The sequence below is a fragment of the Gluconobacter japonicus genome (genome assembly GCF_002723975.1).
Lineage (GTDB): Bacteria > Pseudomonadota > Alphaproteobacteria > Acetobacterales > Acetobacteraceae > Gluconobacter > Gluconobacter japonicus.
Window position 1 is genome coordinate 1 of record NZ_BEWO01000014.1, and the last position, 57,671, is coordinate 57,671.

General features: G+C 55.7%; 46 protein-coding genes (1 of these 46 running past the window's edge). 20 read left to right on the forward strand and 26 right to left on the reverse strand.

Annotated features, from left to right (window positions below; all coding sequences use genetic code 11):
- From GJA01_RS10205 to GJA01_RS10215, 3 genes are all read right to left on the reverse strand, one after another.
- The coding region (locus tag GJA01_RS10205) for a hypothetical protein (protein WP_099282362.1) at positions 1 to 899 on the reverse strand (899 nt) is incomplete at its 3' end.
- An 88-nt stretch (positions 900 to 987) separates the two neighbouring features.
- Entirely contained in the window at positions 988 to 1,902 is a 915-nt protein-coding gene (locus GJA01_RS10210; protein ID WP_062503821.1) for a hypothetical protein, read from the reverse strand.
- Between the two features lie 70 nt (positions 1,903 to 1,972).
- Positions 1,973 to 3,085: an energy transducer TonB gene (locus GJA01_RS10215; RefSeq protein ID WP_062503819.1), complete on the reverse strand. Its 1,113-nt coding sequence runs from the start codon at positions 3,083 to 3,085 to the stop codon at positions 1,973 to 1,975.
- Positions 3,086 to 3,282: 197 nt separating this feature from the next.
- On the opposite strand from GJA01_RS10215, the gene GJA01_RS10220 reads away from it, so the two are divergent.
- Entirely contained in the window at positions 3,283 to 3,933 is a 651-nt protein-coding gene (locus GJA01_RS10220) for a DNA-3-methyladenine glycosylase family protein (protein ID WP_062503817.1), read from the forward strand.
- Here the strand turns inward: GJA01_RS10220 and GJA01_RS10225 are convergent.
- Positions 3,930 to 4,700: an alpha/beta fold hydrolase gene (locus tag GJA01_RS10225; RefSeq protein ID WP_062503815.1), complete on the reverse strand. Its 771-nt coding sequence runs from the start codon at positions 4,698 to 4,700 to the stop codon at positions 3,930 to 3,932. The two genes, GJA01_RS10220 and GJA01_RS10225, sit on opposite strands and share 4 nt — an antisense overlap.
- Before the next feature lie 131 nt (positions 4,701 to 4,831).
- Here GJA01_RS10225 and GJA01_RS10230 point away from each other — a divergent pair, with 131 nt between their 5' ends.
- The 6 genes from GJA01_RS10230 to flgA all read left to right on the forward strand — a co-directional run bounded on the left by GJA01_RS10230 (position 4,832) and on the right by flgA (position 11,055).
- Positions 4,832 to 6,607, forward strand: coding sequence for a chloride channel protein (locus GJA01_RS10230; protein ID WP_062503813.1), 1,776 nt, complete (start codon positions 4,832 to 4,834; stop codon positions 6,605 to 6,607).
- Positions 6,608 to 6,669: 62 nt separating this feature from the next.
- On the forward strand, positions 6,670 to 7,137 hold the full coding sequence (locus tag GJA01_RS10235; protein WP_010503058.1) for a RidA family protein: 468 nt from the start codon (positions 6,670 to 6,672) through the stop codon (positions 7,135 to 7,137).
- Positions 7,138 to 7,255: 118 nt separating this feature from the next.
- Positions 7,256 to 8,428 carry a GNAT family N-acetyltransferase gene (locus GJA01_RS10240; protein ID WP_062503811.1) on the forward strand — a complete coding sequence of 391 codons (1,173 nt, stop codon included), beginning with the start codon at positions 7,256 to 7,258 and terminating at the stop codon, positions 8,426 to 8,428.
- A 75-nt stretch (positions 8,429 to 8,503) separates the two neighbouring features.
- Entirely contained in the window at positions 8,504 to 9,244 is a 741-nt protein-coding gene (flgF, locus tag GJA01_RS10245) for a flagellar basal-body rod protein FlgF (protein WP_010503060.1), read from the forward strand.
- 33 nt (positions 9,245 to 9,277) lie between these two features.
- The gene (gene flgG / locus GJA01_RS10250) at positions 9,278 to 10,069 is read left to right on the forward strand and encodes a flagellar basal-body rod protein FlgG (RefSeq protein ID WP_007284063.1); all 792 of its coding nucleotides are present in this window, start codon (positions 9,278 to 9,280) and stop codon (positions 10,067 to 10,069) included.
- 2 nt (positions 10,070 to 10,071) lie between these two features.
- Complete coding sequence (flgA, locus tag GJA01_RS10255) at positions 10,072 to 11,055, forward strand: flagellar basal body P-ring formation chaperone FlgA (protein ID WP_062503809.1); 984 nt, start codon at positions 10,072 to 10,074, stop codon at positions 11,053 to 11,055.
- 4 nt (positions 11,056 to 11,059) lie between these two features.
- Here flgA and GJA01_RS10260 read toward each other — a convergent pair whose 3' ends face one another.
- The 3 genes from GJA01_RS10260 to GJA01_RS10270 form a co-directional block, all read right to left on the reverse strand.
- Positions 11,060 to 14,365: an efflux RND transporter permease subunit gene (locus GJA01_RS10260; RefSeq protein WP_062503807.1), complete on the reverse strand. Its 3,306-nt coding sequence runs from the start codon at positions 14,363 to 14,365 to the stop codon at positions 11,060 to 11,062.
- A gap of 79 nt (positions 14,366 to 14,444) precedes the next feature.
- A complete protein-coding gene (locus GJA01_RS10265; protein WP_062503805.1) occupies positions 14,445 to 15,248 on the reverse strand; it encodes an SDR family NAD(P)-dependent oxidoreductase in 804 nt (267 codons plus the stop codon).
- The gene (locus GJA01_RS10270; RefSeq protein ID WP_062503804.1) at positions 15,245 to 16,429 is read right to left on the reverse strand and encodes a lipase family protein; all 1,185 of its coding nucleotides are present in this window, start codon (positions 16,427 to 16,429) and stop codon (positions 15,245 to 15,247) included. Before GJA01_RS10270 ends, GJA01_RS10265 begins: the two co-directional genes overlap by 4 nt.
- A gap of 128 nt (positions 16,430 to 16,557) precedes the next feature.
- Here GJA01_RS10270 and GJA01_RS10275 point away from each other — a divergent pair, with 128 nt between their 5' ends.
- The 3 genes from GJA01_RS10275 to GJA01_RS10285 are packed head-to-tail and all read left to right on the forward strand — an operon-like array spanning position 16,558 to position 19,036.
- The gene (locus tag GJA01_RS10275; protein ID WP_062022112.1) at positions 16,558 to 16,809 is read left to right on the forward strand and encodes a DUF3297 family protein; all 252 of its coding nucleotides are present in this window, start codon (positions 16,558 to 16,560) and stop codon (positions 16,807 to 16,809) included.
- Positions 16,806 to 17,759: a nucleoside hydrolase gene (locus GJA01_RS10280; protein WP_010503074.1), complete on the forward strand. Its 954-nt coding sequence runs from the start codon at positions 16,806 to 16,808 to the stop codon at positions 17,757 to 17,759. Before GJA01_RS10275 ends, GJA01_RS10280 begins: the two co-directional genes overlap by 4 nt.
- 41 nt (positions 17,760 to 17,800) lie before the next feature.
- On the forward strand, positions 17,801 to 19,036 hold the full coding sequence (locus tag GJA01_RS10285) for an NAD(P)/FAD-dependent oxidoreductase (protein WP_062503803.1): 1,236 nt from the start codon (positions 17,801 to 17,803) through the stop codon (positions 19,034 to 19,036).
- 72 nt (positions 19,037 to 19,108) lie between these two features.
- Here the strand turns inward: GJA01_RS10285 and GJA01_RS10290 are convergent, their stop codons facing one another.
- From GJA01_RS10290 to GJA01_RS10305, 4 genes are all read right to left on the reverse strand, one after another.
- Positions 19,109 to 22,204 (reverse strand): TonB-dependent receptor plug domain-containing protein, encoded by a 3,096-nt coding sequence (locus GJA01_RS10290; protein WP_253783276.1) that lies wholly within the window; start codon positions 22,202 to 22,204, stop codon positions 19,109 to 19,111.
- Positions 22,205 to 23,180: 976 nt separating this feature from the next.
- Positions 23,181 to 23,699 carry a cupin domain-containing protein gene (locus GJA01_RS10295; RefSeq protein WP_062503800.1) on the reverse strand — a complete coding sequence of 173 codons (519 nt, stop codon included), beginning with the start codon at positions 23,697 to 23,699 and terminating at the stop codon, positions 23,181 to 23,183.
- 3 nt (positions 23,700 to 23,702) lie between these two features.
- Positions 23,703 to 24,251: a VOC family protein gene (locus tag GJA01_RS10300; protein ID WP_062503798.1), complete on the reverse strand. Its 549-nt coding sequence runs from the start codon at positions 24,249 to 24,251 to the stop codon at positions 23,703 to 23,705.
- Between the two features lie 90 nt (positions 24,252 to 24,341).
- The gene (locus GJA01_RS10305) at positions 24,342 to 26,930 is read right to left on the reverse strand and encodes an MMPL family transporter (protein ID WP_062503796.1); all 2,589 of its coding nucleotides are present in this window, start codon (positions 26,928 to 26,930) and stop codon (positions 24,342 to 24,344) included.
- Positions 26,931 to 27,001: 71 nt separating this feature from the next.
- On the opposite strand from GJA01_RS10305, the gene GJA01_RS10310 reads away from it, so the two are divergent.
- Both GJA01_RS10310 and GJA01_RS10315 read left to right on the forward strand, forming a co-directional pair.
- Positions 27,002 to 27,598 carry an IMPACT family protein gene (locus GJA01_RS10310; protein ID WP_062503794.1) on the forward strand — a complete coding sequence of 199 codons (597 nt, stop codon included), beginning with the start codon at positions 27,002 to 27,004 and terminating at the stop codon, positions 27,596 to 27,598.
- Between the two features lie 104 nt (positions 27,599 to 27,702).
- Positions 27,703 to 29,397, forward strand: a complete 1,695-nt coding sequence (locus GJA01_RS10315; RefSeq protein ID WP_062503837.1) for an alginate export family protein — start codon at positions 27,703 to 27,705, stop codon at positions 29,395 to 29,397.
- Positions 29,398 to 29,404: 7 nt separating this feature from the next.
- On the opposite strand, the gene GJA01_RS10320 is transcribed toward GJA01_RS10315, so the two are convergent.
- The 10 genes from GJA01_RS10320 to pspA form a co-directional block, all read right to left on the reverse strand.
- Positions 29,405 to 31,357: a glycosyltransferase family 4 protein gene (locus GJA01_RS10320; RefSeq protein WP_062503792.1), complete on the reverse strand. Its 1,953-nt coding sequence runs from the start codon at positions 31,355 to 31,357 to the stop codon at positions 29,405 to 29,407.
- A gap of 23 nt (positions 31,358 to 31,380) precedes the next feature.
- Positions 31,381 to 33,018 carry a Hint domain-containing protein gene (locus GJA01_RS10325; protein ID WP_082785259.1) on the reverse strand — a complete coding sequence of 546 codons (1,638 nt, stop codon included), beginning with the start codon at positions 33,016 to 33,018 and terminating at the stop codon, positions 31,381 to 31,383.
- Between the two features lie 152 nt (positions 33,019 to 33,170).
- Positions 33,171 to 34,580, reverse strand: coding sequence for a DNA repair protein RadA (radA, locus tag GJA01_RS10330; protein ID WP_062503790.1), 1,410 nt, complete (start codon positions 34,578 to 34,580; stop codon positions 33,171 to 33,173).
- A gap of 78 nt (positions 34,581 to 34,658) precedes the next feature.
- Positions 34,659 to 34,862, reverse strand: coding sequence for a hypothetical protein (locus GJA01_RS10335; RefSeq protein WP_010503087.1), 204 nt, complete (start codon positions 34,860 to 34,862; stop codon positions 34,659 to 34,661).
- Positions 34,859 to 35,647, reverse strand: a complete 789-nt coding sequence (locus tag GJA01_RS10340; RefSeq protein ID WP_023944225.1) for an ABC transporter ATP-binding protein — start codon at positions 35,645 to 35,647, stop codon at positions 34,859 to 34,861. Before GJA01_RS10340 ends, GJA01_RS10335 begins: the two co-directional genes overlap by 4 nt.
- Complete coding sequence (locus GJA01_RS10345) at positions 35,644 to 36,429, reverse strand: MlaE family ABC transporter permease (RefSeq protein ID WP_010503089.1); 786 nt, start codon at positions 36,427 to 36,429, stop codon at positions 35,644 to 35,646. The genes GJA01_RS10340 and GJA01_RS10345 overlap by 4 nt, the downstream gene beginning before the upstream one ends.
- A 48-nt stretch (positions 36,430 to 36,477) precedes the next feature.
- Positions 36,478 to 37,866, reverse strand: coding sequence for a GIN domain-containing protein (locus tag GJA01_RS10350; RefSeq protein WP_062503788.1), 1,389 nt, complete (start codon positions 37,864 to 37,866; stop codon positions 36,478 to 36,480).
- 3 nt (positions 37,867 to 37,869) lie between these two features.
- Positions 37,870 to 39,114 carry a hypothetical protein gene (locus GJA01_RS10355; protein WP_062503786.1) on the reverse strand — a complete coding sequence of 415 codons (1,245 nt, stop codon included), beginning with the start codon at positions 39,112 to 39,114 and terminating at the stop codon, positions 37,870 to 37,872.
- Positions 39,111 to 39,362, reverse strand: coding sequence for an envelope stress response membrane protein PspB (locus tag GJA01_RS10360; RefSeq protein ID WP_010503092.1), 252 nt, complete (start codon positions 39,360 to 39,362; stop codon positions 39,111 to 39,113). Before GJA01_RS10360 ends, GJA01_RS10355 begins: the two co-directional genes overlap by 4 nt.
- 25 nt (positions 39,363 to 39,387) lie before the next feature.
- On the reverse strand, positions 39,388 to 40,071 hold the full coding sequence (gene pspA / locus GJA01_RS10365) for a phage shock protein PspA (RefSeq protein ID WP_062016251.1): 684 nt from the start codon (positions 40,069 to 40,071) through the stop codon (positions 39,388 to 39,390).
- A gap of 112 nt (positions 40,072 to 40,183) precedes the next feature.
- On the opposite strand from pspA, the gene pspF reads away from it, so the two are divergent.
- The 4 genes from pspF (at position 40,184) to cysC (ending at position 44,919) form a co-directional block, all read left to right on the forward strand.
- Entirely contained in the window at positions 40,184 to 41,236 is a 1,053-nt protein-coding gene (gene pspF, locus GJA01_RS10370; RefSeq protein ID WP_062503784.1) for a phage shock protein operon transcriptional activator, read from the forward strand.
- 275 nt (positions 41,237 to 41,511) lie between these two features.
- Entirely contained in the window at positions 41,512 to 42,192 is a 681-nt protein-coding gene (locus GJA01_RS10375; RefSeq protein WP_010503095.1) for a phosphoadenylyl-sulfate reductase, read from the forward strand.
- Positions 42,193 to 42,242: 50 nt separating this feature from the next.
- Entirely contained in the window at positions 42,243 to 43,037 is a 795-nt protein-coding gene (cysD, locus tag GJA01_RS10380; protein WP_010503096.1) for a sulfate adenylyltransferase subunit CysD, read from the forward strand.
- Between the two features lies 1 nt (position 43,038).
- Complete coding sequence (gene cysC, locus GJA01_RS10385; RefSeq protein WP_062503782.1) at positions 43,039 to 44,919, forward strand: adenylyl-sulfate kinase; 1,881 nt, start codon at positions 43,039 to 43,041, stop codon at positions 44,917 to 44,919.
- Between the two features lie 56 nt (positions 44,920 to 44,975).
- Here the strand turns inward: cysC and GJA01_RS10390 are convergent, their stop codons facing one another.
- Positions 44,976 to 46,019, reverse strand: a complete 1,044-nt coding sequence (locus GJA01_RS10390; RefSeq protein WP_062503835.1) for an SDR family oxidoreductase — start codon at positions 46,017 to 46,019, stop codon at positions 44,976 to 44,978.
- 70 nt (positions 46,020 to 46,089) lie between these two features.
- Between GJA01_RS10390 and GJA01_RS10395 the strand changes: the two genes are divergently transcribed.
- Together GJA01_RS10395 and GJA01_RS10400 are read left to right on the forward strand one after the other, a co-directional pair.
- Positions 46,090 to 46,500: a MerR family transcriptional regulator gene (locus GJA01_RS10395; protein WP_253783273.1), complete on the forward strand. Its 411-nt coding sequence runs from the start codon at positions 46,090 to 46,092 to the stop codon at positions 46,498 to 46,500.
- Between the two features lie 243 nt (positions 46,501 to 46,743).
- A complete protein-coding gene (locus GJA01_RS10400; RefSeq protein ID WP_062503831.1) occupies positions 46,744 to 48,126 on the forward strand; it encodes a sugar porter family MFS transporter in 1,383 nt (460 codons plus the stop codon).
- A 69-nt stretch (positions 48,127 to 48,195) separates the two neighbouring features.
- On the opposite strand, the gene GJA01_RS10405 is transcribed toward GJA01_RS10400, so the two are convergent.
- The 4 genes from GJA01_RS10405 to GJA01_RS10420 all read right to left on the reverse strand — a co-directional run bounded on the left by GJA01_RS10405 (position 48,196) and on the right by GJA01_RS10420 (position 55,197).
- Positions 48,196 to 49,509: a UDP-glucose dehydrogenase family protein gene (locus GJA01_RS10405; protein ID WP_062503780.1), complete on the reverse strand. Its 1,314-nt coding sequence runs from the start codon at positions 49,507 to 49,509 to the stop codon at positions 48,196 to 48,198.
- Between the two features lie 92 nt (positions 49,510 to 49,601).
- Complete coding sequence (locus tag GJA01_RS10410; RefSeq protein WP_062503779.1) at positions 49,602 to 51,482, reverse strand: AsmA family protein; 1,881 nt, start codon at positions 51,480 to 51,482, stop codon at positions 49,602 to 49,604.
- Between the two features lie 124 nt (positions 51,483 to 51,606).
- A complete protein-coding gene (locus GJA01_RS10415) occupies positions 51,607 to 53,253 on the reverse strand; it encodes an OprO/OprP family phosphate-selective porin (protein WP_062503777.1) in 1,647 nt (548 codons plus the stop codon).
- A 252-nt stretch (positions 53,254 to 53,505) separates the two neighbouring features.
- Positions 53,506 to 55,197: an OprO/OprP family phosphate-selective porin gene (locus GJA01_RS10420; RefSeq protein WP_062503776.1), complete on the reverse strand. Its 1,692-nt coding sequence runs from the start codon at positions 55,195 to 55,197 to the stop codon at positions 53,506 to 53,508.
- A 324-nt stretch (positions 55,198 to 55,521) separates the two neighbouring features.
- Here GJA01_RS10420 and pstS point away from each other — a divergent pair, with 324 nt between their 5' ends.
- On the forward strand, positions 55,522 to 56,538 hold the full coding sequence (gene pstS, locus GJA01_RS10430) for a phosphate ABC transporter substrate-binding protein PstS (RefSeq protein ID WP_010503106.1): 1,017 nt from the start codon (positions 55,522 to 55,524) through the stop codon (positions 56,536 to 56,538).
- 96 nt (positions 56,539 to 56,634) lie between these two features.
- On the forward strand, positions 56,635 to 57,671 hold the 5' portion of the coding sequence (locus tag GJA01_RS10435) for a multidrug effflux MFS transporter (protein ID WP_062503773.1). The gene runs 259 nt beyond the window's last position; 1,037 of the gene's 1,296 nt are visible here — the first part of the coding sequence; it begins with the start codon at positions 56,635 to 56,637; its stop codon lies off the right edge, out of view.

Consider the following 57,671-nt stretch of genomic DNA (forward strand, 5'->3'; position numbering starts at 1 on the left):
CCTGCATGCAATGTCACGTCGTTCGACAGACTGCTGGATTGGCTCTGAAAATGAGGAAGACTTCCCAAACTGTAAATTCCGATGCTGTTTGAAGCATTGGTATTGCTGGCATCAGCCTCCGCACGGTGAGTATAGGAATAATCTCCTCCAGCAGTCAGGTGCAGATGCTGAGTCATACGATAGTCCACGCCTACTCCGCCCTGCCAAAGGGAATGTGCCGATGAGCTCAGCCCATAGTCATACCCTGTGTGGCTACTCAGAACGGCAGACCAGCCAAAGCGACCGCGTAGGACGAGGCGTGAAGTCAGGGCATAATCTGCCTTGAGGCCCGCTCCCACAAAGAAATTTCCAAAGTCCCCAAAGTTATCAAAGCCACTGGATAGATAACCGCCCTGAGCAAAAGGCGTCAGAAGCAGCGACTGGGAAAGCATCAGGAAGCCCTTTCCAATCTCGCCGCGCGTTGACGTCGCTTTTGCGTCGTCCTTGCCTCCAAAACGGAATGTGTAGGGAGAACTGGCAGTAGCGTGTGATGCAAAGTGATATTTGTAATTTCTTTGCCCGTCCTGCAGTCCAAATTGCGCAGAGGCGTAGAGATTGCTGATCCCGAAAGCGTCGAACATGACAGAACTGTCCGCACGAAAGCCCGGCGTCCATCCGATACGCCGACTGTTGCTGTTCCACCCGCTTTCATACGAGTGCGTTCTTCCCGTACTCGTAGAGGTGGTTCCGGAATAGGATGTTGTGTCGGAAGACAGAGCGTCCTGAAAAGACCCAGTGATGGAAAGGCCGATCTCGCGATTTACAGCAACCACTGGAGCCGTTGCTGCGAAGGCCGAGGAGCCAGTCAGACCAGATAGTCCCAGAACAGCCAGAAAAACCTGACTCCGTATCGAACGCATGCAAGAACTCCGAAGCATTTAAAAGCCACGAAGTCTTATCGGAGCGTTACTCTATGAAACAGAGATTTCTGTAAGCGCCTCAGACGCGTTATTTTTTGGTTGTCGGATTAGCAACAGGCAGAGGCGTATGCTCGCGGCCAGAATAATTGGTCACGATTGTCCGTACGGCTCCAGCGGCTTCTTCGGCAGCCATGATGGCCGTATCTCCCCAGGCGCTATCAAGGGAGTGCGCCGGAATATCGTGCAGCTGTGTAGCGGCGCCAGCTTCCTTGCCGTCTGGCGTCAGAACATGCCATGCGATTTCGATGTGCTGGGCTGGTTTGCCGTCAAGAGAGCCACCATCGGCAATTTTAACAACGCCGCGAACAGTGAAATCAGCACCTTTGGGCTCTGTCTGAACCGAATTTGTCGCATCTGGTAGCGATGAATAAAAAGCACGCGCTAGAGACTTGTCTCCATCGCCAGGGGCACCGCTGACGCCAGCGAAATAAATCCGTGCCGCGCGGTGCATCAGGCTGTGTTGATCCTGCTGCATCATGTCTGCCTGAATGCCGGTCAGAAGATTGGCTAGTTCTGGAGCTTCCTGTGTTGCTGCGCCTTTGAGTGCCATGGCATCCCCGGCACTCCACCCCGCCATATCAACAGCAGGCCCATCGCTTTCTGCCCGGGCTTTACCATCTGGCGTCATGATCACGTAATGGGGAATGACGCTGCCATTATGTGTGTGGGCGCTCATCTTTACCCACCAGTCTCCTGGTTTCTTCGGCTGGGCAATTGCTGGAACGGATTGTGCCACCATGGCTTCGGCCAGAGCGTGCGCCCAGAGTTGAGCCGCATCGTCTGAAAGGAGTGAATCCGCAGGTGTAGGAACTGCCAGACGAGCGGGAGGAAGATTCGCTGTAGCCAATTGCCGGGCTTGCTGGCCGGGGTCCGAAAATGGGTGGGGCATATCAAAGCACCCAGCCAGACAGAGTGGCAGCAGAACAGGCAGAAAACGGCGCATCGGGGCTCCGGAGTGGTAAAGGGACATCGGGAAGTTTAGGGCAACACTTCCACGATGTCGAAACAGTGGCTTAACGGCGGATCAGGATATAATTGATTGTCACGTCGATATCGAAGTGATCGCCCTTCATGTCCGGCGGAACAGGTGGCAGATGCGCGCCCTGGAACATGCCGGTGGTCGCGGCATCCAGAGAATAAGAGCCAGACTGACCCGTCAGACGGACAGTTTTTACATGTCCAAAGCGATCCAGAACCACATGGACGGAAGACGGTCCATCCTCGCCAGCCCGGGCCGCGTCTTCCGGATAGTACATATGCGAGCGGATCCAGCGGTCAATCTCGCTGCCATAATCTTCACTGACGCCCTTGACGCTGGTGCGGGTCTGATAAGGCGCGTTGATGGCACCATTCATGCTGAGCGGCCCGAGAGACATGTCGATCGGGCCGCCTGACCCTGCCGGACGCCCACGACGATGACGATAAGGCGAAGGTTGCTCTCCGAAGGAATAGTCCATCGGGTGAGACAGCGGATTGTTGTTGCTCTGCCGGACGGAGCGATGGGCCCGATGACTATGTGGCGTCGTCTGCTGGCTCCGCTGGCTCGGCGCATTGCCGGGGGTGACAGGAGCCGGACTGGGCGCTGTCTTGGGAAGTTCGGCAGATGGTTCCTGCGGTACGGGCGGGGCCGACGGCGTTTCTGGCGTGGGGACGGCTGGCGTCGGCGCGGATTGCTGCTGATCCGGTTGTTGCTGCTCCTGCTGGGTTTCTTCCGGGCTTTGTGGGGAGGGCGGCGGCGGTGCCCCTCCTTCTTCATGCGCGCGCGGGCCCTGCATACTACTCTTGGATGGTGGCTGATCGAACACCATCTCGACCTGCGGTTCACTGCCAGCAGGTGATCCATGCATGGCATGATGCTGCGTGAGCAGAAGCGACAAAACTGCCGCATGAATACCGGCAGAAATACAGAACGGAATGACAGGTCCCGGCTCGACGATTGTCTGCGGCCGCATCATCGGCGTCAGAACCGGGCGAACGGCTGTTGCAGGCGGAACGTAATCCCTCAGTCGGGAACGGAAACCGGAAGGCGCATGAGCAGGCGCAGTGGCCGCGCGCGTTCTGCCCGCGAACAGTTTGGGTTCGCGGCGTCCTGATCTGGCGCTGTCAGAAGGTACGCTGCCGTTCATAGGGGGCGGGCGCACTCAGAAGAGGGAAGGTGGCGGCACGTCATTGCCAGGCTTTGTGCACCAGGGCGGGCGGGTTTGTCATCCGGCAGGCTGGTATCCGGTCTGGGGGTTGGCGTTGCGTCTGATGCTATCATGGCAGTAATGGGCCATTCACGAAAGAGACAAAGCGCCACAGACCTCACAGGAAAAACAGCGTCATGACAGACCCTCTCATATTGTCTCTTTCCATTGATCCGGATGTCGCTGTAGCGATCAGAAGAATTGGTCCCTGTCGTCTGCGTGGAGATGACGGGCAGGAACCTTATGATGCGCTGTTACGAGCCATTGCGGGACAACAGCTTCATGGTGCGGCGGCCCGACAGATTTTCGGTCGTTTGTGCCTTCTTGGGCCTGCAGCGTCCGAGACTGGGCCGCCTCCAGCACCAGAGGTTTTGCTGGCTTTTCCGGAAGATACACTGAGGGCCTGCGGTTTATCTGCAAGCAAACAGATCGCCATGCGAGGCGTGGCTCAGGCTCGGCTGGAGGGTCTGGTACCGACACGGCTGGAGGCGGAAACACTTGGAGATGAAGATCTGATTCAGCGCCTTGTGACTTTACGCGGTGTGGGCCGATGGACTGTAGAGATGCTGCTGATGTTCACGTTGGGTCGGCCGGACGTCATGCCAGTCGATGATTTTGGTGTGCGGGAAGGCTGGCGACGGATCAAGAAGATGGAGACGGCCCCTAAACCTAAAAATCTCAGGAGCGAAACGCTTTGTTTCTCTCCACACAGGTCCGCTCTTGCCTGGTATTGCTGGCGGGTTGCGGAAGAAGGCAAGAAAGCTGCCCTCAACACACTTACGGGCTAAACGCCCTGGCCGGTCAGGAACGCCATCATTGTCGCAATGAACGGGCGTGGCTGCTCTGCGTGCAGCCAGTGCCCGGCACCTTCCAACGTCAAAATCCGGGCCTGGGGGAACAGAGCGTGGATCAGAGCGTGATGCTCGGGCCGGACATAGTTTGAATTCTCGCCACGCAAAAACAGGGCTGGCCCGTCATAGGGCGCTGTCTGACTATCGGGCCAGCCTTCAATCCGACCAATTCCCTGCGTAATTTCATCAAATCCGATCGCCCACCCCGGAGCGCCATCCAGAGAGACATTCTGTGCCATCAGTTCGGCGACGGCCCGGCTTCCGGTAATAGGTTCGAGAAGGTCCAGCGCGCCACTCCGTGTCAGTTCTGAAGGAAAAGTGATCGCATCCAGTTTTGCAATCATGTCTCCATGGCCCTGCTGGGTCTGGGCGGGAGCCATATCCGCCACCATCAGACGCGTTACTCGGTCCGGGTCAGCCAGTGCCAGCATCATGGCGACCTTCCCGCCCATCGAATGACCGACGACCGAAAAACGCTCGATCCCAAGATCGTCAAGTGTTTCCAGAACATCCTGTGCCATCGCGGGGTAGCTCACGGGACCATGCGGGCTGACCCCATGATTGCGGAGATCCAGGGCAATCGTCCGGAATGTCTGGGAGGCTTCCCGCTGAAGAAACCCGAGATTGCGGGCTCTTCCAAACAGACCATGCAGGAAAACAACGGTTTCCGGCCCATTCCCACGTTCGATGGCATTGAGTTTCATGCATGATCCTTCCGTGACAGCAGTTGATTGAAAACAGCGTTGCGGCCAAACAGAACTACACCTGCCGTCGGGGAGACCACTTGTCCACCAGTCCCGCCCGTAACGAATTGCGTTTTCGTCTGAAGCGTCACATGCGCTCTCTCCTGCGTCATCCGGCTCTGGCCCCTGTGACGTTGCGAGCGATGGTTCGTGCCAATGAAATCTGGCTCGCTGTTCTGGCAGCGGTTGTTGGCGCGGTATCGGGCCTTTGCGTGGTGCTGATAACAACCGTGACGCTGTCTCTGCACAGTGTTCTGTTTGGCAGAGGCAACACCATGAATGGCCATCTGTCTGGCCTGACATGGTTGCCTCCCTGGCGTGTTCTGATGGTTCTGACGCTGGGCGGTCTTGCTCTGGGGCTGTTTGGGGTTGTCTTCAGCAAAATCATGCCCCGCCGGCCCGTCGATCCGATCGAAGCCAATGCCCTTCATGGCGGGCGCATGTCTGTCCGTGACAGTCTGATCGTCGCATTGCAGACCGTTATTTCCAACGGGGTTGGAGGGTCTATCGGACTCGAAGCCGGCTTTACTCAGATTGCTGCCGCTCTGGGCTCCCGGATGGGGCAGGCTTTTCGTGTCCGGCGTGAAGATCTGCGTGTTCTGGTTGGGGCTGCGGCGGGCGCGGCCATCGGGGCTGCGTTCAATGCTCCTGTTGCCGGGGCATTTTATGCCTTCGAACTCGTCATCGGTTCCTATTCGCTGGTCAGTCTGTCTCCCGTTGCGATTGCTGCGCTCGCAGGCGTCGGCGTCGCACATCTGTTCGGGCATATGCCTGCCGCCGTCATGATCGCGGACCCAGGCGTGCTAACATGGAATGGCAGTTTCAGCGTTGTCATCATCAGCGTACTGTCCGCACTTACAGCCATTGGCGTCATGTACTGCGTAACCCAGACGGAAACACTGTTTCGGCTTCTGCCTGGTCCTGTCTGGCTGAAACCTGCCGTTGGCGGGTGTCTTGTCGGAGGGCTCGCCATTCTTCACCCTTCAGTTCTGTCTGCCGGGCATGATGCAATGCGTGTAGTGTTTGCCGGGTGGATCACACCCTGGATGGCTTTGGGTCTCTTGTTGCTCAAAGCTCTGGCATCCTGCATCTCAATTGGCTCCGGCTTTCGGGGCGGCCTTTTCTTTGCCTCTCTCTATCTCGGAACGCTGGCGGGAACCGTGTACGGGGCCCTACTCGAATGGCTGGGTCTGGCCCCCGTTTCGCCGACAGCCTGTGCATTGATCGGCATGAGTGCCATGGCAGTGGCCATCATTGGCAGCCCCATGACCATGGTATGCCTGCTGCTGGAACTGACGGGCAGTATTTCCATGAGTGGCGCGACCTTCGTGGCCGCAGTGCTCTCGTTACTGACCGTCCGGCGCCTGTTCGGGTACAGTTTCGCAACCTGGCGCTTTCATCTTCGGGGTGAGTCCATTCGCTCCGCTGTGGATATCGGTTGGATGCGCTCCCTGAATGTCCGTCGTATGATGCGCGGACAGGTCAGGACGATCCCCTTCGACACACCACTCAACAGGGTGCAGGCTCTTTTTCCTCTTGGGTCGGCGCAGCGGATTGTTCTTCTGGATCGGGATGGGCGTTATGTCGGAATGGTCAATGTGGCGGAACTGCAAGCTGTTCCGCCAGCCGCCACACCCGTCATGGCCTTGGCGCACTTCGAAAATGCCATGCTCACACCGCTTTTGACGGTCCGCGAAGCTGTGGAACTGTTCGAGCGTGCAGAAGCTGATGCCCTCGTCGTCGTCGAAGATCTCCAGTCACGGCAGGTGGTGGGTATCCTCACGGAACAGCATGCGCTTCGCCGATATGCCGAGGAACTGGAGCGCAGTCGTCGCACGCTCGCCGGGGAAGAAGGTGCTTCAACGTGAAGCACTCTTGGCATTACGGCCTTGGCGCTTCAACATGACAGTCCATTCACAGGAGAATTTCCATGTCCAACACGCCTGAAGATCGTCTCGCCGCTCTCGAAATCACCCTGCCGGAAGCTGCTGCACCAGTCGCAAATTATGTGACAACCGTTCTGACGGGGAACCTGCTCGTCGTGTCTGGTCAGCTTCCACTGGTGGATGGCAAGTTGCTCATCACGGGCAAGCTGGGCGATGAAGTGTCCAACCATGCTGGTGTGGCTTGCGCCCGCGCCTGCCTGATCAACGTCATTTCTCAGGCCAAAGCAGCGCTGGGCGGTGATCTGTCGCGCATCAAGCGCGTTGTGCGTCTCGGCGGGTTCATTGCCTGCACGCCGGAATTCACCGAGCACGCTGTTGTCATGAACGGTGCGTCTGATCTGGCTGTTGAAGTCTTTGGTGACGCAGGTCGTCACGCCCGTTCGACGATTGGCGTTCCAAGCCTGCCGGTGAATGCGCCGGTTGAAGTCGAAGCTCTGTTCGAAGTCGTCTGAGATCGAATATGCGGGAGGCCTTCAAGGCTTCCCACTTTTAGAGGGCTAAGGTTGTTTTTTCTCATCTGAGCCACACGTTTACCCAGATGCGTCAGATGGATTTGCAGGATCAGCCCTCATGAATAACGCCTCGGAGCCGGAGTGGTCTCTGACGCTACACGCGTCCATTCACGACATTGGTTCTTTTGAATGGGACGCCTGTGCCGGAGACGAAAATCCCTTCGTCTCATTCGCGTTTTTATCTGCACTCGAAGACAGTGGCTCCGTTGCGGATCGAACGGGTTGGCTGGTGCGTCATGCTGCTCTCCGTGCCCCGGACGGAACCATTCTGGCACTGGCTCCTCTCTATGGAAAAGTCCATTCCATGGGAGAGTATGTCTTCGATCAGTCCTGGGCGCGGGCCTATGAAGCCGCCGGGGGTCGGTATTACCCTAAATTCCAGTGCGCTGTGCCCTTCTCTCCTGTCCCCGGTCCACGTCTTTTGCTTCGGAAAGACCTGCCAGACCCAGACGCTGTGGGACAGGCTCTCGCAGCGGGACTTATGCAGGCTGCGTCCCAATTAGGTCTGTCGTCCGTTCACGCGACCTTCTGCAACGAACAGTCCATGGCGGCTTTCAAAAGCGCGGGATACCTGACACGGCTTGGCATACAGTACCATTGGCACAATCAGGGATATGACAGTTTCGAAGGCTTCCTGAACGCTCTCTCCTCCCGCAAACGCAAGGCCGTGCGCAAGGAACGGAAGTCCGCGCAGTCCTGCGGACTGACATTCGTGACACGGCGGGGACAGGAGATTACGCCTGCTGACTGGTCTGCGTTCTATCGCTTCTATCAATCCACGATCGACCGGAAATGGGGGAGCGCTTACCTTTCGGAGGCGTTTTTCCCGATACTCTCGGAGCGGTTGGGGGACCGTGTGGTTCTGATGATGGCCGAGCATGAGGGCAAGCCGGTGGCCGGGGCGCTGAACCTGATGGGGCAGGATGCGCTTTTCGGCCGGAACTGGGGATGTGAAGGGGACTGGCCATTCCTGCATTTCGAGCTTTGTTACTATCAGGCCATCGACTTCGCGATTGCTCATGGTCTGAGCCGCGTTGAGGCCGGCGCTCAGGGGGAACACAAGATCCAGCGTGGCTATCTGCCAGCCTTTACACATTCTGCTCATGCCATTGCCGACCCCGGCCTGCGCAATGCGGTGGCGGCGTTTCTGGATGAAGAGCGGGCGGCCATTCGCGACGAAGCAGAGGCCCTTGCGGCATATTCTCCCTATCGTCAGGACGACTCGTCCTGATCGTGCCGGTTAACGATTGGGAAAGGGTCTGACGGGTAAGCTCTTTCCTGACAGCGGGATGCCGGAGCTTCAGTCGTGGAGAACAGTACCTATATTGCCCTTTCGCGTATGGACGCCCAGCAACGTGCCATGTCGGTCGTCGCGGACAACATGTCGAACGCTTCGACGGTTGGCTATAAGCGCGAAAGCGTTCTGTTCAGCGATTATCTGTCCAAACAGCACGCCGCCAGTCAGCCAACAGGCTCCGAGACACAGGCTTATACCCAGGACCGCGCAACCTATCGGGATTTCCAGCAGGGCGATCTGCAACAGACCGGAAATCCGCTCGATCTTGCGTTGGGCGGGGAAGGCTACTTTCAGGTGCAGACAGCCAACGGTGTACGACTGACGCGTGCCGGGCGCTTTGAGAAGCAGCAGGACGGAACCGTTGTCGATGAAGCGGGTAATGCGCTTCTGGATCGCGAAGGGCAGCCCATCGTCCTGCCAACAACCGATCATCGGCTGACGATTTCATCTGACGGTGTGATTTCAACTGAAACCGGCGAGGCCGGACAGATCGGAATTGTGACGGCACGCGACAACAATACGCTTCAGGCAGAAGGCAGCCATCTTCTGCGCTCTGACCAGCCGACGAATGCTGTTGATCGCCCGCAGGTCATGCAGGGGATGCTCGAAGGCAGCAACGTGCAGATGATGTCTGAAGTCACGAAGATGATGGATATCCAGCGCAATTTTGATTTCATGGCGCAGTTCGTGAATGCCGAAGCGACCCGCCAGCAGAACGCAATCGACAAAATCGTTCAGGTTTCAGCCTGACAGTTTTCCTGACGGGACAAGGATCCATTTCCCATGCGCGCACTCGACATCGCCGGAACGGGCATGCAGGCCCAGCAGACCAACGTTGAAACCATTTCCAACAATATCGCGAACATGAGCACCACAGGCTACAAGCGCTCACGTGCGGAGTTTCAGGATCTGATTTATCAGAACATCCGTCGTGTCGGCACAAGCTCTTCCGATACGGGCACGACGGTTCCGTCCGGTGCGCAGGTTGGTCTCGGTGTAAAAACTGCGGCGATTTATCGCATCAACGATCAGGGCAGTCTGGAGCAGACCAGTAATTCTCTGGATCTTGCCGTGCAGGGAAAAGGTTATTTCCAGATCCAGCTTCCGTCAGGGCAGTTGGCCTACACCCGGGACGGTACGTTCTCGATGGATAATACAGGATCGCTTGTCACAGCGGACGGCTATCAACTTAGCCCGACCATCACGATTCCCAACAATGCTCAGAGCGTCAGCATCGATCAGTCCGGGCAGGTGAGTGTGACGGTTGCCGGGCAGAATAACTCCACGGTGGTTGGTCAGATCCAACTCGCGACTTTCACCAACGAGAACGGTCTGGATGCCATGGGGCAGAACCTGTTCACGCCAACCACTGCGTCTGGGGACGCGATGCTGGGAACACCAAACACGACCGGCTACGGTAGTGTCATGCAGGGGTATGTTGAGAATTCCAACGTCAATGTTGTGACGGAAATTACTGATCTCATTACAGCGCAACGTGCTTATGAGATGAACAGCAAGGTCATCACTTCCGCTGATGACATGATGCAGACCCTTAACAATCTGGGTGGTCGTTAATCATGGTGCGTGGGCTGTCGTGCCTACCCCTGTTGGCGTTGCTCGCCTCTGGGTCTGTGCATGCAGCAACTTTGCGAACCAATATTCGCGTCGACCATCCACGGGTTCGTTTGTCCGATCTGTTTTCTGGTCTGACCGCCGGGCAGGATGCTGACATTGGCGATGCGCCCGCGCTGGGAGGCAACTACGTTGTCGGTGGACCTCAGCTTACAGCGATCGCTGCTCAATTCGGGGTGGACTGGCCAGACGCTTCGCCTCTCGTCTCCACAACCGTAACGCGCGCAACCCGGATGATTGAAGAAGACGATGTGCTGCCCGTGTTGAGGCAAAGCTTCGATTTCCCGGAAGATGCGCATGTTGAAATGACCCTGGCCGGTTTTAAACCGGTGGCTGTCCCTGCTCAGGAGACAGCGGCTCCGACTGTTTTGCATCTTGATCGGTCGTCCCATGGAGGAGGACATTTCAGTGCTCGTATGGAAATTCCTTCAAGTACAGGTGGGAAAGGAACCGCATTTCCTGTTACCGGCACCGTGACGATGGAAGTTAAGGCTGTTGCGCTCCGGCATTCTGTTCGGCCGGGGCAACCCATTCTGCCTGAGGATGTCAGTATAACGTTGCTCAGATCTTCGGATGTTCCGGATGATGCATTGCAATCGGTAGATGATGCCGTGGGGTTGGAAACAAGAAGCAGCCTGTCTGCCGGGCAGGTTCTCGCCTCTTCGCAGCTTGTTCATCCGCAGCTTGTCAAAAGAGGATCACCGGTCGTTCTGTCCTACTCCCAGTCTAGCCTGCACCTGACTGTGTCTGGCACTGTCATGGAAGCAGGTGGAAAGGGCGACATGGTGCATGTCTATAATGCAAGCAGCCGTATGGTTCTGACTGGGCGTGTTATTGGCAGAACGGAAGTAGAAGTCATTCCAGGTATCACACCTCTCTCTGCTGACAGCCGGAACCGCCCGGAGGCGGTAAGCCTGCCGACACTCTGAAAAATCAGGCTTTCTCCGGTTGGGAGCTGGAACGGCCCAGCCGGTGAATGCGCTGTATGATTTTTGCACTCAGCCGGCGCATCCACTTCCCAATCGCATCCATCCAGAGATAGACAATCGGCGTCGTATAAAGCGTGAGAAGCTGGCTCACGATCATTCCGCCTAGCACGGAGACACCTAGCGGCGCACGCATTTCGCTACCATAGCCGTGCCCGATAATCAGCGGTACGGCTCCGAGAGCCGCAGCGAGGGACGTCATGAGAATGGGGCGGAAGCGGGTGATGGAGGCTTTGAAAATAGCGTCTTTGGGAGACAACCCTTCAGACCGTTCTGCATGGATCGCAAAGTCGATGACCAGAATGGCGTTTTTCTTCACGATACCTGTCAGAAGAATAATTCCTATGACCGCCACGACGCTGAAGGGCAGCCCAAAACACCACAGTCCTATGACCGCGCCAATGCCAGCGGAGGGAAGCGTTGAAAGAATGGTAATGGGATGGATCAGGCTCTCATAGAGAATACCCAGAACGATATACATGACAGCAATCGCGGCTGCGAAAGCGATCAGAGCATTGATCATGACCTTGGTCGTATCGCCTGCAGTGCCTGTAAACTCACCCAGAATACCGTCAGGAGCGTGTGTTTCCTTCATGGTGTCCTGAATCAGTTTGACACCTTGGGCATAGGTGACACCTTGAGCCAGATCGAAGGAGATGGCTGTCGAATAATAGCCTGAACGATGGGTGACATCGAGGGGCTGCTGCTTCCACAGAACGGAGGCCACGTTATCCAGAGGAATCATGGTTTCCATGGCAGACGAGACGGCTGAACCGCTCGATTTGTTACCGGAAATCTGGTTGGCAAGAGAATTCTGGATAGATGAGGACGCAAGAGACGCGAAGGTGCTTTCCGTAGCAGTGGTAGAGGCTTTGGCTCGGATCAGGTTTGACGCTACACCACCGGCAGCCGTCCCAGCTGAGGTGGAAATCCAAATCTGATGCAACGTATTCGGGTCTGTCCGATATTTGGGATCAAGGACCATGATGACACGGTGTGTCGTGAGTGGCAGATGAATGGTGGAAACAATGGCCTGACCGTAGGAGTCATACAGGACATTCTGGATAAGCTGAGGTGTTACGCCGTATCGCGCTTCTGTGTCTCTGTGTACGGTAATATAGGCAGCGACGGACTGGCTTTCTGTTGCAGATGAAACGTTGATCATCTTCCCCGATGCGCGCAGGGCCCCCAGCATCTTCGGCAGATAGCTGGTCAGGCTGGCAATATCTTCGCTGCGGAGTACATACCGGTAGGCGCCGGTGTTCTTCTGGCCGCTTCCGCCCTGACTGTTTCCACCGACGTTCCAGAACATGACGTCTGCGCCTGGTTGAACCGGAACGGCTTTGCGAATACGGGCAAGGACCGTAGCTACGGGAGCGCGCTCGCTCTTTTCCTTGAGGTGAAGGTAAAGTTCACCTGAATTCTTGTCGTCGCTGAAAATCGTGGTTGATGTAATGTCCGGGTCTTTCTGGACGATGGCTCCAACAGCGCGCAATCGGCGATCAATTTCATCAAAGGACATGGTCGCATCTCCTTTGATGCGACCGCCGATCAGGGAAATGTCCTGCTCAGGAATGAACTCCTTTGGCATGATGATGACGGACCCGACCAGCAGGATGAAGCTGAGAGGAAGGGTGAGACCCATCAGGACCGTATGGCGAAGGCACCAGTGCATGGAGCGTGCATACAGGCGGACCATGCCGTCCAGACCTGCTTCCGTAACGCGGATGATCGCACCGCTCAGGCCAGTGCGAGGGCCTGTTCCATGGTCAATCTCCAGCATACGTGCACACATCATGGGCGTCAGCGTAAGGGACAGCCACATCGAGATCACGATGGCGGAAATCATGGTCATGCAGAACTCGAACATGATCGAGCCTGCGGTTCCCGGAAGAAAAAGAAGCGGGATGAAGACAGCTACGAGGGACGCGCTGATGGACAGGACCGTGAACCCGATCTCGGAAGACCCGACAATACTGGCTTCATAACGGTCCATTCCGTTTTCCATGTGACGGGCGATGTTCTCCAGCACCACGATCGCATCGTCCACCACAAACCCGACAGCGATTGTCAAAGACATCAAGGACAGGACGTCCAGCGTAAAGTTAAAATACGCCATGGCGGCGAGTGTGCCTGACAGGGCGATCGGTACAGTGACAGCAGGAATGACGGTCGTCATCACTTTCCGGAAGAACAGCAGGATGACCAGAACCACCAGAATAACCGAGATGACAAGGGCTTCCTTGGCATCGTCGAGGGCTGCCCGGACGGAGCGAGACGTATCCAGCCCTACAACCAGTTTTACGCTTCCTGGTAGTCCTGCTCTCAACTTGTCCAGATTGGCGTTGATCCCGTTGACGATTTCGACGGTATTGGCATGAGGTTGCCCTGAGACGACCATCGTAATGGCGCGGTGACCGTTGATATAACTGGTCTGATAAACGTCCTGAACGCCGTCATAGACCTTGGCAACGTCTTTGAGGCGAACAGGGTAGAAGCTGTTCCGGTAGCCGACGATCAGATCCTGATACTGGTCCGCCCTGACCGCCTGATCGTTGGTGGATAGCAGCATCCGCTTGCCGTGACTGTCGATGAAGCCTTTGGGGGTGAAGGCATTGGCCGAGGCGAGCGCGGTCCGGATATCTTCAAATCCGATACCCCATTTGTAGAGGGGGCCGGGATTGAGTTCCACGCGAACAGCAGGGTTTGAGGATCCGACGACTTCTACACGACCAACGCCCTTAACCTGAGCAAGGTAGGGTTTGACCTGAATATTCGCCACATCATACAGTTCGGCCTGCGTCAGTTGATCGGTTGTGATGCTGAGCAGATAAACCGGAAAGCCACTTCCATCGAGTTTGAACGCCTGAGGATCGTCATCCAGAGTACCGGAAGGCAGGTCACTCCGTGCGGCTCTGAGTGCGGCCTGAACGTCTCGCAGGGCTCCATCGATATTTCGGGAAGAAGAAAACTCCAGAAAGATCTGTGCCTGCCCCTGACTGGTATCGGATTCGATGTGTTGCAGATCGGCAATTGAGCCGAGACGACGCTCCAGCGGCGTCGTGACGGAGGTTGCCATCTGTTGCGGGTCGGCGCCTGGTTGGGTCGCCACGACCATGATGTTGGTCGTCGTTGCATCGGGCATCGTCGCAACAGGTAGTAGAGGATAGCAGATGAGACCCGCCATGAAGATGGCGATGGACATCAGGGTCGTCGCGACGGGGCGATCAATGAACAGGCGGCAGAAATTCATGCCGACAGCTTATCCTCGATTACGGCTTTTTGGTCATTACCATTAGGACACGAAAAGTCATTTCGTGCGATGAGAATGATCAGTAATCCGGCATTCCGTGGGGTTGGGCCGAGGGTTGGCGGCAGTAATAATGTTCTGTCAGTCGTGGTGGCAGAAGATCCGTCAGCCTTGCGCCGAGAACAAGCCATTTCGGGAAGGTGACACGTCGCTTACCACGCAGTGTTCCCCGGAGAATGTGACGTACGGCTGTGTCTGTTGAAACCAGTCCTGGCATAGGAAAACGGTTTTTTCTAACCATTGGTGTATCTACAAAACCACAGCAGACACTGGTTAGGGTAATCCCTGATTTTTCCAGTGTTGAAGCGGTTGCCACCGTGAAGCGGTCAAGCGCTGCCTTGGAAGCAGAATAGGACGGGGTACCGGGATAGGACACAAACCCGGCTACTGAAGCAATTACGCAGATCCGGCCTCGCCGGCCGTGTGGATCAAGAGCCTGCTTCTTCATGACGTCCATGGCAGGGAATAGCGTGTTCAGGGAGCCTAGAAGGTTGGTCTCAATCATGAGACGGGCATGATCTTCGCGTTCTGGAGTGGGAATAGCCGTTTTGGGTGGGGGAAGGCCGCCTGTAATGCCAGCACAGGCGAAGACCATGTCCAGCCGGATGGTACCTTCTGCATGAATCCACTCGGCCATGTCCTCTCGGTCCCGCGTATCAAGAACGCGAGTTTTGACAGTAGCGCCCAGGTTTTCGCAAAGACGTCGTGTTTCGTTCAGACCCTTAGGGTCACAATCTCCCAGTACAAGGTGGTGATCTGCTCGGGCCAGCCGACACGCCAGCCCTCGACCAATGCCAGAAGCCGCACCTGTGATCAGGATTTTCACCGGGCGGGACAACTGCTGGGGGGCGTTTGGCCTGACATAAGAGTCCGCACAAACGTATGGGCATCTGTCGTTACGGCACTGAGTGTCCCATTATGGCTTGCGCCGCCATAAGTGTGATGGGTGACGGATGTCCCGGCCGCACAGAGGGCGGAAACCAGACGTTGTTGCTCATTGGGGTAAGAATGAATGTCCTGTGTTCCTGTTGCGATCATAACCGGCGTGGAAAGTGACAGGGAGGGATATTCTGCCCATTTCAACGCAGGTGTCAGAACTGCTTCCGCATCGGGGCGCAGCGTGGAGGCCGGTGTCAGGCCAGAGCGGTGGGCCATGGGAAAGAAGTCTGAACTGCATGTTGTGGCAGCGTCGTGCATGAGCGCCAGTGCCCGCGTCGTGAATACAGCGTTTGGATCAAAAGATGGGTCGGCCTGCGAGAGGGAAGCACCCAAGGACAGAAGTTCGGGCACGGCTGGCGAGAAACTGTGCGGATTGCGCGGATGGAGAAGATCCTGAACACCCTGCGCGTCGAGATAAGGCGGAGCGACAGCGACCGTTCCGACGATATGCAGTTGCGGTGCATAAGTTGCGGCCATGGCGGCTGCTGCAAGGGCGGTCTGCGCGCCTTGCGAATGACCGCTGAGAACGGTTGTCAGGGAGATGGACGGGAAGCGGGCATGGGCGGCGCGGACAGAGTCCAGCATGCTCATGCCTTCAGAACGCGCATTGAGCAGCAGGGCATCCCCTGGTTCTCCGAGGCCCGGATAATCCGTTGCCACGATCGCAAAACCCTGTTGCAGCCATGGCGCGTAGAAATGCTCCTGCACGGTTCCCAGACCCATGACAGAGGGTGCACAGGTCAGGTGAAGGCCGCTCTCGCCATGACCCCATGCAAGAACAGGCCAGCCGCCAGCCGGAGGTGTGCCACGCGGGATCAGAACCTCGGCGGACACGCGCACAAGCTGTTTCGGATTTCGGGCATCCGAACTCCGGTAAGTCAGACGCCAGGCCTGTCCCGGAATATGGGAGATCATATGATCGATCTGAATGGCCTGTCCGGCGGCGACCGGTGCGCTCAGCGAGTACGAATCCCCATCGTCCTGAGACGCGCAGCCTGAGAGAAGAGCGAGGGACAGTCCGAAAAGAGCGGTTGTACCGAGTGTCTTGTAAAAACGGGTCAGGGTCATGGCTGCTTGTGATCTCCAGCGCAGGAAAACGCATCATAGCAGCGGAGGTTGTCTGCGGGGAGCCTTCCTGACTTGGAGGACTGGCCATCCGGCGCTACAGAAGAGGCACAGTAAGAAAAGGATAGACCATGAGCGATACCCCTCCCGATCGTCTGTGCGCCAGCCCAGACAGCCCGTACTACAACGAAGACGTTCTGATGCGCGGTGTTGGTGTTCGTCTGAAGGGCGAAGAGAAGACCAATGTTGAGGAATATTGCATCAGCGAAGGTTGGGCTCGTCTGTCCGTAGGCAAGGCTGTTGACCGTAAGGGCCGCCCAATGACGCTGAAGGTCACCGGGCCGGTTGAAGCCTGGTTCAAGGACGACGCGAAAGACGCATGATGACGCAGGTCAGCCCACGCCGGATCATTATTGACACGGATCCGGGACAGGATGATGCCGTGGCGATTCTGCTGGCGCTGGCCTCGCCAGAATTGCAGGTGGACGCGATCACGACCGTCGCCGGTAACGTACCGCTTTCCCAGACGACCAAGAACGCCTGTGCCCTGCTTGAACTGGCAGGACGCGAGGAAGTCCCTGTCTATGCTGGAGCGGCACGCCCGCTTCACAAGGCGCCCATCAGTGCCGAGCATGTGCATGGGGAAACGGGAATGGGGGGGGCAAACCTGCCTGAACCCCGGCTTCGGGCGCGGGCGATTGATGCGGCGACGCATCTTGTCGATGTGCTTCGGAAAGAGCCCGCAGGCAGCATCACGCTTGTCTGTCTTGGCCCGATGACCAATCTGGCGCACGCCCTGACGCATGCCCCCGATATCGCGCCAAAAATTGCCCGTCTTGTCGCGATGGGCGGCGCGCAGCGGGAAGGCGGCAACATTACACCAACCGCCGAGTTCAATTTCTTCGTTGACCCTCATGCCGCGAAAATCGTGATGGCTGCGGGCATTCCCACGACGCTTCTGCCGCTGGACGTCACTCATCGCGCTATCGCCACACCACGCAGGCTTGCGCCGATTGCAGGCCTGAAAACGCCCGTGGGAGATATGGTGGTGCGGATGCTTGGAGCGGAAGATCGCTTCGAGAAGATGAAATACGGCTGGGAAGGCGGCGCTCTTCATGATCCACTGACGATTGGTTGGCTGCTGTGGCCAGACCTGTTCAGTGGTCGGGAGTGCAATGTTGAGATTGAGGTCGAGGCGCCTCTTTGCCTTGGGCAGAGTGTTGTTGACCTCTGGAAAGTAACCGATCGTCCGTCCAATGCGTTGTGGATTGATCACGTTGATTCCGACGCGTTTTATACCCGTCTGACGGAAAGACTGGCCCGTCTGACCTAGGGTTTCCTCATTGTCAGTCCCGTGACTTTGGAGCATCGAACATGGCAGACCCGACCCCACAGGATCGCTTCTCCGTTGTCATCGTCGGCGGTGGTGCCGCTGGTATCACGATTGCTGCACAGCTGAAGCGCCAGAGACCGAACCTCTCGGTAGCAATCATTGAACCCTCAACGACCCATGCTTATCAGCCGGGTTGGACGCTCGTTGGTGCAGGCGTCATGACGCTCGCGGAGACGCTACGCCAGGAAGGCGGTCTGATCCCGAAAGACGTTACCTGGCTTCGGGATAGTGCCGTGTCATTCGAGCCGGATGCAAACACTGTCACGCTGGCAAGCGGGCGTGTTGTTGAATATCGCCGCCTTGTTGTCTGCCCGGGTTTGCAACTGGACTGGGACAAGATCGAGGGTCTTCCCGAAACGCTTGGCCGTAATGGTGTGACGTCCAATTATTCGCGTGAAACCGCTGCTTACACCTGGGAGTGCATTCGCCACCTAGACGGCGGGAAGGCTCTGTTCACTCAGCCTCCGATGCCGATCAAATGCGCAGGCGCTCCCCAGAAGATCGTGTACCTTGCCAGCGATCACTGGCGTAAGGAAGGGTCACTCCACCGTACGGAAGTCGATTTCTCTATTGCGGGAGATGCCCTGTTCGGGGTGAGCTATTTTGTCCCGTCTCTTCAGCGCCAGATCGACTTTTATGGGATCAACCTTCACAAGAAGGAGAATCTCATCAAGGTCGATGGCGAGAAGCGGGAAGCGACCTTCCAGATTGTTGGAACAGATGAAACCGTTGTCCGCAAGTTCGACATGCTGCACGTCGTCCCGCCGCAGAGCGCCCCGGACTTTGTAAAGAAAAGCCCATTGGCCAATACGGGCGGCTGGCTGGATGTCGATCCTTCAAGTCTGCGTCATGTGAAATACGACACCGTGTTCGGGGCTGGAGATGTTCTGGGCACGAGCAATGCCAAAACGGCGGCCGCGGCCCGTGAACAGGCACCAGTCGTTGTGACAAACGTGCTCGCTTCGCTGGATGGTCGACCGCAAACAGGGGCTTACGATGGTTATGGCGCCTGCCCGCTGACGGTTGCTTACGGCAAGGTTGTGCTCGCAGAGTTCCTGTATGGTGGGAAGGTCGCCCCCAGTTTCCCATACGACCAGCGCAAGCCAAGCCGCTTTGCCTGGCTGCTGAAAACCGAGGTTTTTCCGCGGTTGTATTGGCAAGGAATGCTCAAAGGGCATGATGTGAAGGTCAAGCACAATGTCAAAGAAAGCCCCTGAACTTTAATAGGTGTAGAAACAAAAAAGGCCGGGAGAAAACTCCCGGCCTTTTTTGTTGTCTTTCTGGTCTGTTCAGAGGGTCACATTCACGCCGAAGTGGAACGAGCGAAGGATCAGGCCCTGCTGGCTCCATGCGGAATTGTACAGATAGGAACCATATGTCGCGAAGTCATACGGGGACTTGAAGCCAAGGAGGTTGTAAACGTTTGCGTACACGTTCCACCGGTCGTTGAACCGGTAGTTGACGGTCAGATCAACGTCCCAGAATGCCTTGGTGCGGCACTGGTTGGGCGTGAAAGCCTGCTGGATGGATCCAAAGCTGGAGCAGGTATTACGGGTTCCCGCGCCAGTTTGATCTTCAGCTACAGTTTTGTAACCGCTAGTGTAATAGACGGTCGGTGTAACCGCCAGTTTTTTGTAAATGAACGTGTTGGACCAGTTTGCGCGCCAGCGGGGCGTACCTGATGCTGAAACAGCACCAAAAGGACCAATTGTTCCAGCGTAATGCTGCACCTGGCCGTCTGGCGTTGTCAGATTAAAGCTGTGAACATACGTAGCGCTCCCAGTGCTGATCCAGCGCACATCATGCAGGACACCCGGCAGACGGGATGTTGCAGAAACCTTGAAATCTACACCATCTGTGACGACCTTATTGGTGTTCAGGTAGCCAAGGTTGATGAGTGCTGGACGTACCGGTGCGTCTGGGTGCTGTGCGTCGACAATTTCCGGAGTGACGCTGACGCCAGCTGGAAGAGCTTCACCGGCTAGATAGGCTTCAGCGACAGATGTCGTGCTAACCGGGTTGGGTGCAATATAATTCGACTTCTTAATGTAGTAGTAATCAAAGCTAAAGTTTAGCCAATTGGTTGGTTTGATGAGAGCGCCGCCTGTAAAGTTGGTGGCGATTTCCGGCTTCAAACGGGGATTGCCGCTGGCGTTCGTTCCAATGCTGTAAGACTGGGCATAGCTGTCTGGCGTGCCATTGGGGTTAAGATGCTGGTTGATCCAAGCCTGATTACGAGGCTGGTAAGTCGTGTAACCGACGTTGGAACCGCCCGTTTCCGCAAAGCTCGGAACGCGGAATCCACGAGAGAACGTGCCGCGCAGTGAGAACTGCTTGACGGGTGTGAAGATCAAGCCTGCTTTTGGTGTATAGTGGCTGAAGCCTTCCGAATAATGATCGTATCGACCAGCAATGTTGCCAGACAGCATTTTGTGGAACGGAAGGCCCACCTCGAAGAAGCCGGATTCAACCCAGCGGCTGCCCTGTGCATTGAACGGATTGATTGCACCCGTGTACTGCGCTGTTGGATCGGACGGATCGTAGGGGTTGGCGCTGGGGTCGTTAAGGGACTCGTAACGAACGTTGCCACCGATCGCGAGATCGACCGTTCCGCCGGGTAGTTTGAACAGGCCTTTGCTGAGCGACATTTCGCCAGAATATTCCTGCGTACGGGCGTTCATGACGTTTGGAGGTGCAATGGCTTTGCGAACGGCATTGGTATTTTTGGATGGATCAACGAAGTTGTAGGTGCCATTAGTGATGGCGTCCTGAATCCCGCGAATTGTCGGAACGCCTAGAATAGTCTGTTCAAGCGTTGTGTTCATACCGACGAAATTAACATCGTAATTCCAGTCAGAGCCCCAGTTAGAGGCAGCGGAACCATTGTAACGGGCGGCTCCGCGGAAGTTCTGGCTCAATTGGGTGTTCACGCGCTGAATATCGCTGAACATGCCAATAACCTGTGCCGCCTGACCTTGCGCTGCGAATGGGTTGTTTGGGTTAAGCGATCCGTCAGGCAGATACACGGGCAGAGGCGTGCTGAGGGTGTTCGCTGCACGAGCCTGAGACTGTACACGAATACTGACAGGTGTGCCGGTGTAAGTAGAAAGAGCCTGAGAATAGGTAAACATCGCGGTCAACTGGGAACGCGGTGTAACCTGCACAGTCGTATGAATTGTGGCGTTGATCCGGCGGAGAGACGGAGAGACCTGTGAATAATCACCAACAGCATTCTGGGTGCAAGCCTGACTGATGGATCCTGCCGGTGTTCCAGCCGCGTTTCCGGTGACCAGAGAGCCGAAAGAACCACATCCTGCAGCTGGGTTCAGAAGTTGATATGGTCCAATACCGCCACGACCACCATCACTCGGGCGGACGACTGTTGCGGGGGTGGCACCAAAATTCGAAATGGAGCCATCAGACCCAAGAACGTTGGTGTTTCCGTTCTCGCCACCGAGTTTGGTCAGGTCGCCGGTTTTATATGGATATCCAAGCTGGCGATTATAGAGGGCGTCATCCTGCTGATATTCGGAGTTGATATAGACGTTATAGCCATCCTGACGCAGATCACCGAAACCGTAGGTGGCATAAAGCTTCTGGTGCCCAGTGTCCCCACGCTGGGACAAACCACCTTCCGCATTGCCTTCAAACCCCTTGATTTCTTTGCGGGTCACATAGTTGATGACACCAGCAACCGCATCAGCACCGTAACGGGTTGCTGCGCCGTCTTCCAGGACATCCGTGGATTCCATGATGGATGACGGGATCCAGTTGGTATCAACGAAGTTACGCTGGCCGTCGTCAGACAATGGATAGTAGGACAGGCGCTGTCCATCCATCAGTACCAGCGTGGAATCTGAACTCAGACCACGAAGCGAAGGTGCAGAGGCACCGCCCGCAAAAGCGCCGTTCGCGGAGAAAGCGTTGGTCAGGCTACCCGCACCATTCGAAGACAGCGCCTGTAGTGCGTCTGTTACGTTGGCAAATCCACGCCGCGCCATATCCGCACGGCTGATATGTGTGATCGGCGACATGCTGTTGACGTTTGGATCATGTAGCAGGGAGCCGGTCACGGTGACGTGTTCGGAACGGACGGATTCGACCTGCTGCAGGTCTTTTTTCTGTACGCGCGTAATTGTCGAGGCTGCGGTGGCAGGAGTAGGGCTTGTTGCAGGAACTGTCGAAGCCGACTGCTGAACAGGAGCAGCAACTTTCGACGTACTCTTTTTTGTTGTGGAATGATGTTTGGCAGGAGCCTGCGCATTGGCCTCTGTAACTGGGATGGCACAATATGAGATGCCCGCCAGAAGTGTAATTTTCAGAAAACCTGTTGGTACGCTCCGGAAAATCCCGGTGCGGCCTTGCTTGGGTGGAGACGCTGACATGAGAAGCGGTTTCCTTGCGCGTAACGTTTCAATTGTATCTTCAGTTACAAAATTGAAAGAAAACGTCACTGATCCGCAATAGAAACAAACCCAATCAAGATCAAGAATTTCTGTATGTGTCATAATTGACACTATTGTTTCAAAGTATGTTTTTTAATAAATCTGTGTTTTATAAAGTGTAGTTCAATTCTTGTATGAAATGTTTTTATATATAGAAAATTTCTCATGGCATGGTGGTGGGAATTTTATCGATAGATTTTCAGGGAAGAGATTGAGAAAATTCACAGTGGATAGAACCAGCTTGTCGTAGTGAGGTATGGAATATTTTTTTGAGAAGGGATGTGTCGTTTCATTTGCCGCAACTGACATGATCGGAATAATTTTCTTTATGCAGGGGCAACTGTTTTCATCTGTTGAAGCGACAAAGAAGAATGTCGATTTTCTTCATGGTGCGATGCCCTCTCCAACACGTTGAACGTCTTGCATGCACAGGGAAAGTCCAGTGTTATCCGGCTTGTGTCAGAAGAAATTACACGCAAGCAGAGCCCGTTTAGGACTGTCGTTTCTAAGGCGGAGATTTTGATCTCGCTGGAGTGGATCAATAAGCAATCCAGACCAGCGTACGGTGTCCGGGAATGAAGTGAAATCCTGCCGAATAATTTTTGTTGCTGGATCGGTCATCTAGTCTATCACGCTGGCGCATGTCAAAAAATTGGAGCTACGCTGATATTTTTCGTGCGAAAGCTTTCTTAATGCGCGGTTTTGCGCTGAAGTCAGTGCTTTCAGTTCCAGATGCAATGTTGCCATAAAGGCTGTGCTTACGAGAAATCATAGTGTTGCATATCTATAATGCGTAGGTTGGGGATTTCATCCTATATCTTAAATATAGAGGAATTTTTCTTAGTATTGTTAATATTTATTATGGTCGAAGTATTATTTTGACGTAAGTCCGGAAAAAAATCCAGAAAATACCCATTCAATTGAATCGACAAGGTTTATCTACAGTCGGTGTCTCAGACGTTTGAATGACCATCAGAGTAACGGCATCGTCACCAACGTTGCCTGCAAAATGACCGATATGACCTTTTGAATCCTTACGGCTCATCTGGTCTTCTCCTAATGAAACATCGCCTGGTCCCATCTCGACACGTGTTCCATCCATCGCCGTAACGTACCAGGTTCCTTTGAGAGGAATGATCCACTGGACTTTTGGATCCGGGTGCCAGCTTCCATCCCAATGCGCAGGTTGTACGGTAGAGATGACCTGTGCCTGCTCTTCTTTGAGGCGATCCTGCCACTGTGGGCCAGCAGGCTTGGACATGGTTTTCAGGATATAGTTGTGGAATGGACAGCGCGTCATGTGGCTGATGCCGTTATGGTCCGTCCAGTTGTGCCAATAATAAGTTGTTGGAGGTTCCGGGTCAGCCGCCAGTGCTTCGTGGGCATAGGTGACAAGTGCAAAGGTAACGGTGAGGGAAAGCAGAAAGCGGCGCATAGCTTATACATCCTCATGGCGTGGAGGGGGCTGATACCGTTTGGTTGGCGCGATATCGTCGAAGCGCTCTCGACTTGGAGTGGAAAGAAGCTCGATAATCATGCCCCACGGAGTGCGGCCGTAGCAGAACATGTTTCCCGGACCAGCCTCGAGGGACGGTTGACCTTGCGGTTCGGTAAGCAGCTCACCGCCGGCTTTTATGAAGCGGGCGCAGGCGGCATGGATGTCATCGACGTAAACCGCGAAATGTTGAAGGCCGAAATCACAGGCACGAAGCGCTGTGTGTTGATCTGGACCGTGCATTTCGAACAGTTCGATACCAGGCCCGTGACCGAGGGACATCATGCACATTTCCCAGACGACCGTACCTTGCGGGAGACCAAGAATTGCTTCTGTACGTGAGCCTTGTTGAGGGAAGGCGGAGGTAACGTTGCGATAGAGTGCAACCGCCCCAAAAGCTGCCTCCAGAAATGTGATGGCAACGTTGATGTCCGGGACGGTGACGCCCACGTGATCTATGCCTCGTGGAAGTCCCGAATGGTCAGGGTGCATGGAGAGATCCTTCGCTAAGAAAGGTCTCAACAGATGGAAGAGGGTCATGGTTTCCATGACCCTTGTGAGTTTATAACGGAGTGTTGCTATTCAGGCTTCGTCGATGGAGCGCTTGGGCAACAGGGCTGGCACGAAGAAAAGGGTGCAGACCAGGGTGCATCCTAAAGACATTAGCAACAAGCGACCCATACTGGCCGTACCCGGGTGGGCTGAAGTTGCCAAAGATCCGAACGCTGTTGCGGTGGTTAAGGCTGAGAACAGGACGGCACGTGCTGTTGGGGACGTCAGCGGACCTTTGATCCCTTCACGCCAGTTCATCACGAAGTAAATGTTGAACGACACCCCGACGCCCAGAAGGAGCGGTAGGGCAATGATGTTTGCGTAGTTCAGTGTTTCAGGAACTGTGACGATCAGAATGACGGTTAGCAGCGCGGAAAGCAGAAGGGGTGCCATGACCAGGGCTGCATCCAGAATGCGGCGCAGGACAACCAGCAGGATGATGCTGATCATAATGAGCGCGGAAATAGCAGCCACAGTGAACGCATGAACGATCGTATTGGCGCTCTCTGTAATCTCCATGGCCGGACCACTGATATCAGGATTGACCGAACGCAGTTGGGATACGAACTGGTGCATCACAGGGGTTTCAGAGATCTGTCCCTTCGGGTGAATGGTCAGGCGCTGGCGACCATCAGGGAGGGCATAATCCTTGCGAATGTCTGCGGGGATGTTGTCGATTGTGATCGCCTGAGGCTGCAAGGCAGTACGCAGCATGGAAAGCTGGTCAGGCAGGAAGCGCGTCAGGGCGTGGCTGGCGTTGATCAGTGTGGCATCCGGCGCAGTTGAGAGTGTTGTGAGTGCCTGACGGATCTTTTCCAGCGGCGCGGGAAGCTGTGCTTTGACGTCATTCAGTTTGACGGCGGCAGCCAAGGCAGCAGCACGAATGGCGGCGGCATCCGGTTCTGGCGCTGGGGTTTGAACTGTGATGGTGGGCAGCAGGATAGAAGCTGTATCCTCAATCATGGCCAGTTTGTCGGTCTGGTCATCAGGGACCAGAGCTCCTAGCCACAGGACATCATGCACGCTGGGCAGTTTTGAAAAGGCTGCGGCATTTTTTGCAGCGTCCTGAAGGTTCGAAACCAGAAGTTGTGCGAAGTACGGCGTAGTGATCGGGTTATCTTCAAGAAGGTGAAGTGCGTGCATCCCCTCAGTATTGGGGTTCTTTGTGTGCAGAGGGTCTGCATCAAACTTCAGAAGTGGCATGAGCGCGACACCAACGACACCAAGAAGCGCGAAGACACCGACAACTTTCTTGCGTTTGTGACGCAGAAGATGATCGACAGGCGCCATGAACGTGAAACCTGGCTCCCCGGCACCAAGCTTTGCCCGGAAAAGTGAAAGGAGCGCCGGGAGGAGTGTCATGGTGCAGAAGAACGCGATCAGCATCCCAAACCCGGCAATCAGACCGAGTTGTGCAACACCGATAAAGCTTGTTGGTGTGAAGGCGAGAAAGCCTGCCGCAGTTGCCAGCGAGGCTACGAGAATCTGGGCCCCACTTTCACGCCCGGTAAGAACAATCGCGTCGTGGAGGGTGGGCATTGTGCCGTCATCATGACGTTGCCCACGAAAGCGAACGCAATACTGAATGGCAAAATCCACAGCGATGCCGACGAACAGGATCGCGAAGGCGACAGAAATGAGGTTCAGTTCCTTCACCGTCAGAGCCGCAAAGCCTGTTGTGAGGAGAAGACCGGAAATCAACGTGAGCAGGATCGGAACAATGACGCGGATCGAGTGAACAGCCAAAATCAGCCAAAGTGCGACCAGAACCAGTGAAATCACCAGTCCCAGAACCATGCCGTGCGCAACGGTCGAGAATTCCTCGTCGTTCAGTTTGACTTCGCCTGTAATGGTGCCTGAGGCCTGCCCGGACTTCACGAATTCGAGGTTGTCGATAGCCCGACGCATGGCAGTGGTTGCGCCCTGTCCGGGCTGAAGAGAGCTATAATCTAGCTTCGGCTTTGTAACGACGAATTCGTACCGGCTGCCCAATTCAGCCAGTCGTCCAACCAGAAGATTTTGCCAGGAAAGATCTTGCGGATGGTCTGCTGCGGCTTGCGTCAGGGATTCTGCAAATCCATCCAGAGCGCCATTAAAGCCGCTGGGAATACCCTGACCTGCCTTGATGCCGTCTCCGATCAGGCCCAAAGCACCGAATAGTCCCCGGGCTGATGGATCTGCGGCCAACGTTCCAAGAAAAGGTTGGGCAGAGACGATGGAGTCAAGCAGAGGCTCCAGATCTTTCTTGTCCAGGAATAGAAAGCCATGGCTGTTGTAGAAGGGGTTATCACCCGGAAGGCTGACCAGCTCAAAATGGTCATGATCCTTACCCAGTTCGGCTGCGAGTGCCCGAGCGGTGGCTCTGCCTTGTTCCGGAATATGGCTGTCGATGATGGCAACCAGCTGATTGTCATCCTGCGGGAAGAGACGATTCATTTCGTCCGTCCGCTGTTTCCAGGGCAAACTGCTGGCAAACATCTTGCCGGTGTCAGTTGTTACACTGAGGCGCGTGATACTTAGTGCGACACATCCCGCACAGAGAAGCGCAAACAGAACCACCACCAGTGGCGCACGACGTGCACAGGCGGCATTCAGCCGGCCGATCAGATCCGAAAACATGGGGCCTACCCTTAACAGAACGGGCAGCATTTCCCTACCCCAACCTGACATTTCCGCCATCATGAGGCACAATGACGGCCATGACGTGGACTCTCGATGGCATGGCTGAACATGAAAGCGTAATCAAGGGAAGTACTTTCCTTGCGCGCGCTGCTCCCGTGCCTGATGAAACAGCGGCTCTGGCGTTCTTCAACGACGTTGCGGTGCCGGATGCTACACACAATTGCTGGGCTTTTCGGACCGGACAGCGTTATCGCACGAGCGATGATGGAGAACCTTCCGGCACGGCAGGACGTCCGATCCTGTCTGCCATTGAGGGGCAGGATTTCGACAACGTGATGATCGTTGTGACGCGTTGGTTCGGGGGGGTGAAACTTGGGGCGGGGGGACTGGTGCGGGCGTATGGAGGCGCGGCGGCGGCCTGTTTGCGTGAAGCCGCGAAAATAGAGCGGATTGAAACGTTACCTCTGCGGTTTCATTGTCCTTTTTCGGTCTATGCTCAGGTTGAAGCCAAGTTGCCGGGATGGCGTGCTGAAAAGACCCTTTGCGATTTCGATGCGGAGGGCGCCTGGCTAACGCTTGCCGTTCCGGTTGAGGATGCAGATACGGTGACGGATTATCTTCGGGACCTGACGCGCGGGCAGATGACCATTAGTCGGTTGGACTAATAATAACGATATAAAAAAGTTATAAATAAAATCATACTTTACACAATGTGCAATATGAGGCTCACTCATTGTTCTGGTTCATTTTCGCCGATCCGTGGGTCTCAATGGTCTTTTCTGTTCCTCGTTACCGTCAGGAAAGGCGTCTTTCTGTCAGCCTGTTCGTTTTGGTCGCAGGGCTTGGGAGTCAGGCACACGCTCAGACGGCTATTCTGAAACCCAACCCATTGGAGCAGCCGCCTGCCGATGAGGAATGGATCAAGGTTCCATCAACCGAACGGCCAATCATTCAGGATTATCCTCATGCTGGTGTCGTGGGGCAGCCTCGCCGGATCACGGCAAAGCAGAATCGTGCCCCAAACGGTCATCAGGGTCCTTGGGGCGATTTCAACTACGGAAACGGTGAAGCAGCAGGCTTTGGCCCGGTTGGTCGCTACGGTGCGGCGGCTTGGGCAGAGGACTGGAGTTACCTGCGGGACAAGAGCAAACGCACAGATTTTTTCGATCCCCTGAAATTCATCGCGCTGAATAACAGCCGCACCATTTGGCTAACTCTGTCTGGAGAGTCGCGTCTGAGAAACTGGTATGAGGAGGACCCATTTCTAGGGCGAAGCGGCAAGGCGAAGTCAGGACGTTTTGGTGTCCGTAATCTTTTGGGGGCCGATCTTCATTTAGGTCAGCATGTGCGACTTTTCGGACAACTTATCAACGCGGATGCTGGCGGCTGGCGAGGATATGGGTATGGCTCGACCTATCGGAAGAGATTAGATCTGCAACAGGGCTTTATCGAACTAAAAGGTAAAGTCGCTGGGGCACAAAGCGGATTTATGTTCGGGCGCCAGCAATTTCTCGATGCTCCGTCTTACATGCTTTATAATCGTGAAACGCCGAATGTTCCGCTGTCATGGAATGGAGGTCGGTTTTATGCGCTTTGGCCCCGTATTCGTGTAGACGCGTACGATTTTGTCCAGACCAAAACTGATAGCCGTCTGATGTTCCACAATACGGAAGATTACGGAACGCGACTTTATGGTGGCAATACCACGATAATTGTTCCGTCCTTTTCGGTTGGCGGGGAAAAGGTGCACTCCTTCCTGGATCTGTTCTATATCCGCTATCGCTATAGCAGCGGACTATCTGCCGTGCCGACGGCTTCTCGTGTTCTCAAGGGAACATCGTCCCGAGGTAATCTGGGGTTTCGCTGGTACGGTACATCGGCTTCAGTCGAATATTCGGTAGGCGCGCTTTATCAGAGCGGTACATTTCAGTACGCAGGCACTGAACGGAAAAGCAGTGTGCGGGCCTGGGCCGTGAATACGATTGTGGGATACCGCCATACGCCATCACCGTTGCACCCTTTTCTGGGGATGCAGGCGGATGTGTATTCCGGTGGGGCAGACGGTCAGAACGGCACAATTCATACGTATATGGCACCGTTTAATCCACAGACGAACTATCTGGACACGACAACCTATGTTTCGCCATCCAATCTGGTGAGCCTTTCGCCTGTTGTGAGCATCACGCCATGGAAAGGCTTCGCGTCTCTACGGTTGAAAGCGCCTTTCATGTGGCGGCAAAATGCAAATGGAGCCATCTGGAGTTCGTCTGGTCCCTACACATTCGCCCGGTCTTATCGGGGAGGGTATGTGGGCGTTGTGCCGCAGGCTTCTCTGATATTACAGCTCAACCATCACCTGACGTGGCAGGTTTATGGTGCGCGGTTCATGGCGTCGAAAAGTCTGCGGGGAGCGGGCGCACAGAGTGGCAGTTACGCGCAGTCCAATGTGACGTTCAGGTTTTAAAAGAAAATCAGTTCAGAACCGTTTTGGACGTATCTTCTGGAAGAGGACTCACGTCCTCCATAACAGGAGGAAAAATATCTTCCAGCAAGGTCTGAATGGCAGCATCCGAAAAGCGTTCGCGTAGCAACTTCCGGGCCGCTGTAACCTGTGCTCTTGCTGCCGCGGGTTTCAGGAATTCTACAGTTTTTTGGGCGAAGTCCTCGGCTGTCTCAGCAATTGCTTTCCGCCATACAGGATCATTGCTGTCAACCAATCCCTCGGCTGCGATGGGTGTCATAACGATTGGCAGGCCCGCAGACCATGCTTCCAGAACCTTACCCTTGATGCCTGCGCCGTAGCGGAGAGGGGCGACACAAAGAGAGACATCTTTCAAAGCCTGCTCAAGACACGAAACATGCCCGACGATTTCTACGCCCTCCTCCGCCAGCATATGGACGGCATGGGGCATGGCGCTGCCAATCAGACGGCAGACAAGGTCCGGGACGTGCTTTTTCAGCCTAGGGAGAATGTCCAGCACCAGCCATTTGGCTGCATCCGTATTGGGGGCATGACCAAAATGCGCGACGAATGCGATAATCGGTTTTAGTGTTTTCTGACGAGGCCGAGGTCTGACAGGGACGATCCAAGGCACGACATGTACATCTGCGGTGGGCACGACCCGCTCCAGCAACTCGGCTTCGACGGGTGAATGCGCCAGAACATGATCCGAAATCCAGGCACACATGTTTTCGCGCACTTCGATATGCGTGGCGGCACGGTCAAGTTCCGGTCGATGCTCAACATTGGCCTGTCGGCGCAGACGCAGTGAGGCCAGATCTGCGATGCTCCAGATTAGCGTGGCTGTTGGGGCAAAGGCGCGTGTCAGGGCTGCGTAGCTCTCGGCGTTGTTCAGCCGATGCAGATAAACGATATCCAGTCCTGTCCCGAGGTGCTTGAGAGCTTCTTCCGGTCCAGTGAAGACAGGCGGCATGAGGCAGGTAATCCCCAATGCTGCCAGCCGGGTCTGATCCTGTTCTGAGGGCGGCTGCCGAGAGGCTATGAAGCTACAGTCATAGCCCAGAGCCTGCGCTGCCCGGATATGAGACAGCAACGCGACAGACCCTGCATCAAATGTCGGATCAGGGACGCGGTCATCAACGAAAAGAGCACAGGGTGCGACAGGTCTGGCCGTTTCCTGACGACGTGTAGCCCGCTGTTTGAGGCCTCTCTGTTTGAGGCTGACAATATCAGCCCCGCTTTCACTGCGGAGTGTATCAGCCGTAGATGTCAGAAAAGACAAGGCGTCACTGCGGGCCTGATCCGTTGTGAGGCTCTGCATCAGTGCGGAGAAATGACGTTTGAAGGAGTCATCCAGAGCTTGGGATCGGGGAATATGGATCGGATCGCCAAACCGTTCCTGACCATGGAACAGTTGAATATCGTGGTCCTTGAGTGGGTCCAGTGGAGCACTGAAAACATAGTCAAAGCCGTAGCGTCCTGATCCCAGGCCGGTTTCTCGTAGATCCCGCCGAAACTGATTGGCTGGGAAACGGGCGATGGGGTTTCCATCAATGAGGGCTGTCAGCCAGACTGTACGTTCCGTGTTGAGTTCATCACGCACCCAGCCCGCGATGTGCAACCGATCGGCTTTGTCTACGGATCCCGAAAGAACACTGGGGAGTGGTTCAATATAAAACGGCGATCCGTTGACTGGCCGGTCAAGAAGGGACTCCAGAATTTCTATCAGGCATCCTTCATGGGGCAGTGGCTCCGGCCATACACATTCGAAAGCGCACTTGCCCTCTCTTGGGAGGCCAGTCAGATCGGCACGGAACGTATCTGCGTCGATGTCATCAACAAGCCGCCCGTCCATCAGGATATGAAGACGCACCGGGTGGTCTGTTGCTTCCAGATCGACAACCCATCCCGCGACGCGTTCCCGGTCGCAGACATCAATGTAACCGACCAGAGGTTTCGGCACAGTTCCAGCTTATCCTTTGTTTTTCAGGCGGCTTTCTCAGAGAGAGCCTGCTGGGCGTAGTCCTTCAGGCGTTGATGAATGCGGGCCAACTCTTCCCCATCTTCCAGGCGTGGCGCGCAATACTGTGCAGGCACAACGGGGGCATCCGGGTAGAGTTCGCTGTATTCGTGAGCGTTGTGAAACATTCCACGTGAACCGTCATCTATAAAACTTTCCGAAGGCGCGCCTTCGGCCAGCAGAATGTCGTGGGTCTCCAATTCAATATGAATGTAGCTGATCTGATCGGGTTTTTCGATCTGGATGATGGATAGCCCATTGACCAGATGCAGCGCTGGAATGAGGTAGCCGTCTACGAACATGGCATGCAGGGGGGAAACAGTCAGATCCCGACGCGGAAGAGTGTTTCCTAGAGAGCCCTTTCGGAGCAGGATTGGCAGGACATCTCTGTTTCCGTAGGCGAAGATTGGATCATAAGCACGTCGTCCAATCCATCGGATCGGGCGAATCTCTCCTGATGCTGTCTGGACCCGTGTTCCGACCTGGAGGTTTTCAACAGGGATTTCTCCCTCTTCGGTTGCGATCAGCGTTCCCGGACAGTAGCAGGGAGTGCCAAACCCCATTTCGAATGCATTTCCTGAGGCTGCGCGGGTAAAGTACAGAGGAGAGGTGAAATCTCCCTGAATTTGGACTTCTCGGAGAACGGATCCAGCAGACAGGACATCCAGAATCGCTGTGCCTGAGGTTTCACTGCTTTTCGAAACAATAGCGGCGCTTATGGTGTTGTTAGAGTTATCGATCCCAGCAAAAATAAAGGCTGCACCACTTTGGACGGAAATTGGATCTGTTATTGTGGTGCCAGTAGAGAGTTCAATGACGCCTCCGCTACTGACGGAGATCTCTGAAAGTGTGCTGCCCGTTTCTGCCAAAAGCAGACCACCACTTGAAATGACAACATGACTGGCCACTCCTGTAACGTCTAGAAGGCCGTCCGAAAGAATAGTCACGTCGAGTGTCGTGCCCGTGACAAATTGTGCGCCCTGAATATGAACCGGTGTTGCAGTTAAATTTTCGTAAAAAGAACTTTTCAGGTCGAAGTCTTCTGTTGTTCCGCTGAGGGTTGTATCTTTTGCTATTCCTCCATCTTTAATAATAGATACCCCGCCACTCTGAACATGAGTACCGCTTGCCAAACCTCCACTCTCAACAGTTTGAAGTGCTGAGACAGTTTCCAGAAAATATTGTGCGCCTGTCCCAGGTGTAAATGTTGTTGCATCACCTGTTAGTGTGGTATTAAATACTTTTCCACCATTTTTCACTATTTGAAAAGAAAGAGCCTCATTCGGATTTATAAATCCGTAGTAAGTATAAAATTCTGATTTAAGATCTGTATTAAACGCCTCGCCACCAGATTGTATAATTTGTGTTCCAGAAATTTTATACCAATCGTCGTTACCGAAAGCTAACTGGTGTTCTCCAGTAACGAGTGTATTTATGGCAGTTCCGCCTACATACTGAGTAATACCAGAGGCGGTGATGCCAGAGAGTGTCGTCCCAGCAGGAATTTCAGTTGGGTTGGTATCGCTTCCCGAGCTTTGGAGAGTGCCGCCCGCGAAGACCGTAAGGCTATTAATAGTAGTGGAATCATTAGAAGATATCGACATGAGAATTCCTTGTTGTGTGAGAAGGAACAGTCGACAGGTCAGCTTCGGAATTGCTGCATGCCAGAAGATAAGTGTCTTCCGGATTGTTAAATCATAATTATCTTTGTTTAGTTCGGTAATAATTCGTTAAATTTAGAAAATTTTACGTTTGTTTATTGGGAACTTTTCTTGTCTTCTGTCAGCATTTCTACAAGGTCAGTCAGGTGACCGATTTCATGTAGTCGAAGGCCTGTAGGCGGTTTCACGCGTGCGGAGGCGGTCGATACTCGCCTTGGAAGAATCGCTTCGCCAAAACCAAGTTTGGCTACTTCTTTCAGTCTCAAATCAGCCTGGCTGACCTGTCGGATCTCGCCAGAGAGTCCGACCTCACCAAAATAAGCTGCTGTCGATGAGGTCGGTTGCCCAGTTGCGGCGGAAATCAGCGCAGCGGCAACAGCCATATCCGCTGCGGGTTCATTGACGCGCAGGCCACCTGCAACATTCAGGTGAACATCCATGTTGGCTAACTTCAGGCCGCATCGTGCATCCAGAACGGCCAGAAGCATATTGAGCCGGGGTGTGTCCCATCCCACGACGGCACGGCGAGGAGCGCCATCACCGGCTTTGGGAGACAGCAGCGCCTGAACTTCCAGAAGAACCGGCCGTGTCCCTTCCAGTCCGGCAAAAACGGCAGAGCCAGCGATATTGCCCCGTCGCTCTGCAAGAAACAGGGCAGAAGGATTGGGAACCTGCGTCAGGCCGGTGTCCGTCATGGCGAAGACGCCGATTTCGTCCGTTGCGCCAAAACGGTTCTTGGCGGCACGCAGGATACGGAACTGATGCCCACGGTCGCCTTCGAAATACATGACCGCATCAACCATGTGTTCCAGAACGCGCGGGCCAGCGAGAGACCCTTCCTTCGTGACATGTCCGATCAGGATCAGAGCAAAACCAAGTGTCTTTGCAAGCCGGATCAGTTCAAAGGCGCTCGCGCGAACTTGCGCGACAGAGCCGGGTGAACTCTCCACGCTCTCAAGCCACATGGTCTGGATGGAATCGATGACGACGACCGTGTGAGAGCGATCGTTTTCCAGTGACCCTACAATATCCCCAACATTGATGGAGGCTGCGAGATCCAGTGAGTCCAACGTTTTACTATCTTTGGCCAGCTCCAGTCTTTGCGCGCGAATGCGGATCTGATCCACGGATTCTTCGCCCGAGACATACAGAACCTTGTGGCCGCTTCGGGCTAGGGCGCAGGTTGTCTGGAGCATCAAGGTGGATTTGCCGATCCCCGGATCACCACCGACCAGAACGACGGACGCTGGCACAAGGCCACCACCAAGAACACGATCCAGCTCTGCAATGCTTGTCGTAATGCGCGGCGGAGGCTTGGCCTCCCCGTCGAGCCTGACTGTCTGAAGTCGGCCGGAACTCAGTTTTCCGGTTTTGCGCGCGGTTGGTTCAGTGGCCTCTTCAACCAGCGTGTTCCATTCCCCGCAGGCTTCGCACTTCCCGGCCCACTTGGAGTAAACAGCTCCGCAGGACTGGCAGACAAAACGTGCTGTAGGTTTCTTGGCCAAGGGATGTCTCGCTGGATGGGGGCGGGATGCCTTCCCGATATAGGGAGTGTTCCCGTTATGATCCAGTCAGCGGGGGCGTTAATCGTCCGAGCGGATGATGAGTCTTGCCATGATCCGGGCTGCCGTGACGATCAGCAGCAGCATCAGCGCTTGGATGAGCAGGTTCTGGGTCTTGGGCGGATGCATGAACAGGATGAACAGCATCGGCAGCGCGATAAGATAGGTCAGACCAAGGCGCTGCCAGACTTTTTTGGAAATCGGTGGACGGCGGAACGTGTTCACTTGCGCAGTTCCATGGTGATTGGCCCTTCGCGGCGGCCGTGGGTGAACTGATCCACCATGGCATTGCCAGAGTGCATCAGGTCCGCTGCCAGTCCCTGCCAGACCAGCTTGCCGTGATAGAGCATGGCCGCCTTGTTTCCGATGCGCTGGGCGGAGGCCATGTCATGCGTAATGGCAATGGCTGTCGAGCCGAGCTTCTGCACGCAATCCACGATCAGGCCATCAATGACGGCCCCCATAATGGGATCAAGACCGGTCGTTGGTTCGTCAAAGAACAGAATATTCGGCTGGCCGGCGATGGCGCGCGCCAGCCCAACACGCTTTTGCATGCCCCCGGAAAGTTCGGACGGGCTGAGTTGGCCGACAGACGGGTCGAGACCCACCTGCTGAAGGATGCCTCCTGCCAGTTCACGTGCCTTGGCGCGGGACGGGACTGGGCCATCACGATCGGAATGCTTGGCGCGCAAACCAAAGGCGATGTTGTCGGCCACGCTCATGCTGTCGAAGAGGGCGGCATTCTGGAACAGCATGCCGATCTGTCGGCGAATGGCTTCCTGTCGGCTGCGAGACGCAGTGAGGATGTTTTCGCCATCGATCTCGATCGTGCCGGCATCCGGTTGGATCAGGCCAAGAATGCAGCGCAGAAGGACGGATTTTCCGGAACCTGAGCCTCCAATGATGACCATCGAGGTGCCGGTTTCGACGTCGAGGTCGATCCCATCAAGCACGACCTTGGAGCCGAAAGCCTTCGAGAGGCCGCGGATGCGGATTTTTGGTGTGCTCATTGGGAGAAAAACAGATCTGTCAGGAGATAATCGAAGAGTAGAAGCAGGATGGAGGCTCCTACCACCGCAGCGGTCGTTGCAGAGCCGACGCCTTCTGCGCCTCCACGGCTGTTATAGCCATGATAGCAGCCCAGCAGGGCGATCAGGAAACCGAAGACGGCGGCTTTGACCAGTCCCACGACAACGTCGATGGTTTTTAGCGAGTCCAACGTGGCTGTGATGTAGGTAGAAGGCGAGAATCCGAGCTTTGCCACCGAGACGGTGAAACCGCCCAGGACACCCAAAACGTCCGCCACGATGACGAGGCAGGGCAGTGCTATCGTTCCGGCGAGCAGACGGGGTGTCACCAGATATTTCATGGGGTTTGTCGAAAGCGTCGTGAGTGCGTCGATCTGGTCTGTGACGCGCATAGTGCCGATCTGGGCAGACATGGCCGCGCCAACACGCCCGGCGACCATCAGGCCTGCCAGAACGGGACCAAGCTCACGGGTGACAGCCAGCACTACAATTCCGGCAATCGCGCTCTGCACATGGTACTGCCCGAAGCCAACATAGGACTGTAGGGCGATGACCGCTCCCGAGAACAGGGCCGTCAGCGCAACGACCGGCAGGGAGAAAAATCCCGTTTCGATCAGCGTGGATAGGAAGATGCGCCAGTAGAACGGCGGTCGCACCAGATGCGACAACGCCTCCAGCGCAAACATGGCAAGAGCGCCCGACTGGCGGACGAGTCCGAGGACGGCACGGCCAAGGGCCGCTATGGGATCAAGAACGGCATTCACCCTTCTGCCCCTACCCTGACCAACCGCCTACGTCAAAGTCTGTCTTGTTCAAGCCGACCGCTCCAGGTCCCGGAACTGCCGTTCCAGAGCAAAATCCGGAGACGTGACGAACTGTTCCATTCGCGCGAGCCTTGGTTCGAGGCGCGCGAGCCGGTCGTTCAGGCGGATCAGCGCCGGGCTGAGGGTTACAGTATCTGGAGTAGCAGGACCTGCCTGGCTGGCATGACGCTGCTTCTGTTCACGAGCGGTGTGAATGATCTCTTGATAGAGATCTACGGCTCGGCGGGTATAATGAACATGGGGCGCCTCGACGGGTGTATGGGCTTCTTCGCCGCGCCGTTCCCGCATCCGTGCTTCCCAGTTGCGAACGAACGAGGCGTAACCTTCGGCAGCATTGGTCCAGAGAGTTGCGAAAAACGACTGGCCGGTGCGTTCGCGATAGCGCCGCGCATGGCGCAGGATCAGCCCGATAATGACCAGTGTGAGGATCAGCCGCAGAAGGCTGTGATGGTGGGACGAGTGAGTGTTCAGAATGATCGGGGAGTGGCTGAGATCCGTATTTTCCAGTCTGCTTCCGACACTGGCCAGAACATCTCTGGCAATAGCGTTTCCATCTATCCTGTTCGGCGTTTCGATGCGTGCGCCGGCATCTGTCTGAATATTCAGGCTGCCGCTACCGTAATGTGTTTGGGACAGGGTTTCCGAGACATGATCGACCGTAACGTTCCCGCTTCCGTAAAGGGCTACATGCGCAGTCTTTGCATGGACATGAGCCGTGATATCTGACGAACCCATATCGCGGATCGAGAGAGCGTCAACCCAGCCGCTTTTTATGAGCAAGTCGCCGCTGGATGTGGCTGAGAGGTCGGTCTTGGGAGAGCTTAGCGATCCGATCGAAAGGTCGCCATTAGAGAAATTCTGGATTTTTACAGTGCCGACGAGGGTGTTGATCGAGACATTTCCCGATCCGGTCATCCGGAGTGAGACGTCGCGCGCCTGTTCGATCTCAACGTCACCATTTGCTGTGAAGCCCCGGATGTTTCCCAGAAGACCTGTGGCTGTGATCTGCGTTTCATTGCCCCGAAAGCTCAGACTTGTTCCCTCTGGAACCTGAATGTCTGCACTTCCCTCCGTATTGCAGGACTGATCTTTGAGACTGAGTTCCAGAGTGTCATGACCTGTGCTGGTCAGAACAGCGTTTCCGCTCAGGACGGAAGGTGTAAGGCCCGTGCGGATATGAAGGTCCGTGAGGCAACTGGGTGCGAGATCCAGAGAGGGGCCGGATGACGGCGCACTGTTGGCGGGTGGTGCTGGCGGGCTGGGAGGCGCAGGTGGCTCGGGAAGGGTCTGTGCCAGAGCGGAAGCCGTGAAGGTTATTGTCAGGGCAAAAGCCGCGCCCCCCTGGCTGAGGCGGAGCAGGAAAGGGGTTCCGGCCATTTGTCAGCCTCCTTGCTTGCTTGCCTCATCCGAGGCGGATTTCGAATGGGCTGGAGTCGGGACTGATGGAGCCGGATCGACACGTGGTGTTTCGGGCGCACCAGAAGCTGCGGGTGTAGAAGGTGCAGCTGATTGGGGGGCAGACGGCTCCTGCTGCCTCGTGACGGGCGGCGTGGTTGCCGGGGCTGCTTCTTCAGGAGCGGGAGTCTGACTCGGGGGGGCAACAGTTTGTGAGGGCAGAGTGGCTTGCGGCCCAAGCTGAGGCGGGGCTGAGGCAAATCCATTTGGTGATGCAGGATTTTCCTGAATTGCAGGGGGAGCGCTGGGCTGCGGTGTACTGGTCTGAGGTGCTGAAGCGGGCGGTGGCGGCGCAACAGGTGTCGCTGGAATGGGTTCGGGTATGGCTGTTGGTGGTGGTGCCGATACCTCAGGTGCAAGGGAGGCTGGCGCGGGTGTAGGCGCAGGCGTGGCGTCAGTCGAACGATAGACAACGCCGTTTTGTGCGCCGACACGAACAGATCCGCTACCGGACCGGACGATCGGGCCTGAGACACGCTCAATATTAACGGTCCCTGTGCCATTGGCCGTGACCGTGGCAACGGAGGCATTGCCCAGAACGGTGGCGGATGCACTATCCGCAGTGACGATTGTCAGGGCCTCGATGTCGCCTTGGGAAATCGTGAACGAGGCCTGATTGGTCAACTGTGCCGAGAGCGCCGTCAGCTGGGCAGAGTCGGCTGTGAACGTCGAGGTGCCTGACGCAACGATTTGCGCGGCTCTTTCAAGAGAGCCGATATGGACGTTGGAAGAGCCATGCATGCTCAGGTCCAGAGACTGGGTATTCTCAACGTCCATGGCGTTGGAATCGAGACTGGCATCCAGTGAGGCGAGCTTGCCCTTGATGACGAAGCTTGTGTCATGGCTGTCATGGATGGAAACGCCAGTATAGGGCGAGACGCTGATGGTCAGCTTGCCATTGGGCGCACAGGCTTTGGTGGCGATGGAAATGCGGCTGTCCGCTTCTTCCTTGCCTGTTCGCATGGTGACCTGTGTGGCGCTGCTGCTGTCGAGAGTCGCGCCATCTTTCATTGTGGAGTCCACGACGATCCGTACCTGACCTGTGCATGGAATCGCCAGATCCAGGTCTTCGCCGGACATGGAAACGCGCGCGGCCTCGGCCGAAGGGACAGAAACTGTCCCTGCCAGCGTGGCCAGCAGCAGCATGCTCAGGGCGGTGCGGGACGTCATCGTGAACTCCTAGCGCGCCAGCCCGGGATATCCTCGTCGAGGATGCGTTCGAGCTGGTCGATCCTTTCTTCCAGACGCGTAGCATGGGCTTCGGCCTGTGTCAGGGCAGCCTGAAGATGTGGGTCTGGTCTCCCCTGATTCACAGGTCCACTTGCGCGTGCGCGCAGCAGGCGTGGCCCGAGGATAAGCGCCGGGATGAACCCCAGGGTCAGGACGACAGCAACAAGGCCAACAAAGTCCACATTCATAAGTCAGACTTTCTTCCTGCTCTCATCAGGCATCACGCTTCTTTTCTGAAATTCGGCGCTTCAACGCTTCAAACTCATCTTCTACCGCTGCATCTGTCTCAAGTGCCGCGAGTTCTTCGTGAAGAGAAGGGCGACCGGATCTGCGACCCAGATCGTAGGCCTCTGCCTTGCCTTCCAGTTCATCCAGCGCCCGTTCCACCTGCTCAAAACGGCCCAGTGTATCGTCAATGCGGGTATCGTAGAGCTTTTCGCGCGTTTTGAGGCGACCTTCTGCCGTGCGGGCGCGCATGGTCAGGGTTTTTTCGCGGGATTTCGCATCCGCCAGCTTGGCCTGAAGTTTGGCGATATCGTCGTTCTGGTGTTCCAGCCCTTCTGTCACCTGTGCGATCTGGCGTTCCAGTCCCTCACGGGACTGTTCGACCGTATGACGGGCGGCAAGAGCGGCCTTGGCGAGATCGTCACGGTTCCGTTCGATGGCGAGAGCGGCCTTGCGGTGCCATTCGTCTTCTTCGTGCATCATGGTGCGCACGCGGCGTTCGAGCTGCTTGCGTTCCGCGATGGTGCGGACAGCCTGACTGCGGACTTCAACCAGCGTGTCTTCCATCTCCTGGATCACGAGACGGATCATCTTCTGCGGGTCCTCGGCCGTGGCGAGAATCGCATTGAGATTGGAGTTCACGATATCGGCGAGCCGAGAAAAAATACCCATGACGCTTTCCTTCCTGAGAACTGGATTAGAGCACAATGACCTGTCTTGTCAGCGGGCTCGTTTTGGGGATGTTATGGTTGTGACAATCTGAAGTGGCGAACGAGGCTCAGAAATGGCGAGATCCACCCCAGCGGACGAGGTTCCGACACCCATCGGGCGGGCTCCGGCATTTCTGGCGATGCTGGACCAGATCTCCCGTCTTGCTCCGTTGAAGCGTCCCGTTCTGGTGATCGGGGAGCGTGGGACGGGCAAGGAGCTGGTGGCCGCCCGCCTTGCTCTCCTGTCGGATCGCTGGGATGCGCCACTTGTGAAACTGAACTGTGCGGCGTTGCCGGAATCTCTGCTCGACAGCGAACTGTTCGGGCATGAGGCTGGCGCATTCACAGGTGCCCAGAAGCGGCGTCTGTCCCGTTTTGAACGGGCCGATGGCGGGACGCTGTTTCTGGATGAAATTGGAACGGCCTCGCTTGCCGTCCAGGAAAAACTGCTCCGCGTTATTGAATACGGCAGTTTTGAGCGTGTTGGCGGCAATGAAACGATCCGAGTGGATGTGCGCCTGATTGGTGCGACCAATGCGGATCTGCCTGCCATGGCGCAGGAAGGGACGTTCCGGCCGGATCTTCTGGATCGGCTGGCTTTCGATGTGGTCAATGTTCCACCGCTGAGAGCACGGCAAGAGGACATTCCTCTTCTGGCTGAGCATTTTGCCACGAAGATGAGTGCAGAGTTGGGCCGCAAGCTTTTCGCTGGTTTTTCCGCGAAGGCGTTGCAATGTCTGATGGAGCACAACTGGCCGGGCAATGTGCGAGATCTGCGGAATGTGGTGGAACGTAGTGTGTACCGAATGGGAAACCCCGAGCGACGGCTGGACGATATTATCCTTGATCCGTTCCTCATGCCCGATTGGGAAGCGTGTGCGGCTGTGTTGCCTCGGGTAACCCCGGGTGTTCCGTCGGAAAGCGCGCAGACGTTCCCGCTGGATTTCTCGGCGACGGTGAAAAGTCATGAGCGGACCCTTCTGGAAGGCGCGCTGCGTGAGGCGCAGTTCAGCCAGAGGCAGGCTGCCGAGCTTCTGGGGCTGACCTACTACCAGTTTCGCCATTACCTGCGGCTGCACGGTCTTGCAGACAAGGAAGCGCGGAAGGCTTTGACCAGAAAGGGATAGACGCGAGTTCATGTCTGATTGAATGCATGAAGTGTGCCAAATTGGGATTGTCTTTATTTTTCTGGTTTTGGAGAGAAGGCAAAAGGGTGGTTTCGAAAAAAATAGCCATGAAGTGGCGAAAATGACCAAGTTGTTTTTGGATTAATAAGAAAACTTCAATTCAACCATTTAATATAGTTATACAAAATAAAATAGTTGAATTATCTCTGCTGTATGCCTATGTCTCCTCAACGTCGTGATTTTGACACGTCTGATGATGGATATGGGTGCAGTGCATGCCTCTTTCGCAATCCGAACTTCGACATCTTCTGGAAACACCGGAAAGCCATGCGCTTGAAGAGGCGCTGGTCAGTCTGAAAGGACGTGTTGCAGTTATTTCCTCGTTTGGTGCGGAATCTGCGATCCTGTTGGATGAAATTGCCCGGATTGATCCGTCTGTGCCGGTTTTCTTTCTCGATACACGCCGACATTTTCCAGAGACACTGGCTTATCGTGATGAGTTGACTGAGGCGCTTGGTCTGCTGGATGTGCGGACCATTTCTCCTGCTTCGAAAGAACTCGAAAGCCGGGATCCACAGGACCAACTTGCTGCTTTTGATCCTGATGCCTGCTGTGCGCTTCGCAAGGTCGAGCCTCTGGAGCTTGTGTTGCCGGAGTTCGACGTGTGGCTGACGGGACGCAAGCGCAGTCAGGCGGCAACGCGCGCGGCACTCCCGGTTGTGGATCCGCAGCCGGATGGAACCGTAAAGCTCAACCCGCTCGCGGGATGGGGCCCCGAAAAGATTGAATCCGAAATGCGTCGTCGGCATCTGCCGCGGCACCCTCTGGTTTCAAAAGGATACACTTCGATTGGTTGTGCGCCTTGCACACGACCGGTGGGAGACGGAGAAGACGGGCGGGCAGGTCGTTGGGCCGGTCTGACCAAGACTGAATGCGGCATTCATCGGCCGGCATGAATATGGAGCGGACAATGACGCGGACACACACCCTGGCGGAACCGCGCGTCATGGATGATCTTGACCAGCTCGAAGCTCAGAGCATTTTCATCCTGCGTGAAGCCTACCGGAAACTGAAGCCTCTTTCGCTGCTGTGGTCTCTCGGAAAAGACAGCAACGTCATGGTCTGGCTGGCGCGCAAGGCGTTCATGGGACGCGTACCGTTTCCGGTCATGCATGTTGATACCGAGAAGAAATTTCCGGAGATGTACGCTTTCCGGGACGAGTACACCAAGAAGTGGGATCTGGATCTGCTTCTGGGCTACTGCCCGCCAGTCGAAGAAATCGATCCGTCCTTGCCGCCTGCCGCACGATCTGCAGCTCGCAAGACGGCGGGTCTGGCAGCCATGATCGACAAGCACAAGCTGCGTGGCGTGATTGCTGGCATCCGCCGTGACGAGCAGGCCACGCGTGCCAAGGAGCGTGTGTTCAGCCCACGCGGTGCCGGACATCGCTGGGATGTGCGCAATCAGCCGCCCGAATTCTGGGATCAGTACGCAACGCCGTATGAAGATGGCATGCATATCCGTGTGCATCCGCTGCTGGCCTGGCGTGAAATCGACATCTGGCGGTACATCGAACGCGAGGGTATTCCCCTTGTGGACCTGTATTTCGCCAAGGATGGCAAACGGTATCGCTCGCTGGGTGATCAGGACATCACCAGCCCGATTGAGAGCAATGCGGCCACAGTGGCCGAGGTGATTGCCGAGCTAGAAAACAGCAAGACGTCCGAGCGTGCCGGACGTGCCATGGATCATGAGTCGGAAGATGCGTTCGAGCGTCTCCGTGTGGCGGGGTATCTGTAAAATGGGTGATCATATCGCAACCCAGACTCTTTCTGCGGCGCATCGTGCTGCGGCCACACCCATCGTGATTGTTGGCCATGTCGATCATGGCAAATCCACGCTCATCGGTCGCCTGCTGTACGACACGGACAGTCTTCAGGACGGCAAACTCGCGCAGATCGTCGAGAGCAGCCGCAAGCGTGGTCTGACGGTGGAGTGGAGCTTCCTGCTCGACTCCCTTCAGATCGAGCGCGATCAGGGCGTGACGGTTGATTCCACGCGTATTCCGTTCCGTCTGGGCTCTCGCGAGTTCGTGATTGTGGATGCGCCGGGCCATCGCCAGTTCCTGCGCAACATGATTACGGGCGCTGCTGATGCGGAAGCTGCCGTTCTGGTGGTGGATGCTCAGGAAGGCGCGCAGGAGCAGACGCGGCGTCATGCCATGTTGCTGCGCCTGATCGGCATTCGGCATGTGATCGTGCTGCTGAACAAGTCGGATGTTCTTGGCTTTGATGAATCGAAGATTGTTCAGGCCGAGTCTGATGTGCGTCAGTTGCTTGGGCGTCTGGAAATTGAGGTTGAAGCCGTTGTTCCGGCGTCTGCGCGCGATGGTGACAATATCGCCAGCCGGTCCGAGCGGTCTGCCTGGTACAAGGGACCGACGCTGATTGAGGCGCTGGCCAATGTGCCGCCTCCGGCGTCTCGTCTGGCGCTGCCGTTCCGTATGCCGGTTCAGGACGTTTATCGTTTCGATGGCGTTCGCTATGTCGCAGGCCGGATCGAGCGCGGCACAGTGCGTGCGGGTGATCGCCTGACGATTGGTGTTCAGGGCCAGATTGCAACGGTTGCGGAAGTTTGCCGCTGGCATGCGCCGGAACTGCCGGTTGCTGGCGCAGGTGAATCCATTGCGCTGCGCTTGGAGCCGGATCTGGTTCCGGATCGTGGGGATCTGCTGTTCCCGGCGGATGACAAGGCTGCGGCACCGGAACGCTCGGCGCGGATTCGCACCCGTCTGTTCTGGCTTCGTGGCGAGCCGCTGCGGGTTGGAGAGAGCTTCACGCTTCGTCTGACGACAGCCGAGCATGATGTGACGGTTGCCTCCATTGATGCTGTCGTAGATCTCGATGACCTGACGCTGCGTCAGGGCGATGAAGTTCCGCCAGACGGGTTTGCCGAGATCACGCTGGCAGCCTCCCATGCTGTACTGTTTGACCCGTTCTCTCCGGGCTTTGGCGATGGCCGAGGCGTGCTCGTAGATCGTCATCAGCGCATTGTCGGCGGCGCACCGCTGATTGGCTCGGCCGATCTGGAAGACGGCGTTCATGCCATTCACCCTACGGCAAGCCGCATTTCCGCTGGGCAGCAGGCACAGGCTCGCGGACACAAGAGTGGTGTGTTCTGGCTGACGGGCCTACCGGGTTCCGGCAAGAGCACCGTGGCGCGGGCGGCGGAAGTGTCGCTGGCGGCGCAGAGTGTGAAAGCGACTGTGCTGGACGGGGACACGCTTCGCGCTGGCCTGTGCAGTGATCTGGGGTTCTCGCCGGAAGATCGGCGGGAAAACATTCGCCGTGCGGCGCATGTCGCGAAGATCCTCTCCGAGAGTGGTCAGGCGGTCATCGTGGCGCTCGTTTCACCGCGGCAGGCAGATCGTGATCTGGCCCGGCAGATTGTGGGCGAGGGCTTCCATGAAGTGTTTGTGGATACGCCACTGGCAACCTGTGAGCAGCGTGACCCGAAGGGGCTGTATGCGGCGGCACGCGCCGGAAAAATCCCTGAATTCACGGGTGTTTCAGCACCGTATGAAGCGCCTCTGTCTCCTGAGCTTCGTCTTGGAGCGGACCGGACGGAGGCTGAGACTGTTAGTGAACTGACCGGGTTTGTTCTGCGGGTTGTTCAGCCCTGAGTTTGGGATAATCTGACCTCAAAAAGACGGCGGCCTTTTGGCCGCCGTTTTTCGTTTCAGGGCAGAAAGCCGGCCCGGCGGAACCAGTTGATTTCGTCCGTAAGGGTTTCTTCGAGAGGCCTGAAGGTCAGTCCCAGATCATGATGAAATCTGTGGGCACTGAAATGGGAGCGGTCATTTTCCGAGGCGAGGGCCTTTGCCGTGGTCCAGCTCATCAGGACAGGCTTGCGTGTGAGACGGGCCTGCACTTCGCTGAGGGCTGCGATGACATAAAGCAGCGGCATGGGAATCTGGCGTGATGGCGCTTTGCGACCAGTCAGCCTTGCAATCAGCGGAATGAGGTCAGCCATTGTCTGGTGTCTGCCTGCCGCCAGATAACGTTCTCCGCGCTTCCCTTTGCTAAGACAGGCAATCATTGCCTGCGCGACGTCTCGCGCATCGACAAGACTGACCGAACCGGGTGGAATGCCCGGAAGTTTCCCGCGAGCGACATCAAGGACTGTTTGGCCGGCTGATGTCGGACCGCGATCGCCGGGTCCGTGCATCCAGCCCGGAAGGACCATGCAGGCCCAGAATTCCGGATACTCAGCCAGAAAATCATTCAGAACTTTCTCGGACCGGATCTTGCTTCGGAAATATGGGTCGGCTTCCTCTTCCCGCCGAAGCATTGTTTCATCGACGGTCTGTCCTTTCGTGCCCTTCAAAACCGCAATGGAACTCACATGAACCATGCGACGGATCCCTGCTTTCCATGAGGTATCCAGAAGCTCTTTCATGGCTTTGACGTTGATTGCTTCCAGATCCTGGTCGTGGTTGCCGCCCGTATAGGAATCCCGGAAGTAGGCTGCCGTATGGAACAGCACATCCACGCCGGACAATGCTGCACTGAAGCTCGGAATGGACTGAAGGTCTCCAGTGATGATCTCGACAGGCAGGCCATCAAACTGCTGTTTTGCCTTGGCTTCCGATCGTGCGAGTGCGCGGACCTGAAAGCCTTCTGCCAAAAGTACGCGAACAAGGTTATTGCCGAGAAGACCTGTAGCGCCTGTTACGAATACGAGAGGGGCAGGAGCATTTTTGCTCTGTGAAAGGGCGGTCATGAGAATGGCTCCGTCAGACATGGAGCATTGTCTATAAGACTGGACCTTGGTCCATGGTCAAGGAAGAGAGATGATCATGTTAATTGGCGAATTCGCTCAAAGAGCGGGCTTAAGTCAGGACACGGTACGGTTTTATGTGCGCAAAGGATTGCTGCGGCCTCAGACAGGCTCACGCGGGGGGCGGAATCCTTATCAGGAATTTACGGAGCGGGACCTGCAGACGGCCCGGATCGTTCGTTTTGGGCAGTCACTTGGGATGAGCCTGAAAGAGCTGACAGCGATTAATGATGAGATGGTGCAGGACGGTCTTTCCGATGAACGTGCTGTGATGCTCATGCAGGAACAGATTGATCGCCTTGCCGGAAAAGCGTCTGAAATTAACACGTTGATTCAGTATCTTCGGGCGAAATGCCAATGGATCCAGTCTGGAAAGGAGGAGCCTGAGCCTTCGTTTCTCTGTATTGCTAATGATGAAGAATGAAAGGAGGCTTCACGGAATTGCGTTTACGGGCAGAGTCAAACAAGCAGTAGGGTCAGTGTGTTGTGATTTTCATGGCCGTGAGGCTGTGATCTGCGTGCAGGATTGAATGTCACATCCGACGAAAAAATAACATTAATATTATCAAAATACGAAAATACTCACTTTTGTGATGTGCGTTTTAATGCTGTAACGTTAAAGAAGATTTCAGAAAACGTATCTGCTCACATGCGGAAGAAGGCCCCTATGACGCAGTCTCTTGATGTTTCACGAAAGCTCAGCGGAGATGCGCTGACGAATTTCATCGCGACCATCTCCGCTACGGGTGGCCTCCTTTTCGGGTATGACACGGGAATTATTTCGTCAGCCCTGTTGCAGATCCGTGAGCAGTTTCATCTCGACACGATTGGCTCCGAGATTGTCACGTCTGCGATTATTCTCGGCGCTCTTCTGGGGTGTCTTGGCGCTGGCGGTATTTCGGATCGGTTTGGTCGGCGGCGCACGGTTATGGTTGCGGCGGCGCTCTTTTTGGCGGGCACCGCTCTGGCTTCGGCTGCGCAAAGCGTTGCGGTTCTGATCGTTTCCCGACTGATTCTTGGTCTCGCCATTGGTACGGCGTCGCAGATCGTGCCGATTTATATTGCTGAAATTTCTCCACCCAGCCGTCGTGGGCGGCTGGTTGTGGGGTTCCAGCTTGCCATTGTATCGGGCATCACCATTTCCTTCCTGACAGGCTATTTTCTGCGGAACAGTAGCTGGCGCATTATGTTCGGTATTGGGATGCTGCCTGCTTTGATCCTGTTTGTTGGCATGGCGTTTTTGCCTAACAGCCCGCGTTGGCTGGCGCTCAAAGGACGGACCGACGAGGCTCTTGCCGTTCTGCGTCGCGTTCGTACTTCGGAGGAAGCAGCACAGGCTGAACTTCAGGGTATTATCGACAATCATGATGAACAGGCTCCCTGGTCTGAGCTTGCGAAGCCTTGGGTGCGGCCTGCACTGATTGCATCTGTGGGTATTGCTCTGCTTTGTCAGCTCACGGGTATCAATGCTGTTCTGTATTATGCGCCTGCTATTTTCGCTGATGCCGGCTTTGGTCAGGATTCTGCGCTGCTCACATCTGTCGCGGTCGGGATGGCCATGGTCTGCGCGACGATTTTCGGTGGTTGGGCAGTTGATACCTGGGGGCGTCGGACGCTGATCTTGCGGTTGCTACCGGGCGCAGTCATCTCGCTGATTGTTCTTGGGGCAATGTTTGCTTTCCACATGACGGGCGGCATCGGGCCATGGATCACGGTTCTGGCCATCATGGGGTACACGATCTGCAATACGGGAAGTCTGTCCGTGGCAGTCTGGCTGGTTGGTGCTGAGGTTTATCCGTTGTCTTGCCGTGGCAAGGGAATGAGCCTGGTTGCGGGAAGTCACTGGGGGGCAGACCTGATTATTTCTCTCACGACGCTTTCTCTGGTGCAGGGACTGGGCGCGCACATGACGTTCTGGCTGTTTGCGATCGTCAATGCTTTTGCGTTCTTTTTCGTGCTTCGCTACGTGCCGGAAACGAAGGGGCAATCCCTGGAGCAGCTTGAAAGAAGCCTGCGTGACGGAACATTCGCTCCCGTTCACAAGTCATGAAAAAGGGGAGCTTTGGCTCCCCTCTGCAAGAAAAGCCAGCTCTCAGGAGCTGGCTTTTTTTATGTATTCTCAGCAGCGCCCGATTGAACTGTAATCAAAGCCAGCGGCGCGCATGATGTCAGGATTCCAGATATTCCTAAGATCCGCGATGGCTTTACCGCGCATGGCGTTGCGCAGCCGCTCGGGGTCAATGGCGCGGAAGACATTCCATTCCGTCAGTACGACGAGAATATCTGCGTTTGTCGCAGCCTCCAGTGCGTCCGTGCAGTATGTAATCTCTGGAGGGAGAAGCGCACGGGCCGGTTCCATGCCTTCCGGGTCAAAAGCCTGAATGATGGCGCCAGCTTCTTGAAGATGGGTCAGGATCGGAAGGGAAGCAGCTTCGCGCATATCGTCCGTATCGGGTTTGAACGTCAGGCCCAGAACGCCGACGGTTTTGCCCTGAACACTTCCACCGATCTGCGCAATGATCCGTTCTGCCATGCGGCTCTTCCGATCTTCATTGACGTCAACAGTTGCTTCTACCAAACGGGAGGGAGCTCCGGCGTCTCGTGCGATGGCGGTTAGGGCGCGGGTGTCTTTGGGGAAGCAGGAGCCGCCATATCCGGGGCCCGCATGGAGGAAGCGCTGCCCGATGCGTTGATCCAGCCCCATACCCAGAGCAACGTCATGAATGTTACCGCCGACCTTTTCACAAAGATCCGCCATTTCGTTGATGAAGGTGACTTTCATGGCCAGAAAGGCGTTTGCGGCATATTTGGTGAGTTCAGCAGTCTCCAGATCCGTCATGACGATGGGGGTTTCGATCAGATGAATCGGGCGATAGATCTCACGCATGACGGCGGTGGCGCGTTCGCCTGAGTCTGGTCCTGACGTATCAATGCCGATAATCACGCGATCGGGCTGCATGAAGTCCCCGATCGCGTTGCCTTCACGCAGGAATTCAGGGTTGGAGGCTACATCAAATGTCAGTTCCGGGCGTGTTTTCCTCAGGATACGGGCGACTTCACGGCCTGTTCCCACGGGGACGGTTGATTTGGTGACAACCAGAAGCCCTTCCTTGGCTGAGAGGGCAATTTCTTTTGTCGCCGCATAGACATAGGTTAGATCAGCATGGCCATCGCCACGGCGGGTGGGTGTGCCGACGGCAATGAAGACGGCATCCGCGCCGTCTATGGCCGCAGCAAGATCGTCTCCGAAAGTGAGGCGGCCTGTCTCAACATTCTTGCTGACAATCGCATCCAGGCCTGGTTCGTAAATGGGGATGCGACCGTCCCGGAGAGCTGCCAGTTTCTTGGGGTCCCGCTCGACAATGGCGACGTCTGATCCGAATTCGGCAAAACAGGCACCGGAGACCAGTCCGACGTAACCACCACCGATCATTGCTATACGCATAACAGAACTCTCCTAGCGCTATAATGTCTGCATAACCGGCGCACCGGATGGGAGCAAATCTCTGACGACAGGTAGTGTCGTCATTTCGTGGGGCGGGCGCAGGGATTGGAAGCGGCGAAAGAACGCAGAGCCGGCGGGAGGATGGTCAGTTCGTTTGAGTCGGCCAGGAGGCCGCGCCCGCGTTTGGACCATCTGGCAAGACTGAGGTCCGGATTATCGAACCGTCCGCTGACCCGCACGGGAATATCCAGCGCAAAGAAACTGGTTGAAAAGGGGCGGCTTGCAAACACAAGATCCAGCCAGCGTCGGTTGAGGTCGACATCTGCTTTCGCGGCAATGATGCCAGCGTCTGTTCGAATGCGAAGTGGTGCGACCGTACCGATGCCCTGATGCATGTCCAGAACGCCAAGCATACAGGTGATGGGCGTGGTGCCTTTAGCATGCCGAACCAGCAGGCGCAGGTCCATGGACGCTGTTTCAACGATTTCTCTGGCGATTTCGCCTTTCTCCATGCTGACAGCGGCCACAAGATCTGCCTTGCGTGTGGCTTCGTTCAGCGTGCTGACGTTTGCAGCTTTCGCAATGATGCGGATGGAGAGTGAGCCTTTGACAGGAATGGGAGCCAAACCTGCTGTGCGGCGCAGACGATCAATATCACCGTGGGAAAGGGCGATGGAGGCATTGATACGGGAGCGGTTTCCATCGCCTTCGATTTGGCCATTTGCCTGAAGGTTGGCTCCAAGATAGCCAAGAGTCAAAGTTGAGACATTGATCTTTCCGGGGGTCTGGGAGGCATTGAACTTCAGCTTTGAGAACGTCAGGGCATTATAGAGGACGTCTTCTGCAGTCAGTTTGACATGCAGGACAGGGTCGGGCTTGGCAGGTGCAACAAGAGGAAGGTCAGTCTGACCAGAAGAATTGTCGGATGAGAAGGCTTTGGTCAGGCTGTTGAGGTCGGCGTGACCAAATGTCAGATCTGTGTTGATGATGTCTGGTGTCCCGCTGCCTCCTTCTTCAAGGTCAAAGGTCCCATCATTGATCTGGCTGTCTTTGAGGGCACCGCTGGCATGGGTGAAGTGCCAGTTGTCTCCGGCGTGACTGAATGTGCCTTTGAGTGAGAGCGGGAGAGCCGGATGTGTTCCAGACAGTCCGGCAAGGGCGAAAACAGGCGCGGATGTGGGAGTTGAGAGGGCGACGTCGCCTTTGACGCCATCGAAATTCAGAGGATCGGTCAGAGTCCCGTTGAAATCGAGCGTAAGGTCGCCAGACGTGATGTGAGCTGTGGCTTTATAAGGATCTGGCACACGGCGTAGAGCATCAAAAGACTGCATGGAGGCGTCAAGCGTGATGCCCGTATTATTATATCCTCCCTGGAAAGACATTTTGACTGGGGAGGCATCATCTTTTGACTGGAATGTCACCTGCGTCATCGTCACTTGATAGGATGCGCCTTTGGCGGATCGGTAAGTGACATCACTATTTTTGAGGGTCAGGTTTCGAAGGCCCGGAAAGTCATGAAGATCAGGTTTTTCCTCGGATGCTTTGACCGGGCGTGGGCGCTTCAGATCTTCAAAAGGCACGAATCTCCAGTTCGGGATACGTTCAGATGTGCGTTCGAAGAGGCCGGAGAAATGATCAACGATAACGTCACGGGTTTCGATTGGTCCGTGCAGAAGCGACATCAGGCGCAGTTTGACGTGTATGGTTCCGGCAGTGATGATATCGGGCCGGCTGCCTCCGGGAATATTGGCAATGTGCAAGTCTTCTCCGTCCACTGTTATCCATTTTCCGGGGTGGATATGGAGATGGCCGATGTGGACGTTGCGATGAAGTGATTTGGAGAGCTTTGCAGAGGCCAGCGCAGCGAAGTCCTTGTGCTGGATCCAGAACCATCCGCCAGTGATGGCGGTACAGAGCAGAACAAAAAGCGCAAGTAGAGATCCAAGAAACCAGCGAAGCAAGATTTGTTCTTTCCGAAGATCAGGGAAGAGAAGTCTTAATAACGTGCCATGTTCATAAACGGGAGTGTTTCAGGAAGGAAAAATATTCGCTGTGATCCTGGGAGTGTTTCAAAAAGGTGAGTATTTAGAATGCGGCCTGAACACGCCCGACGACTGCATCTCCCGTCCGGCCATTCTGATTGACGGTTGTGGTGCTGCGGCTGACAATGAAATGGTTATAATCCACCATGAATTTGAAGTGACGGTTGGGATACCAGTTCAGCCCTGTTGCCCACACTGTCTGCTGGCCTCCGCGAACGCCATCTGGCCTATCGAGACGGCTGTTCAGGTCAGCCACACTGTAACGTGCGGCGATTTCAAGGGCTCCCCATTGATTGCGGGCTGGATCGAATTCGCCATCCGGGGAAACACCAGGAGCCAGAAAGCCGCCTTCCTGAATGCTATAACGGCGCGGATTTCCGAAGAGCGTATAGCCAATGGCGCTATACCATCCCTGAAAGGCAAGAGAGGGCAACCCGCCTGATCGTTCGATCCCAATGCGGTAATATTCTGCTTTGAGCAGCAGCCGCTTCCAGCGTAAGGCAAATTCAGGACCCGCGGACCAGACCTGAGCGACATTCTGGATGGCACCTGTTGTTTGCAGAACGGATTCACCGATGTTGACTTCGGGGCGTTGGATAAAGGTGTAGCTGCGTCCGTCTTCCGTCTGGGCGACCTTGAAAGACGCAATGGAAGAAACGCCTACATGCAGATCCACGTCTTTGGTGACAACCGGACGTCCAGCCACGCGGAATGTCCCGCCGGTCTGGCTGTCCGTTACATGTTTGCCAATGGGAAGGTAATACTGGTTTTCGGCGCGGTTACCCCAGCTTTGCCCAGTAAAGTAGCCGCCAATCCACCAACGGTCTGCATAATGTAAACCACCGATGCTGAAGCGGGCGTCATTGGCGGCAATAGTGCGTACCATATCTACGATGGCAGGACGCTCCAGCAGAAGGAAATCGTTGGAGCTTTCGGCGTCTTCTTCCGTGACGCGTGGCTGAAAATAGCCGACTGTCAGGATCGTATTATGCAGGCCGGCGTAGTTGATGTTGGCTTCATACAACCCGACCTGACCATCAAAATTTCCATGTCCGAAGTCGGGAGTGACGTTCGCGATCCAGTCCTTGTAGCGGAAGGAGAAAGGGATTCGCAGTCGGCGACTGTTGGATGTGAAGGAATTGAAATTGCCCCGGCTTTCTCCATTGCGTTGGGATACTCCGAGGAAGCCTCCAAAGTCTTCCTGGAAGGCGAGTCCGATGGACAGAGCATAGGCACCGTCCGCAGTTTTGAAGGTCGGTCTGCCATTGGGGAATCCAATTTTCATTCCGCCGATCGAGACTTCCTCGTCCTGACTCGAGGCCTGCTGAAAATCTTTCCATGATGATACGATGCCGCGGTCTGACGGTGGTGTATCCTGCGCGAGAGGTGTTCTTCTCAGAATGGAGATCGGGGCGGCTGTCTGAAGAAGAGGAGGGGGCGGCAGGTAACCGGCTCGTTGACGATAAGGATTGGCTTCGGTTTCTTCCCGCTGTCTCGCGAGAAGTGCGCTGGTGCGTTTGTGTTCAGCGGCACGCTCTTTCTTTAATTCCTGAACTTCAGCCTGCATGGCACGGATCTGTCGTTCCATGAGTTCCAGACGATCTGCGGCCGATGCTTCTTTCTCTGGCAGGCAAGAAAGAAGGAGTGTTGTTGTAGCGAGCAGTGTCAGTCGGGAAAGGAAGACAGGCATCGTGTGAAAAGCGTCCTGATAATACTCAAGTGACTCTGACAGCAGGCTGTCAAAGAGTGGAACGCTCAAGAAAGTAAGGGTTTCCCCTGAGAGCGCAGAGCCTACTCTCTAATCACAAACAAGGAAGGTGTGCGTATCATTGTGCGACACCGTTGCTTGAGGTTTGGAGTGCGCAGTTCGCTGTACGGTGAGGGGCATAAAAAAGGCGGAAACAGCTCGCGCCATTTCCGCCTGAGAGAGACTGGAAAAGTGTTAGAAACCAGCCTGGATACGCGCTGCGATGGAATTGCCTGTACGGCCGTACAGGTTGGTTGTCTGCATGCTGCGGGACACGATGAAGTGGCTGTAATCAAGCATGAAGCGGAAATGGCGGTTCGGGTACCAGTTCAGACCACCCGTCCAGACGGTTTGCTGACCACCACGAATGACGTTTTTGGCGTTGGCTTCGTTGAGACCGCTGTTGAGGTCGATCACGCTGTAATGACCAACGACTTCAAGTGCGCCCCACTGGTTGAGAGCGGGATTGAATTCTTCATTGGCTTTGACACCAGGAGCGCCAAATGCGCCTTCCTTGTAATTATACATGCGGGGGTCACCAAAGAGGGTATAGGCGGCAGAACCATACCATCCTTGAAAACCAGCAGTCTTCAGACCGGGTCCATCGCGTTCGACGCCAACGTGATAGTATTCGCCTTTGACAACAAGGCGTTTCCAGCGAAGACCTAGTTCCGGACCAGCGGCCCAGACCTGCGCAGCGTTCGTGATTCCGCCTGTAGCTGCAAGGTTTGCTTCGCCAATATCAAATTCGGGACGCTGACCAAAGGAAGTCGAACGAGAGCAGTGGTTTGCGTCCGTCCCCGTGTTACAGGCCAGTTTGAACGCTGACATCGTCGAAACACCGACGTGCAGATCCACATCCTTGGTAGCAATGGGACGTCCGGCAATACGTAGAACAGCTCCTGTCTGACTGTCCACTGTGCTGCTGCTGCCGCCACCATAATAGGTGCTGCCATTGTCGGAGCCGTTGCGATGGCCCCATTCTTGGCCTGTAAAGTATCCGGCAACCCACCAGCGTTTCTCGTAATGAAGACCACCGACGCTGAAGCGGGCATCGCCAGCGGCGATATTACGGACCATATCGGTGATGCTGGGGCGCTCGAGCGTGAAGAAGTCGTTGGAGCTTTCGGAATCTTCTTCGGTGACGCGTGGCTGGAAGTAACCGGCCGTCAGGATTGTGTTCCGGAATCCGGTGTAGTTCAGGTTGCCTTCGTACAGTCCGACGTAGCCGTCATTATGGTTTGCGCCGAAGTCAGGTGTAACGGCTGCGACCCAGTTCTTGTATCGGAACATGAAGGGAATACGCAGACGACGCATATTGGACGTGAAGCTGTTGAAAGCGCCTCTTGCTTCACCCTTACGAGGGCCGGAGTTAAAGAAGCCGCCGAAATCTTCATGGAAGGCCAATCCGATTGAAAGGGCGTAAGCGCCATCGGAAGACTGGATGGTAGGCCGTCCTTTTGGGAAGCCGATTTTCACACCACCAACGGTGACTTCTTCATCCTGGGCTGTCGCACGTTGGAAGTCAGACCAGGACGTGATGTCTGCACGGTCTGAAGCCGGACGGCCGATGTCAGGTCCACCGGTTCCTTTCCGAACGGTGATCAGAGGCGCGTTGGATTGAGGGTGAGAGCCGATATAGCTGTTACGCTGCCCGTATGGGTTGTTTTCTGCATCTTCACGCTGATGAGCAAGAACAGCACGGGCCCGTTTGACCTCTTCATTGTGCTCTTTCTTCATGGTGTTCAACTGCGCCTGCATGGCACGGATCTGACGCTCCATGATCTCCATTTGGTCTGCGGCATGCGCATGGCCAGTGAGAGTGCCGAGAGACATCAGGGTGGAAGTGGCCAGAAGAGCGGTTGTTCTTCGAAAAGAGAAAGTCATTGCCGCGGTGCATCCCTTGCGTGAATGGCAGGTTGTCCACGGCGGAGGTATCTGATTCTCTTTTTTGAAGAGTGGGAAGGTTTCATGACGACTGAAAGACTCTTTTATGACAAATGGTGTCATGTCTTTGAAAATATGTGTCTTTCTGAAAATCCGTTTGCGAATGACTGTTTTCCGGGGATGCAGGTCCGGAAAACCTGTGTCATTTTTGCCTCACCCCGTCTTTGTGTCTGTCATGAAACTATCATGCGCATGCCTCTGTTTCTCCTGACGGGCTGGGTCTAGTAGATAATCCGGTTTTTCAATGCCCGATGAGGGATCATCATGATTAAGAGCAAGCTTGCGCTTTTCGGCTTCGTCGCAATGACAGCCTTGGGGTCTGTTTCCCTGTCTTCCGCCCGCGCTGCGGATATTACGGGAGCAGGCTCCAGCTTTGCCGCTCCGATCTATGGAGCATGGGGCGAGGGCGCCAAGCGTCAGGCTGGCATCAACGTGAACTACCAGAGTGTTGGTTCCAGTGCTGGTCAGGATCAGGTTGTGGCCCGCACGGTTGATTTCGGCGCTTCTGATAAGCCGATGGCTGCGGCCCGTCTGGCTTCTGAGCACCTGTATCAGTTTCCGACCGTCATGAGTGGCATCGTTGTTGTCGTAAATGTTCCGGGCATTGAGCCGGGTACGCTCCGTCTGGATGGTCCGACACTGGCTGCGCTGTATGATGGTGAAATCACGGAATGGGATGACGACCGTATCAAGGCTCTCAACCCAGGCCTGAAGCTGCCAGAAACGGACGTCGCTCCGGTTCATCGCGCTGATGGTTCTGGCACCAGCTTCGTTTTCACGTCCTATCTGTCTCAGGTGTCCCCTGAGTGGAAACAGAAGCTGGGCGCTGGCACATCTGTAGCGTGGCCAGGCGGTTCCGGTGCACGTGGAAATGATGGCATTGCAGCTATGGTCAAGCAGACCGAAGGTGGCATTGGTTACGTTGAGTATTCCTATGCTGCGCAAAATCACCTGAATATCGCCCAGATGAAGAATCATACGGGTGCATTTGTCTCCCCGACGCTGAAGAGCTTTGTGGAAGCTGCAAATGCTGCGGATTGGACACACGCCGACCATTATGCCGTGAACCTGCTGGACACGGCGGGTCCGGGGGCATGGCCTATTGTGACGGCTACGTTCGTTCTGGTTCCAACCAACCCGAAGGATGCTACGACGGCCAAGGCCGTTCGTGATTTCTTTGCCTGGGGTTTCCAGCATGGCGATGCGGATAACACTCGTCTTGACTATGTTGGCCTTCCGCAAAGCGTGAAGGATGCCGTATTGGCAGGTTGGGGGAAGTAATCTTCCCCGTTTGCTGGTCTGACCGGCTGTTTCTCCCAGTTTGGGGATAGTCAGCTCAGACAAAAAGGCGTTGAGTACAGAAGCGGGCCTCTCCAGATGCGAGAAGCCCGCTTTCCTGTTTTTGCCTTGCCCAGACATGGTGCGATTTTGTCCGCTTCCTCCAAGCCTGATGTCCCTGTAGGGACGCTTTCTCCGGTTGTCCGAATTCTGATCGGACTGATTTTCATTCTGGGGCCTGTTTCAACAGATATGTATCTGCCTGCATTTCCCATGCTGGAGCACGATCTGGGGGCGGGGGCCGGCTCGGCACAGCTTACACTGACGGCGTGGTTGGCGGGACTTGCCATCGGGCAGTTTACGTTGGGGCCGCTCTGCGACCGTTATGGCCGTAAATTACCGTTACTGCTTGGACTGGTGGTTTACGTGATCGCTTCAGCCCTGCTGGCTGTTGTCACGAATTTCCATCTTTTCTGCGCTCTGCGGTTTATTGCCGCTATGGGTGGTGCAACAACGTCTGTTGCACCACGCGCCATGGTGCGCGATGTCGCGACGGGGACTGCTGGTGTTAAGCTGATGTCCCAACTGATGCTGATTTTTGGATTGGGGCCTTTGTTGGCACCTTCAATCGGCAGCTTTCTTCTGGATCTTGGTGAATGGCGTCTCATTTTCTGGGTAGGCGCCGGGTTTGGCGTTTTCCTTTTTCTGGGGACGTGGTTCCTGCTGCCAGATACTTTTCCCCCTGAAAAGCGTTTTGCGCTTCCTTTTACGGGGGTGGTCGCCCGTTACCGGAATTTGATGACGGAACCTCTATTCTGTTCGGCAGCCATGGTGGCGAGTTTCAGTACGTTCACCATGTTTGCCTATCTTTCCAATGCACCTGCCCTTTTTGAGGGGATACTGCATTTTTCGCCGCGTCTTTTTGCCATGTTCTTTGGCCTGAATGCGGTTGGATTCGTACTCGGATCGCAGATCAATGCGCGGCTGGCCCACAGGTTTCTTTTTACCCGGGTCATGGAGTACGGCATGATGGCCGTGTTGACCTTTACGCTTCTTGGCGTACTGGCCTGCTCTCTTGGAGTGGTTGGCCCGCAGAATCCGTGGCCGCTCTGTGTGTTGATCTTTTGCACGACAAC

Excerpts from the sequence above, each read along its gene's own strand:
- GJA01_RS10210 (WP_062503821.1), bottom strand. The coding sequence starts at position 1,902 with ATGCGCCGTTTTCTGCCTGTTCTGCTGCCACTCTGTCTGGCTGGGTGC.
- GJA01_RS10215 (WP_062503819.1), bottom strand. The coding sequence starts at position 3,085 with ATGAACGGCAGCGTACCTTCTGACAGCGCCAGATCAGGACGCCGCGAA.
- GJA01_RS10220 (WP_062503817.1), top strand. The coding sequence starts at position 3,283 with ATGACAGACCCTCTCATATTGTCTCTTTCCATTGATCCGGATGTCGCT.
- GJA01_RS10225 (WP_062503815.1), bottom strand. The coding sequence starts at position 4,700 with ATGAAACTCAATGCCATCGAACGTGGGAATGGGCCGGAAACCGTTGTT.
- GJA01_RS10230 (WP_062503813.1), top strand. The coding sequence starts at position 4,832 with ATGCGCTCTCTCCTGCGTCATCCGGCTCTGGCCCCTGTGACGTTGCGA.
- GJA01_RS10235 (WP_010503058.1), top strand. The coding sequence starts at position 6,670 with ATGTCCAACACGCCTGAAGATCGTCTCGCCGCTCTCGAAATCACCCTG.
- GJA01_RS10240 (WP_062503811.1), top strand. The coding sequence starts at position 7,256 with ATGAATAACGCCTCGGAGCCGGAGTGGTCTCTGACGCTACACGCGTCC.
- flgG (WP_007284063.1), top strand. The coding sequence starts at position 9,278 with ATGCGCGCACTCGACATCGCCGGAACGGGCATGCAGGCCCAGCAGACC.
- flgA (WP_062503809.1), top strand. The coding sequence starts at position 10,072 with ATGGTGCGTGGGCTGTCGTGCCTACCCCTGTTGGCGTTGCTCGCCTCT.
- GJA01_RS10260 (WP_062503807.1), bottom strand. The coding sequence starts at position 14,365 with ATGAATTTCTGCCGCCTGTTCATTGATCGCCCCGTCGCGACGACCCTG.
- GJA01_RS10270 (WP_062503804.1), bottom strand. The coding sequence starts at position 16,429 with ATGACCCTGACCCGTTTTTACAAGACACTCGGTACAACCGCTCTTTTC.
- GJA01_RS10275 (WP_062022112.1), top strand. The coding sequence starts at position 16,558 with ATGAGCGATACCCCTCCCGATCGTCTGTGCGCCAGCCCAGACAGCCCG.
- GJA01_RS10280 (WP_010503074.1), top strand. The coding sequence starts at position 16,806 with ATGATGACGCAGGTCAGCCCACGCCGGATCATTATTGACACGGATCCG.
- GJA01_RS10285 (WP_062503803.1), top strand. The coding sequence starts at position 17,801 with ATGGCAGACCCGACCCCACAGGATCGCTTCTCCGTTGTCATCGTCGGC.
- GJA01_RS10290 (WP_253783276.1), bottom strand. The coding sequence starts at position 22,204 with ATGTCAGCGTCTCCACCCAAGCAAGGCCGCACCGGGATTTTCCGGAGC.
- GJA01_RS10295 (WP_062503800.1), bottom strand. The coding sequence starts at position 23,699 with ATGCGCCGCTTTCTGCTTTCCCTCACCGTTACCTTTGCACTTGTCACC.
- GJA01_RS10300 (WP_062503798.1), bottom strand. The coding sequence starts at position 24,251 with ATGCACCCTGACCATTCGGGACTTCCACGAGGCATAGATCACGTGGGC.
- GJA01_RS10305 (WP_062503796.1), bottom strand. The coding sequence starts at position 26,930 with ATGTTTTCGGATCTGATCGGCCGGCTGAATGCCGCCTGTGCACGTCGT.
- GJA01_RS10310 (WP_062503794.1), top strand. The coding sequence starts at position 27,002 with ATGACGGCCATGACGTGGACTCTCGATGGCATGGCTGAACATGAAAGC.
- GJA01_RS10315 (WP_062503837.1), top strand. The coding sequence starts at position 27,703 with ATGGTCTTTTCTGTTCCTCGTTACCGTCAGGAAAGGCGTCTTTCTGTC.
- GJA01_RS10325 (WP_082785259.1), bottom strand. The coding sequence starts at position 33,018 with ATGTCGATATCTTCTAATGATTCCACTACTATTAATAGCCTTACGGTC.
- GJA01_RS10340 (WP_023944225.1), bottom strand. The coding sequence starts at position 35,647 with ATGAGCACACCAAAAATCCGCATCCGCGGCCTCTCGAAGGCTTTCGGC.
- GJA01_RS10350 (WP_062503788.1), bottom strand. The coding sequence starts at position 37,866 with ATGGCCGGAACCCCTTTCCTGCTCCGCCTCAGCCAGGGGGGCGCGGCT.
- GJA01_RS10355 (WP_062503786.1), bottom strand. The coding sequence starts at position 39,114 with ATGACGTCCCGCACCGCCCTGAGCATGCTGCTGCTGGCCACGCTGGCA.
- GJA01_RS10360 (WP_010503092.1), bottom strand. The coding sequence starts at position 39,362 with ATGAATGTGGACTTTGTTGGCCTTGTTGCTGTCGTCCTGACCCTGGGG.
- pspA (WP_062016251.1), bottom strand. The coding sequence starts at position 40,071 with ATGGGTATTTTTTCTCGGCTCGCCGATATCGTGAACTCCAATCTCAAT.
- pspF (WP_062503784.1), top strand. The coding sequence starts at position 40,184 with ATGGCGAGATCCACCCCAGCGGACGAGGTTCCGACACCCATCGGGCGG.
- GJA01_RS10375 (WP_010503095.1), top strand. The coding sequence starts at position 41,512 with ATGCCTCTTTCGCAATCCGAACTTCGACATCTTCTGGAAACACCGGAA.
- cysD (WP_010503096.1), top strand. The coding sequence starts at position 42,243 with ATGGATGATCTTGACCAGCTCGAAGCTCAGAGCATTTTCATCCTGCGT.
- cysC (WP_062503782.1), top strand. The coding sequence starts at position 43,039 with ATGGGTGATCATATCGCAACCCAGACTCTTTCTGCGGCGCATCGTGCT.
- GJA01_RS10390 (WP_062503835.1), bottom strand. The coding sequence starts at position 46,019 with ATGACCGCCCTTTCACAGAGCAAAAATGCTCCTGCCCCTCTCGTATTC.
- GJA01_RS10395 (WP_253783273.1), top strand. The coding sequence starts at position 46,090 with ATGATCATGTTAATTGGCGAATTCGCTCAAAGAGCGGGCTTAAGTCAG.
- GJA01_RS10400 (WP_062503831.1), top strand. The coding sequence starts at position 46,744 with ATGACGCAGTCTCTTGATGTTTCACGAAAGCTCAGCGGAGATGCGCTG.
- GJA01_RS10405 (WP_062503780.1), bottom strand. The coding sequence starts at position 49,509 with ATGATCGGTGGTGGTTACGTCGGACTGGTCTCCGGTGCCTGTTTTGCC.
- GJA01_RS10415 (WP_062503777.1), bottom strand. The coding sequence starts at position 53,253 with ATGCCTGTCTTCCTTTCCCGACTGACACTGCTCGCTACAACAACACTC.
- GJA01_RS10420 (WP_062503776.1), bottom strand. The coding sequence starts at position 55,197 with ATGACTTTCTCTTTTCGAAGAACAACCGCTCTTCTGGCCACTTCCACC.
- pstS (WP_010503106.1), top strand. The coding sequence starts at position 55,522 with ATGATTAAGAGCAAGCTTGCGCTTTTCGGCTTCGTCGCAATGACAGCC.